The organism is Leucobacter sp. OLIS6 (assembly GCF_002752355.1).
In the GTDB taxonomy this organism is placed as follows: domain Bacteria; phylum Actinomycetota; class Actinomycetes; order Actinomycetales; family Microbacteriaceae; genus Leucobacter.
In genome coordinates this window covers 1-54895 of the sequence record NZ_MRAV01000009.1, presented here as the reverse complement: position 1 = coordinate 54895, position 54895 = coordinate 1, and the positions used below count along the sequence as shown (strand labels likewise).

Sequence of the window (54895 nt, the reverse complement as noted above, 5' to 3'; positions counted from 1 at the left end):
GGGTGCGCGACATCCTCGTCGACCTGCTGATCGCGCACGGGTACCTGATCTACTCCTGGATCATCTACCCGGTGGTCTATCGGGCGCTGTTCCGGCAGCTGTTCGGGATCCGGTCCTGGGTGAAGACCAAGCGCGAAGCGCTGACCGAGGCCGACGACTCCGCCCCTCCCGGGGAGATGGGCGAGATCGGCGGCCCGTCGGGCGTCCCCGCGCGGTAGCGCGCGAGGACCGTCCGACGTCGGCGGGGTCGCGCGGGTCGCCCGGGCGCCCGATCAGAACCCGATGAAGCGGAACACGGCGACGAAGAGCGAGGCTGCGAGCAGCACGATGTTCATGCCGATCGCCTTGGTGTCGTCGTGGCGCACGTGCCAGACGATCGCGAGCACCATCACCACGGCGAGGCCGGTCGCCGCGAGCGGCGTCAGCACGGGCAGGATCCCGGTGAGCTGCGGCAGGATCAGGCCGATGCCGCCCAGGGCCTCGGCGAGTCCGACGAGCTTCACGCCCGCGGGGGAGTAGTCGTTCACCCAGGCCATCTTCTCGGCCAGCTTCTCCTTCGGCGTCGACATCTTCGCGATGCCGGCCATGAGGAAGACGGCCGCGAGCAGGCCGGAGACGATCCAGAGGGCGATCTGCATGGGAGTCCTTTCGAGAACCGTGCGATGCGCGCGCATCGGCACCGCGGGTGCAACCCGGATCCGCCCCGCGCTATTCCGGGCCGCGGCGGCACTATGCTTTCGACATGCGCCTCGGAGTGATCGACGTCGGATCAAACACCGTCCACCTGCTGGTGGTGGACGCGCACCCGGGCGCGAGCCCCGTGCCGTACCACTCGCAGCGCTCGGTGCTGCGGCTCATGCGCTACCTCGACTCCGACGGTGCCATCGTCGAGGAGGGCGTCGTGCGCATCGTCGACGCGATCCGCGAGGCCCGGGACACGGTCGCCGAGATCGGCGTCGACGACCTGATCGCCACCGCCACGTCGGCGATCCGCGAGGCGGCCAACGGCGAGGAGGTGCTCGCCCGCATCGAGCGCGAGACCGGGATCACGCTGCGCGTGCTGACGGGCGAGGACGAGGCCCGGATCACGATGCTCGCCGTCCGGCGCTGGCTCGGCTGGTCGGCGGGCGAGATCCTGCTGTTCGACATCGGCGGCGGCTCGTTCGAGATCGCCCAGGGCGCCGACGAGTACCCCGATGTGCAGGTGTCGCTGCCGCTCGGGGCCGGGCGGTCCACGATCAACTTCCTGGCCGAGGATCCGCCGCCGCGCGAGGCCGTCTCCCTGCTGCGCGCCCACGCGCGGGCCGAGTTCACCCGGGTGCGCGAGGAACTCTTCTCGGAGCGTCCGCGCCCGAAGCGCGTCGTCGGGACGTCAAAGACGATTCGCTCGCTCGCGCGGCTCATCGGCGGGCCGTCGGATCCGATCACCGGGGATCTGGCGCCGCTGCACTACGTCGGTCTGCGCGAGTGGGAGCCCTCGCTGCGCGAGATGCCGGGCTCGGTGCGCGAGTACCTGCCCGGGATCACGCCCGAGCGCGGCTACCAGATCATGGCCGGCGCGGTCGTGCTGCGCACCGCGATGAAGGTGTTCGAGGTCGACACCCTCACGATCTCGCCGTGGGCGCTGCGCGAGGGGATCGTGCTGCGGTACATCGATTCGCTCGATAGTCCCGGAGCGGACCCGGTCGAGAGCTGATGCGGAGCTGAGCGGAGGGAGTATCGCCCTCCACAGACGCGATCCATCCACAGATTCCCGGATCGGGCCCCGTGCCCGCCTGCCGGACGGCAGAGTCGAAGACATGAGAACTTCAGACTCCCGGCTCGACCCGGAACGCGTCCTCGCCACCGACCACGACCTCCAGGAGGTCCTGCGACTCCTGCTCCGCGAGGCCAATCAGCGGCAGTTCTGGCTGATCTTCCTCGACGGCACGCGGCGCATCGTCGGCCCGCTCATGCCGATGGACGACTACCCGATCAGTCCCGACGGCCCATCCGAAGTCGAAGGGCGAGCTGACGACCCGGTCATCGACGTGCTGTGGGATCGCATCGGCGAGATCGCGAAGATGGTCGGCGCGGCATCGCTCGTGCTGGTGTGGGAACGCCGTGGACCGGCGAAGTTCTCGAACGCCGACCTCAGCTGGGCGCGTGCCTTCTCAGCGGCGACCGCGGGCGGCGGGCCGCCGGTCCGCGCGCAGTTCCTGCTGCACAGCGACGGTATCCGTCCGATCGCCGTCGACGACCTGATCTGAGTCGTCGCGGCGGCGCTCCGATGCGGAACGGGGCCGCGGCTCATGCTGAGCTGCGGCCCCGTGCTCGCCCGCACCGATACTTGTCGGTGACGCGTGTGAGTCGGCGATCTTGCGTTAGCCGGCGATTTCCCGCACGGCGAAGTAGTGGCCCTCGGGGTCCGCGAAGTTGAAGGTGGTCTGCCCGCCGTGCTCGGCGATCGGGCCGACGGTGACGCCCTGCGCTTCGAGCTCATCGCGCATGGCGCGCACGTCGCGGCTCGCGAACAGGATCGACGGGGTCGCGAGGTCGAGCTCGGGCGACATCTGGGCGACCACTGCGCGGTCGAACAGGGTGAGCGCCGCCTCCGAGTCGGGGGTGTGCGCGATCTCGACCGAGAGCGTCTTGCCGTCCAGCTCCTGCGACGAGAGTTCGGTGAAGCCGACGGTGCCGACCCAGAAGTCGGCGACGGCGCGCGGGTCGGTGACGTAGATCATGACGTTGCCGAAGCGATCGATCACGGGTGGCTCCTCTGGTCGTGCGAGCGGGGGAGCGGGTGCTCCGGGCTCGTCCCGCTCCAGTATCCCGCGTCGGGGCGCGCCCGGGCGGCCGCGTTTTGAACTTTACCGAGGTTCGATGTAGAGTTGTCTCTCGGTGCCGCAGTCCTCCGGGCTTCGGAATCTCACCATTGGGATATGGTGTAATTGGCAACACTACGGTTTCTGGTACCGTCATTCTAGGTTCGAGTCCTGGTATCCCAGCAAAGTAAAACCCCCGCTCCGGCGGGGGTTTTCTCGTTCTCGGCGAGGTGCGTAGCCCGCTCGGCGGGTGCCGCGAGTCACGGGCGCTCGGGGGATGCGGGGTGCTCCTCGAACAGTGCGGCCTGGGGATCGTCCGCCTCCGCGAGGCGTGCGAGGAATGCGATGACCGTCGCGCGCTCATTCGGAGTCATGGCAGCTGCGACCGCGAGGCGTCGCGTGTGCTGTCGCCCGATCGTGTCTCGGGCGATGCGGCGGGTGCGATCCGTCACCCGGATGCTCACCGTGCGACGGTCGTTCGGGTGTGCGGTACGGGTCAGATGTCCGCCGTCGACCAGGCGATCGACGAGTTTGGTCGTCGATGCGCTCGAGATGCCGGTCTCGCGGGCGATGTCCTTTGGGGTGACGATCTCGCCGCGCCGCTGCGCGCGCATGATCATCCGGATCGCTCGCATGTCGGTCTCATTGAGCCGCATGTATTTGGCGGAGGATTCGGCGAGTTCGCGCGAGGCGCGCTGCCAGCGCTCGAGCTGGGCCATGACCTCGAGCGCCTGCTCCGCCTCGACCTCCGGCAGGTCCCCGAAATCCAGCAGTTCGGGCGCCACCGAGGCGCGCCGGTCGTGCGGTGGATGCGGGGCTCGCGAGGTCATGCGTCCATTCTATATTTCTCATGCTAGGTTAATCTCTCGCCAAGCTAAAGAAATACTGCGTGTCCGAACTCGGAGTCGGACACGTGCCGAGAGCATCAGGAGTCGACGTGAACGAAACGATCCAGGATTCAGCGCGACGCGAGGTCAAACCGAGCCGGGCCACCGCGGCCGCACTGGCTCCCGGCGCGGTGGTAGCCTCGGCGACGCCCGCGGCGCAGGCAGGTCCCGAGCACGTGACCGAGCCCGTCGCCTACGATGCGATCCTGCTCTCCGGGTTCGGCGGGCCGGAGGGGCAGGACGACGTGATGCCGTTCCTGCGCAACGTCACCCGCGGACGCGGGATCCCCGACGAGCGCCTCGAAGAGGTCGCGCACCACTATCGTCACTTCGGCGGTGTGAGCCCGATCAACGAGCAGAACCGGGAGCTGCGCGCGGCGCTCAGCGCTGCGCTTCGGGACGCCGGGATCGACCTGCCGGTCTACTGGGGCAACCGCAACTGGGCGCCCTACCTCGACGACGTCCTCGCGCAGGCCGCCGGCGACGGGGTCCGGCGCATGCTCGCGATCCCGACGAGCGCCTACTCCTCCTACTCCTCGTGCCGGCAGTACCGCGAGGACTGGGCGGACGCCCTCGAGTCCGCCGGCCTGCAGGACGAACTGCAGATCGACAAGGTGCGGCAGTTCTTCTCGCACCCGGGTTTCGTGCAGCCGTTCATCGAGGGGGTGTGGAGCGCGCTCGCCGAGGCCGAGCGCGCGGGCCATGCCCGGGAGCGCATCGAGATCCTGTTCACCACCCACAGCATTCCGACGGCCGACGCTGAGCTCTCCGGAGCGGGGCTGTTCTCGGACATCGACGGCGGCGGGTACGCGGCTCAGCACCTCGCCGTCGCAGAGCAGGTGATCCGGGAAGCCGCGCCCGGCGTCTCCTGGCGGCTCGTCTACCAGTCCCGCTCGGGCGCACCCTCGACCCCGTGGCTCGAACCCGACATCAACGACGCGATCGCGGAGCTGCGCGACCGCAGCGCGGTGATCATCGTTCCCATCGGCTTCGTGAGCGACCATCTCGAGGTGCTCTGGGACCTGGACCGGGAAGCGCTCGAGAGCGCCGAGGAGGCCGGACTCTGGGCGCGACGCGTCGCGACCCCCGGGATCCATCCGGCGTTCGTCGACGCCCTCGTCGACCTCGTTCGCGAGCGCGTGATCGGCCGTCCCGTCGGGAAGCGCGCGAACACGACCTCGATCGGCCCGTGGTTCGACGTCTGCCGGCCCGGATGCTGTGCGAAGGCCGGTGTGGAGCCCGGCCCCGCGATCGCCGGAATCGCGCCCTGAGTATCCGCGCCGTGCGTCCGGGGCTGGGTGGACCGCCCCGGCCTATGCCGTCAGTCCGAGCTCGCGCACGACCTCGGCGACCCGAGTCCGCTGCGGCACGGTGAGGCAGCGGATCGGCAGCGGCAGCGAGCGCTCGCCGACGAGGCCGAGCAGTTCGGCGATCGCGGCCACGACGCGAATGCTGCCGCCGAACTCGGCGAACAGGTTCCAGAGCGGAGCGAGGCGTTCGGAGGCCGCGACCGCGCCGGCGGGGCGTCCCTCCTGCGCCGCGCGGGTGATCTCTAGCGCCGGCGCGGGCAGCACGCCTCCGATCACCGAGTTCCAGGCGTCGCAGCCGGCGTTCAAGCCGTTTGCCGCCGACGCGTCGCCGGAGACGCCCACTGCGACGTCCGCGGGCACTGCGGCGCGCACGGCATCGACGCGCTCGCGGGCGGCCGCCGGATCGGCGGGCACGCTCGGGATCTTGACGGCGCCGATCCCGGGGAGCGCGGCGACGCGACCGATGAGCTCGACGGAGAACGAGAAGTGCGTGGTGCCCGGGTTGTCGTAGACGATGACGGGCAGCTCGGTGTGCTCCGTCGCCGTGCGGAACAGTTCGAACACGTCGTCGTCGGTGAGCCGCTGGTAGCTCATCGCTGGCAGCAGCAGGCCTGAAGCCCCCGCCGCTTCCGCGTCGTCGATGTGGTGCAGGACCCGCGAGGTGCGCAGGTCGCCAACCCCGACGAAGACGGGAGCGCCTGCCGCGTGCTCGACGGCGAGCCCGGCGACGCGGGCGCGTTCGGCGCGATCGAGGTACGGGTACGAGCCGGTGGACCCGAGCGCCGTGATCGAGTCCACGTCGGCGGAGCGCAGTCGCTCGATCAGCCCGACGAAGGCTCCCTCATCGATCCGGTCGTCGCGCAGGGGCGTGAGGGGGAAGGCGCTGAGGCCGGTGAACATGCTCATCACTGCTCCAGTATCGGGGAACGGGGCTGGGCCCGGCTCCGCAGTCAGGCCGTCCCGGCGGTGGGCGGTCGGGCGCCACCGCGCTGCGCCGACGCGCCGGCGATGACGACGAGGGCGATGCCGAGGATCTGCATCGGGCTCGGTGTCTGGCTGAGCACCACGATGCCGGTCAGCACGCCGAACGCGGGCTCGATCGAGAGCAGTGTGCCGAACGCGTGGTGGGTCATGCGGCGCAGCGCCAGCATCTCGAGCCCGAACGAGATCACCGGCGTGATGAGCGCGATGCCGGCCGCTGCCGCGACGATCCACCACGTCAGCTCGCCGCCGATCGCCTGGGGGATCCCGAACGGTGCGATCGCGAGGGAGGCGATCGGAATCGTGAGCGCGAGGCCGCTGATGCCCGAGAAGCGATCGCCGACGTGCTGCGTCAGCACGTTGTAGAGCGCCCAGCAGAGCGCCGCGGTGAGCGCGAAGCCGACGCCGACGAGGTCGATCCGGCCTTCCCAGGGTTCGGTGAGCAGCACGACGCCGATGAGCGCGAGTGCGGGCCAGATCAGCGCCCTGCGGTGCTTTCCCGCCAGCGCGGCGACGGTCAGCGGGCCCAGGAACTCGATCGCGACCGCGGTCCCGAGCGGGATCCGTTCCACCGCTCCGAGGAAGGACGCCGTCATGAAGCCGGTCACGACACCGAGGGCGATGAGCTTCGGCACGTCGGCGCGACGAATGGAGCGGAGCGACGGGCGGGCGATGACGATGAGGAACACCGCGCCGAAGCACATGCGCAGCCAGGCGGTGCCCGCGGGCCCGATGGCGTCGATGAGGCCGACCGAGAGCGCGTTCGAGACCTGGATCATGAGCATCGCGGTGATCGCCATCGACCAGGCCGGCACGCGTGCGGAGGCGAGTTTCGGGGTCATTCGGCACCGCCGGGACGGGTCATGCCGACGCCGGGCTCGAAGACCGCGAGCGTGAATCGCGCGGGCTCCGGCTTCGGGTTCTCGTACCAGTGCGCGGCGTCGGCGAGGAAGGCGATGGCGTCCCCGGCGTCGAGACGGAGCGTCTGCCCGACGAGGCCGATATCGAGGGAGCCCTCGTGCACGTGCAGGAGCTCGCGAGTGCCCTCGGAGTGGGCCTCGCTGTCGTGGCGGTCGCCGGGAACGAGGAGCCATTCCCACAGTTCCACGACGTCGGGCGGTTCGGTGCCGACGATGAGCGTGCCGTGGCTTCCCGGAGCTCCGCGCCAGAGGATCGCACCCTCGCCGGCGCGGGTCACCTTCGCCGCACGCGGCTCGGGCGGCTCGACCAGCGCGGGCAGTCCGAGGCCGAGCGCGTCGCTCAGGTGGAGCAGCGTGCCGACACTCGGATTCACCGACCCCTGCTCGACACTGACGACCATGCGGCGGCTCACGCCGGCCGCCTCGGCGAGCTGGTCGAGGGTCCAGCCTCGAGCGAGCCGTTCCTGCCGTACCCGGGTTCCGATCACCCGGGCCAGCGACTCTGCACCTGCATCCATGTGTGCAGCATAATGCACCAATAGTGCATTATGTGAGCCTGCGGGTCTGGCGTGCCGAGCTCGGCCCCGATCACCCGGGGGAGAGCGGGTCAGCGCAGCAGCTTGCCCGCGTCGTCGCGCGGTCGTACCGGGTGCTCGCTCAGGATCGATATCCGGTTGAACGCGTTGATCGCCGAGGCGACCCATTCGGCCGCGACGAAGGCCTCGTCGCCGAGCACATTGCGGGCGCCGGCGAGGTCCGCCTGCGCGTCCTCGCTCATCGGGAGCCGAGTGGCGGCGTCGGCGATGGCGAGCACCGCGGCCTCCCGCTCGCCGAAGATCCGGGTCTCGCGCCACGCCGGTAGCAGGTCGAGCTTCTGCTGCGGCACACCCGCCTCGCGCGCACCGCGGGAATGCAGATCCAGGCAGAACGCGCAGCCGTTCAGCTGGGAGGCGCGCACCTTGATGAGTTCCGTCTCGGCGGGGGTGAGCCCGAGCCGCGTCGCGGCGTCCGCGATCGAGGCGGAGAAGGCCTGGGCGGCCTGCCACGCCTCGGGGGCGATCTTGTCGAGATAGGGACGCACGGGGACTCCTTCCCGGTCGGTGTCGATGCTGGGGGCAACCGGCCGATGGGCGCCAGTATTCCGGCGAAACCCTCGGAATGGCAGGGGGGCCGGCGACGTTGGGGTCGGGGAAGCGCAGTCTTCATCCGATCCGGGATGCCCGGATCGACCCGGGAACCACGAGGAGAGCCGCCATGCGAGCCGTCGTCTACGACCGATACAGCCAGGAACTCGACGGGCTCGAGGTCCGAGAGGTGGCGGAGCCGAAGCTCTTCGCCGGTTCGGTGCTGATCGAGGTGCGCGCGGCCTCCGTGAACCCCGTCGACTGGAAGATCATGGCGGGGTACCTGGACGGCATGATCGACGCGCGGTTCCCGGTGATCCCGGGGTGGGACGTCGCCGGGGTGGTCGTGGCCGTCGGCGCCGATACTCCGGAGTTCCGCGTTGGCGACGAGGTCCTCGCGTACGCGCGCAAGGAGACCGTGTCGGCGGGGACTTTCGCGGAGCGGGTAGCCGTTCCCGCCGAGGCCGTCGCCCTCAAGCCCGCCGAACTGTCGTGGGAGCAGGCCGCGGGCCTGCCGCTCGCCGGCGGGACAGCGCTGCGCGCCGTCGACGCCCTCGGCGAGCTGGACGGCCGCGTGCTGCTCGTGCACGCGGCGGCGGGCGGCGTCGGCAGTCTCGCCGTGCAGATCGCGGTGGCCCGCGGTGCTCGGGTGATCGGCACCGCGTCGGAACGCAACCACGAGTTCCTCCGGAGCCTCGGTGCCGAGCCCGTCGCGCACGGCGAGGGGCTCGCGGAGCGCGTGCGCGCTTTGGCGGGCGGCCCGGTCGACGCCGTCGCGGACTTCGTCGGCGGGCAGCTCGAGGCCACGCTCGCCGTGCTCCGCGCCGATGGACCGCACGTCTCGGTCGCCGACGACTCGGTCGTGGAGCACGGCGGACGCATCATCTGGGTGCGCGTCGACGGCGCCGAGACGGCCCGGCTCGCCGAACTCGCCCGCAGCGGTGCCCTCCGGGTCGAGGTCGCCGGGACCTTCGGGCTCGAGGAGGTCGGGGACGCCTTCCGCGCCAGCCGTACCGGACGTACGCGCGGCAAGCTCGTGATCCAGCCGCAGCGATGAGCGGTGATCGCCGCGCGACCGTCGTCGTGATCGGCGCCGGTCAGGCGGGCCTCTCTGCGGGCTACCACCTGCAGCGTCACGGCTTCGCGAGTGCGCTGCTGGACCCGGGGGCCGAGCGGAGCTTCGTGATCCTCGACGGTGAGGTGCTGCCGGGCGGCGCCTGGCAGCACCGGTGGGAGTCCCTCTCGATGGCGACCGTGAACCACATCTTCGACCTGCCCGGGTTCCGGCAGACCCCGGTCGACCGGGCCACCCCGAGCCGCGAGGCGGTCCCCGGATACTTCTCCGCGTTCGAAGCGAAGATGCGGTTGCCGATCCTGCGCCCGGTCTCGGTGACGGCGGTGCGCCGCGCCGACGCGGATCCCGACGGCGAGCTGCTGATCGAGAGCAGCGCCGGGCTCTGGCGGGCGCGGGCGGTGATCAACGCGACCGGCACCTGGGGGAATCCCGTGCTGCCGGAGGTGCCCGGCGCCGATCGGTTCCTCGGGCGGCAGCTGCACACCCGCGACTACGTTTCGCTCGACGAGTTCGCGGGTCGCAGCGTCGCCGTGGTCGGCGGCGGGATCTCGGCCGTGCAGCAGCTCGAGGAGATCTCGCGGGTGGCGCGCGTCGCCTGGTACACGCGGCGCGAGCCCGTGTTCCTCGACGGCGATTTCAGTCCGGAGGTCGAGGGGCGCGAGACGATCGAGCGGGTCACCGCCGACGTCGAGGCCGGCAACCCGTCGGGCAGCGTCGTCTCGTACACGGGGCTGGCCTGGACCCCGTACGCGCGGGCCGCGCGGGATCGCGGCGTGCTCGTGCGCCGCCCGATGTTCACGGCCATCGAGCCGCACGGCGTGCGCGAGGCCGACGGCTCGTTCACCTCGGTCGACACGATCCTGTGGGCGACGGGATTCCGGCCGTCGATCGCGCACCTGGATCCGCTCGGGCTCCGCAATGAGCGGGGCGGGATCGAGATGCGCGGGACCCGGGTGGCCGCGGAACCCCGCCTGCACCTCATCGGCTACGGTCCGTCGCAGTCCACGGTCGGCGCGAACCGTGCCGGGCGCGATGCGGTGGCGGAGATCGATGCGGCGCTGCGATCGGAGAACCGCATTCCTCAGATGTAAGTTAGGCTTGGCTAAGTTACGGGGTTCGACGTGGGCCCCGAGAAGGGTGCGCGATGGCCAAGCGCGGGTTCTCCGGAGTGATGATGCGCGGGTACGGAGCCCGCGACCACGAGGCGATAGTCACCGAGGTCCAACCGCTCGCGCCCCACTTCGTGCGGGTGCGCATGAGCGCTCCGACGCTGCTGCAGGACGTGGTGGTCTCGCCGACGGCCTGGCTGCGCTTCTGGTTCCCCGACCCCGAGCGGCCCGAGTTCGAGCAGCAGCGCGCCTACACGCTCTCCGAGGTCGACGAGGCCGCCGGAACCTTCGCGGTCGACATGGTCCTGCACGAGCCCGCCGGGCCGGCGAGCACCTGGGCCGCCGCAGCAGCCCCGGGAACCCGGGTGTCGGTCACGACCCTCGGATCCTCGCGCTTCGACCTGCCGGACGAACTGCCCGCCGGCTACCTGCTCATCGGCGACAGCGCGTCGATCCCCGCGATCAACGCGATCCTCGGGACCGTGCCCGACGAAGTGCCGATCGAGATCTACCTCGAGGAGCACACCCCCGACGACCGGAGGATCCCGCTGCACGTGCACCCGCGCGCTCGCGTGCACTGGGTCCCGCGTCAGGGCGAGACCTCTCTCGCCGCCGCGATCGAGTCGCGCGACTGGTCGGACTGGTACGCGTGGGCCGCGCCCGAGTCGGGATCGCTCAAGCACCTCCGCGGTCGCCTGCGCGACGAGTTCGGATTCCCGAAGAGCGAGACGCACGCGCAGGCCTACTGGTACTTCGGCCGCGCGTTCGGCGCGAACCGCTCCAAGGCCGCGCCCGAAACGGAGCCCGCGGCGGATGCATCGGCCGCCGATGCGGTCGGGACGACCGAAGCGGCGGCCGCGGCGATCGCGGCGGGTCCCGCACCGGATCCGGTACTGGATCCCGCACCGGCTGCGGTCGGCGAGGCGGCTGCTTCCGAGGCGGCCGAGGCACCCGCGGCCGCGCGCGGATCCTGGCGGGCGAACGCGGGATCGCGGCTGCTCGCCCCGCTGCGTCCGAAGCTCGTCGCGGCCGGTGCCGCGCAGGGGATCGTCACCCTCCTGCAGCTCGCACCCTTCGTGCTGATCGTCGAGCTCGCCCGCCTGCTGCTCGGCGGCGCCGAGGCGTCTCGGCTCTGGGCGCTCGGCTGGTGGGCCGTCGGACTGATGGCCGCGGGGGTCGTGCTCTCGACCGCGCTGCTCGTCTGGACCCACGCGGTCGATGCGCGCTTCGAACGGGAACTGCGGCAGCGCCTGCTGCGCAAGCTCGCCCGCGTGCCGCTCGGCTGGTACGACGCGCGCGGGTCCGGCCGGGTGAAGCAGCTCGTGCAGGACGACACGCTCGCGCTGCACTACCTCGTGACCCACGCCGTGCCCGACGCGGTCGCCGCCGTGGTCGCGCCCGTCGCGGTGCTCGTCTACCTGTTCGCGGTCGACTGGCGGATCGCGCTCCTGCTCCTCCTGCCGGTGCTCGTCTACGTGATCGCCATGGCTGTCATGGTCGTGCAATCGGCGCCGCGCACGGCCGAGGCGCTGCGCTGGTCGGAACGTATGAACAGCGAGGCGGGCTCCTACCTGGAGGGCCAGCCGGTGATCCGCGTGTTCGGGGGAGCGGCGGCCACCGGCTTCCGCGCCCGGCTGGGCGAGTACATCGGGTTCCTCGACCGCTGGCAGCGGCCCCTCAGCGGGCAGAAGGCGTTCATCGACCTCGTCACCCGTCCGGCCACGTTCCTGCTGCTCATCTGCGCGCTCGGTACCGTGCTGATCACGGGCGGGACCATGCAGCCGATCGCGCTGCTGCCGTTCCTGCTGCTCGGCACGACGTTCGGATCCCGGCTGCTCGGGATCGGCTACGGGCTCGGCGGCCTGCGGGCCGGTCTGCTCGCCGCGCGACGGATCCAGGTCGCCCTCGACGAGCCCGAGCTCGAGACCGAGGACGCAGGCGAGCCCGCCGAGGGCGCGCCTCGGGTCCCGCGCGGCCGCGTCGAGTTCGACCGCGTCGGCTTCGCCTACCGGCCGGGCGTTCCCGTGCTGGAGGACGTCTCCCTGTCGCTGGAACCCGGCACCGTGACCGCGCTCGTCGGCCCGTCCGGATCCGGCAAGTCGACCCTCGCCGCCCTGCTCGCACGCTTCCACGACCCGGAGTCCGGTCGCATCCGCGTCGGCGGCGACGACCTCCGCGCGCTCGACCCCGACGAGCTCTACGCCCGCGTCGGCTTCGTGTTCCAGCAGACCCAGCTCGTGCACGGCACCGTGCGCGACAACCTCGCCCTCGCGAAGCCCGACGCGAGCGATGCCGAGGTCGAGGCCGCGGCGCGGGCCGCGCAGATCCACGATCGGATCCTTCGCCTGCCCGAGGGGTACGGCACCGTTCTCGGCCCCGACGCCGCGCTGTCGGGTGGCGAGCGGCAGCGCCTCACGATCGCCCGCGCGATCCTGGCGGACACTCCCGTGCTGATCCTCGACGAGGCGACCGCGTTCGCCGACCCCGAATCCGAGTACCTCGTGCAGCGGGCGCTGAGCCGTCTGGCCGAGGGCCGCACCGTGCTCGTGATCGCCCACCGGCTGCACACCGTCGCCTCGGCCGACCGCATCGTCGTGCTCGACCACGGCCGCATCGCCGAGTCCGGCACGCACGACGAACTCCTCGGCCGGGGCGGCCGATACCGGAGTCTCTGGGACGCCGCGTCCGGGGCCTCGAACGGGGTCTCGTCCACCCCTGAATCCACCCCCGAACCCGTCGCCGCCGGAACGGAGCAGACCCGATGATCCGCACCCTGCTCAGCCTGCTCCCCGCGAACCGCCGCCGCGCGGTGGGCGCCCACCTCGGTCTCACCGTGCTCGGCATCCTGCTGCGCGCCGTCGGCGCCGTGCTGCTCGTGCCCCTGGTCTCGGCGCTCTTCGGGCCGAGACCCGCGGAGGCCTGGCCGTGGCTCGCAGCGCTCGCCACTGCGACCGTGCTCGGTTGGGCGGTCGACGCCGCCGCCGCGAAGCGGGGATTCGCGCTCGGCTTCGCGCTGCTCGACAGCGGGCAGCGCACCGTCGCCGACCGCATCGCCGAGGTGCGGCTCGCCTGGTTCGACGCCGAGCGCACCGCGACCGCGCGCCAGGCCGTCGCCGCGACCGGTCCCGACCTCGTCGGCGTCGTCATCTATCTCGTGACCCCGGTGCTCAGCGCGATCCTGCTGCCGATCGCCATCGCGGTCGCGCTGCTGCCCATCGCCTGGCCGCTCGCGCTCGCGGCGCTGGCCGGTGTGCCGATCCTGTTCGGCGCCTTCTGGCTCGCGGGCCGGCTCAGCCGGGACGCCGACCGTGCGGCGGCCGACGCGAACACCGCGCTGACCGAGCGGATCGTCGAGTTCGCGCGCACGCAGCAGGCTCTGCGGGCTGCGCGCCGCGTCGATCCGGCACGCAGCCTCGCGGGATCCGCCCTCGCCGCGCAGCACCGCGCCACGACCCGGCTGATCCTGCTGCAGGTGCCCGGCCAGCTGCTGTTCGGCCTCGCGGCCCAGCTCGCGCTCCTGCTGCTCGCGGGCACCACGGTCTGGCTCGCGGCGACCGACGCGCTCTCGGCACCCGCGGCGATCGCGCTCACGCTCGTGATCGTGCGCTACCTCGAGCCGTTCACCGCGCTGGCCGAGCTGGCACCCGGTATCGAAGCGGCGACCGGTGCGCTGCGCAACATGCGGACGGTGCTCGAGGCGCCCGTCGATCCCGCGGGGGAACGCGAACCGGCTCGGGGCTCCGCGCCGCGGGTCGCGCTCCGCGGGGTGAGCTTCGACTACGACGGGGCGACCGGATCCGCCGCGTCGGCCGGATCCCGCGTGCTCTCGGACTTCGACCTGGAGCTCGCTCCGGGCACGACGACCGCGATCGTCGGCCCCTCGGGCTCGGGCAAGACCACCGTGCTGCAGCTCCTCGCGGGCCTGCGCCGCCCGGGCGCGGGCAGCGTGCTCGTCGACGGCGTCCCGCTGGCCGAGCTGAGTGAGGCGTCGCGGCGCGAACTCGTCAGCGTCGTGTTCCAGCACCCGTACCTGTTCGACGGCACCGTGCGCGACAACATCCTCGTCGGCGATCCCACGGCTTCCGAGGATCGCTGGCGCGCAGCCGCCGCGCTTGCCCGCGTCGACACCCTCGCGGATCGCCTGCCGGACGGCTGGGAGAGCCGGGTCGGCGAGGCCGGCGGATCCCTCTCGGGCGGGGAACGGCAGCGGGTCTCGATCGCGCGGGCGCTCGTGTCGCGCGCTCCCGTGCTCCTGGTCGACGAGGCGACCAGCGCGCTCGACGCCGAGAACGAGGCGGCCGTGGCCGCGGCGCTCGCCGACGACCCGACGCCGCGCACCCGCGTGATCGTCGCGCACCGGCTGAGCAGCATCCGCGCCGCCGACCGCGTCGTGTTCCTCGACGGCGGGCGCATCGTCGAGGACGGTTCACCGGAGGAACTGCTCGCGGCCGGAGGGCGCTTCGCCGAGTTCTGGCGGCAGCAGCACGCCGCGAGCGCCTGGCGGCTCGGCGCGGAGCGCTCGGCGTGAGCGTGAACGTCCCGGTTGCTGGTGCGGTCGCGCGCGATCGGGTGCGGGACCGGATTCGCGGGTTCCTCCTCACCACCGAGCGGCACACGACGCAGAGCATGCGGTCCTGGACCTCGGAACGGCACGCGCGGGACGAGCTGATCTGGTCGACCGCGGGAGTGATCCGGGTGCGGACCGATGACGCCATCTGGACCGTGCCCGCGCACCGGTCGGTGTGGGTGCCCGAGGGGGTGTCGCACACCATCGAGGCGGCGGCGGACACGATCCTGCACGCAACCTTCGTCGCGCGCGGCGCTGCGGTGCACCTGCCGCGGGAGGCCGTCGTGGTCGAGATGCTCCCGACGATCCGCGAGCTGCTGCTGCTCAACGCGGAGTGCCCGCTCGACCCCGAGACCCGAATGCGCGTGCAGGGACTCGCGCTCGAGCTGCTGCGGCCCGCTCCCAGCGCGCAGGTGGATCTGCAGATGCCGGAGAGTCCGCGGCTGCGTCTCGTCGCCGAGCGGATCCTCGATGCGCCGCACGATTTCCGAGCCACCGAGCATTGGGCGGAGCGGGCGGGATTGCCCGCGCGCGAGTTCGTGCGGGGTTTCGTGGCGGAGACCGGTCTCTCGTTCACCCAGTGGAGGATCCGAGCCCGGGTGCGCGCCTCGCTCCTGCTGCTCGGTTCGGGGACGCCGGTGGTCGCCGTCGCCAAGCGGCTCGGATACGCCAACGCGAGCACCTTCATCGATCACTTCCGGGTCGCCGTCGGGACCACGCCCGCGGCGTACTTCTCGGGTCGGTGCGCAGTCGCAGCTCTGCCGACCGCGTCCGACGAAAACCGTCACGATCGGACGGAATAGCGGGATTCGGGCTCGATAGTCTGATGATGGTTAGGGTTGCCTAAGCAACCGAAGTTCTCAGTCCAGAAGGACCATCGTGCTCTCCTCTTCTCCCTCGATCCCGCGCGCCCGCAAGCGCCTCCTGCGCGTCGTCGCCACCGTCTCCTCCCTCGCGCTGCTCGGGTCCGCCCTCGCCGGCTGCGCCGCCTCGGCGGATGCCTCGGACAGCGGGTCGGCGACCCGCACGGTCGCCGACTCCGTCGGAGACGTGCGGATCCCGACCCACCCGAAGCGCATCGTCGCCACCGACTTCTTCTCGTCGAGCGTGCTCGTCGACGTGGGGGTCACCCCCGTCGGCGTGATGCAGGGGATCCAGGAGCCGGGAAGTCGCCCCCAGCGCTACATCGACGCGTTGAAGGGCGTCGAGCAGGTCAGTACCTACGCTGAGATCAACGTCGAGAAGGTGCTCGACCTCGACCCGGACCTCATCATCGTCGACGCGGCGTTCCCGGAACCCGAGACGCTCAAGCGGCTCGAGGCCATCGCGCCGCTCTTCCGGGTCGATCTGACCGGTTCCTGGTCGAAGCGCGCGCTGAGCATCGCCGACGCGGCGAACCACCTCGACACCGCGCAGAAGCAGCAGCGCTCGTACGACGAACGCGCCAAGCGGATCTCCAAGCACTACCGGAAGGTGCTCGACGAGAATCCCCTCGCCGTGGTGTCCCTGAACACCAACGACGCGACCTGGGCGAGCTACGCACCGGGAGGGTGGCCCACACCCGCGTGGGTCGACATCGATGCCGTGTTCCGCACCCCGACCGATGGCGAGGCCAAGACCAGCACGGACTGGGCCTGGATCTCCGACGAGCAGCTCGAGAAGCTCGGCAACGCCGGGTTCATCGTCGTGCTGGAGCCCGAGCAGCTCTCGCGCTACGAGAACAACCGCGTCTGGAAGTCGTTGCCGGCGGTTCGCAACGGGAAGGTGTTCTCGGGGTTCGAGGCACCGGCGACATCCTCGTTCGAGTGGGGGCAGGACAGCCTCGACACCGTCGAGAGCATCCTGCAGAAGGTCGCGCAGGGCTGATCCGTGGCGATTCCCTGTTCACCGGCCCGCGTCCTCTCGACCCGCAGGCTCTCCCCGAATCTCGTCCGCATCCGCTTCGAGGCCGTCGGCGGCTGGCTCTGGCACACCGACGGCGTCGGCGACGAGCGCATCGACATCGCACTGCCCGCTCCGGGGCAGACCGCGGCGGCGCTCCGCGTCTTCAACTCGCCCGAGTACGGTCGAGGCTGGATCGGCGAGGAGCCGCCCTGGCGTCACTACACGGTCCGGGCGGTGCACGACGGCGGCCTGCGATTCGACATCGACTTCGTGGTGCACCCGGGCGGGGTGGCATCCGCCTGGGCCGAGCGGGCCGAGCCGGGGCACCTCATCGGAGTGTTCGATGAGGACCGCAGCTCCTCCTACTACGCCCCTCCCGGAGACGCGCGCGCGATGCTGCTGGTGGCCGACGCGACGGGCCTCCCGGGGCTCGGCCGTATCGTCGAGGAGCTCCCCGCGGATATCACGGCGACCGCGATCATCGAGGTCGCCGATCCGGGGGACGTCCAGGAGTTCGCCTCGAACGCCCGCCTGCGCGTGGACTGGGTCGTGGGGAGCGGCAACGGCATCGGCCCGAGCGCGCTCCCGGACGAGGTCGCCCGCTTCGTGGACCCCGGGGAACCCTGGTACGCCTGGATCGCCTGCGAAGCGGCTGCCAGTCGGGCGATCCGGGGCGACCTGCGCGGCCGGCTCGGTCTCGCGCGGGACCGGCACCACGCGATCGGCTACTGGACGCAGGACCTGGCGGGGGATCGCCCTGCCGAGATCGGATGACCGTCGCGGCACCTCCCCGGCAGATCGCGCGCACGGTCCCGACCCGGCTCGTCTGGCTGCTGCTGGCGGTGATCCTACTCGTCTGCGTGATCGCCGCGAGCGTCGCGCTCGGGGCGAAACCCATCGGCATCGATGCGGTCGTGGACAGCCTCTGGGGCGGTCGCGACGACAACGATGCCTTCATCGTGCGCGAGACGCGGATTCCCCGTGCGCTGCTCGGCCTGGTCGTCGGGATCGCTCTCGGCGTCTCCGGCGCCCTGATCCAGGCCTTCACCCGCAATCCGCTCGCGGATCCCGGGATTCTGGGGGTGAACGCGGGCGCGGCATTCGCGGTCACCATCGGCATCGCCTGGTTCGGCGCCGCCTCGATCCAGGGGTACATCTGGTTCGCGTTCCTCGGCGCCGCCGCCGTGACCGGAGTCGTCATGTTCCTCGGCATGGCGGGGCGGGGCGTCTCGCCGGTCCGCCTCACGCTCGTCGGCGTCGCGGTGGGGGCGCTGCTCGGCGGGGTGACCTCCGCGATCACGCTGCTCGATCCGGGCGCCTTCGACCGGATGCGGGACTGGGGCGCCGGCTCCCTATCGGCGCGCGGCTGGGACGTGCTGGTCATCGCCGCACCCGTCATCCTGGCCGGTACTTTGCTCGCGCTCGCGCTCGCCCCGGCGCTCAACGTCGTCGCGCTCGGCGACGAGCTCGCCGGTGCGCTGGGGGCGCGGATCGCCCGGACCAGACTGCTCGTCATCGTGGCGGTGACGGTGCTCGCGGGAGCGGCGACCGCGGCGGCCGGCCCCATCGGATTCGTGGGTCTCATGGTCCCGCACATCTGCCGATGGTTCGTCGGGCCCGACCAGCGGTGGATCCTCGTCTTCACGATCGTGCTCGCGCCGGCGCTGCTCACGATCGCCGACGTCGTCGCCCGGCTCGTCGTCGCCCCGCAGGAACTGCAGGTCGGGATCGTCACCGCCCTGGTCGGTGCGCCCGTGCTGGTCGCGCTCGCCCGTCGGTCGAAGGCGAGCGGGCTGTGAGCGCCCGGGGTCCGGCTCAGGCTCCGGCGGCTCCGGTGGATCCGGCTCGGGGTGCCGTGCGGTTCCGCGACTCGGCGGTCGTGCTCCGCGGGCACCGGCACGCCTGGCGCATCGGGCGGCGGAGCACGGCGGTCACGCTCATCGCGCTCCTGCTCTGCATCGTCATCGCTGTGCTCTCGCTCGCCTGGGGCGAAGTCACGGTGCCGCTCTCCGACGTCGTCGCCGCGCTCTTCGGCGGCGGCGATCGTCGAGCACGCCTGGTCGTCCTCGACTGGCGGATGCCACGGGTGCTGCTCGCGCTGCTGCTCGGCGCCTGCTTGGGGGTCAGCGGGGCCATCTTCCAGTCGCTGACGCGGAACCCGCTGGGCTCACCCGACATCATCGGATTCTCCACCGGGGCGTACACCGGTGCGCTGCTCACGATCGTGCTGACCGGCGGGAGCTATCTGCTGAGCGCCGCGGGGTCGCTGCTCGGCGGGATCCTCACTGCGGCGGCGGTCTATCTCCTGGCGTACCGTCGCGGCGTCCAGGGCTTCCGGCTCATCATCGTCGGGATCGGGGTCTCGGCGACGCTCGCATCGGTGAACACGCTGCTGATCGTGCGAGCCGATCTCGACGTCGCCATGCGCGCCGCGGTGTGGGGCGCCGGCAGCCTGTCGGGAGCGCGAGTGGAGCAGCTGATCCCGGTCTCGTTGCTCTGCGCGATCCTGCTGCCGCTCGCACTCGCCGGCGGGCCCGCACTGCGCCAGCTCGAGCTCGGCGACGACGCCGCGCGGGCCACTGGCGTCGCGGCGGAACGCGTGAGACTGCTGCTGATGCTCATCGGTGTCGCGCTCACCGCGCTCGCGACGGCGGCAGTGGGCCCGATCGCGTTCGTCGCGCTGGTCGCCCCGCAGATCGCGCGCAGACTGACACGCAGTTCGGGCCCCGCGATGGCCGCGTCCGCGGCGATCGGCGCGCTCCTGCTGATCGCGTCGGACCTGGCCGCGCAGCGGCTGTTCGCTCCGACGCCGCTGCCCGTCGGCATCATGACCGTCTCGATCGGCGGCGGCTACTTCGTCTGGCTCCTCGTCCGCGAGGCCAGGAAAGGATGACACCCGTGTCGCATTCCAGTCCATCCGCTCCGGTCGACGGGGCCCGTCTGCGCGCCGAGGGCCTGACCGTCGGCTACGACGACCACGTCGTCGCCCGGGAACTCGGGGTGCGGATCCCCGACGGCGGATTCACCGTCATCGTCGGGCCGAACGCCTGTGGCAAATCCACGCTGCTGAAAGCGCTCGCGCGCCTCCTGCCGCCCCGCACCGGGCGGGTGCTGCTGAACGGGGAGGACATCGCCGCGTTCCGCAGCAAGGAGTTCGCCCGGCGGCTCGGGCTGCTGCCGCAGACCTCGATCGCTCCGGACGGCATCACCGTCGCCGATCTGGTCTCGCGTGGTCGGTTCCCGCACCAGACGCTGCTGCGGCAGTGGCGCGAGAGCGACGAAGCCGCGGTCGCCGATGCGCTCGAGGCGACCGGTACCGCGGAGCTGTCGGAGCGCCTCGTCGGCGAACTCTCGGGCGGTCAGCGGCAGCGGGTCTGGGTGGCCATGGTGCTCGCGCAGGAGACGGAGGTCGTGCTGCTCGACGAACCCACGAGCTTCCTCGACATCGCGCACCAGTTCGACCTGCTCGACCTCTGCGCGGACCTGCACCGGCATCGCGGGCGCACGCTCGTCGCCGTGCTGCACGATCTGAACCAGGCCGCGCGGTACGCGACGCATCTGATCGTGATGAGCGAGGGGGCCGTGGTGGCGGAGGGGCCGCCCGAGGCCGTCCTCACGAGCGAGCTCGTCGCCGAGGTCTTCGGACTCGACGGGATCGTCGTGCCGGATCCGCTCGCGGGCACCCCCATGTTCGTCCCGCGTCCGAGGCGCCCGGTCGCGCAGTTCCGCGCCCCGGCTCCGCTCTCTACGATGGAGGCATGACCGCACCGCTGCCGCCGCTGCTCACGCTCGCCGATGCCGCTGCCTGGCGGGCCTGGCTCGACGAGAACGAGGAGACCTCGGACGGTGTCTGGCTGGTGCTCGCGAAGAAGGGCACCACCGAGCCGACGACGCTGAGCTACGCGCAGGCGCTCGACGAGGCGCTGTGCAGCGGATGGATCGACGGGCAGAAGGGGAGCCTCGACTCGGCGACGTTCCGGCAGCGCTTCACGCCGCGGCGCAGGCAGTCGATGTGGTCGGAGCGCAACATCGGACTCGTCGCGGAGCTGATCGAGGCGGGGCGGATGCGCGAGCGCGGGAACGCCGAGATCGAGCGTGCGAAGGGCGATGGCCGCTGGGATCGCGCGTACGCGGGAGCGTCGAAGGCGGAGGTGCCCGACGACCTGGTGGCCGCCCTGGCGGCGTCGCCGAGCGCGGCGGCCGTGTTCGCGGGGTTGAACGGGGCGAACCGGTATTCGGTGCTGCACCGGCTCATGACCGCGTCGAACGCGACGACACGGGCGAACCGGCTCGCGAAGATCCTGGCGATGCTGGAGGGCGGCGAGACGCCGCATCCGCAGTGAGCTGGACCCCGATGGGCGCGGACGATGTCGCCGCCGCGTACCCCGCGCCGGCTCGGCGCCGGGGCCATGTCCGGTCCTGGCTGCTGCCGCTGCTCGGTCTGATGCCGTTCGGGGCCGGGCTCGCGCTGTGGTTGCGGACCCTGCCGACCACGATCGATTCGGCGGCGCAGCTCACGCGGGTCGAGTTCGGATGGCCGCTGCCCTGGACCGTGCAGAACCTGACCCGGTACGCGCCGCAGCGGTATCCGGCGAGCATGGACTACATCGGCGGGAAGTACGTGGTCGATCCGCCGCCGAGCGTCGAGAACTGGTGGCTGTTCGCCGCGGACGCCGGGATCCTGGGGGCGTGCGCGTTCCTCGTGCTCGCGCTCGTCGTCCGGCTGCTGCGTCCGGTGCTGCTGGGGCGCGGCCGCGGGGGCGGCCGCGGTGGCGGTGGCGCTGGTGCTGGTGCTGGTGCTGATTCGGGTGTCGGCGCCGGTGGGGTCAAGCCTGGGGTCGGTCCCGGGGTCGGTCCCGGCCGCGCGGATCAGACCTGAGTCCTACGCGGGTCAGTACCTCGGGTCGATGCGCGGTGGAGCGCGCGCGGCGATGCTGGAGGCATGACAGTCGCACACGCTCTCAAGCAGCCGGTTCCCTTCGTCGCGGTCGCGCTCGTAGCGGCCTGCGCGCTCGCGTTCGTCGCGGCGATCTCGCTCTTCCTCATGATCACGGGCACGACGCAGTCGATGCTCACCGGTCAGCCCGCGGCGGGCACCGGGGTGGGCGTCGCGGTGCACGCGCCGATCTCGACGCCGTAGCGGCCGCCCCTGCGCGCTGCCGGGGTTCTGTCGGTTCTGCCGGGATTCTGCCGGTTCCGCAGGTTCCGCCGGTTCTGCCGGTTCTGCAGGTTCTGCCGGAGCCCGGTCTCAGGGAGCCGGCGGGTACTGCTCACCGGTGCGTGTGCGCGAGAGGCGCCGCTGCTGCTGCCGGGTGTTGACGAGGATCGTGATCGCGGCGCCGGTGAATCCCGCGACCAGCGTCCCGGACATGCCGGCGGGGAGGAACCCGGCCCCACCGCCGATGAGTGCGACGACGCCGAGCAGGATCATGGTGATCTCGAAGAGGAACAGCTGATCGCCCAGCGCAGATCTGCGGTCCTCGATGGTGGTCTCGCGGCCGTTCACGAGGATGCGATCGGTCCAGGCATCGCCGTCCCACCAGCGCACGATGCCTCGGGTCCGGGTCGGCCACCAGCCGGCGGCGAAGGAGGGGCGCGATTCGTCGCTCACCGTTGGTACCTGATCTTCTCGACGGGTCCGTCTCGGCGCCCGCGAGGAGCGGGGCGCCGAGACGGACTACCGGATCAGTGTACTGGTGCGGGCGCGGGGTCAGCTCAGCCCGTTGGCCGCGAGCCAGGCCTTGGCGATGTCGGCGGGCTGCTTCTTATCGACGGTGCTCTGGACGTTGAGCTTGACGAGTTCCTCGGTGCTGAGCTTCGCGCTGACCGCGTTGATCGTCTTCGAGACCTTGTCGGCGATGTCGCTGCTGGCGATAGGGACCACGTTCGACGAGAGGATCATGTTCTTCGGATCCTTGAGCGCGACGAGGTCGCCCTTCTCGAAGGCGGGGTCGGCGGAATAGATGTCGGCGACCTGGACGGTGCCGGCGCGCAGCGCGTCGAGCGTGGTCGGGCCGGTCGCCGAGAATCCGAGGTCGACGCCGTACTGCTCCTTGGCGGCGGCGGGACCGTAGGGGCGCTTCTCGAACTCGGGGGCGCCGCCGATGGTCGGCTTGCCGGGCAGCTTCGAGAGGTCGCCGATGGATTCGAGGCCGTACTTGTCGGCCGTGCTCTTGAGCACCGTGTAGGTGTCCTGGTCGGCGGCCTTGGCGTAGTCGAGAGCGGTGAGGTTCTTCGGCAGCGCCTTCTTGAGCGCGGCGTAGACGTCGTCGGGGCTCGTGGCGGTGGCCTTGCCGTCGAGGAACTCGAGCAGGTTGCCTGTGTATTCGGGGAAGAGCGAGATCGCTCCCGACTTGAGATCGGGCATGTACGCGTCGCGCTGGCCGATGTTGAACTTGCGCTCGACCTTCGTGCCGTCCTTCTCGAGGGCCTGCGCGTAGATCTCGGCGATGATCTCGTTCGAGTAGTAGGCCTGCGATCCGACCACGACGGTATCGCTGGACCCCGAAGAGGTCGTCTTGCCGGAGTCGTCGAGGGGGTTCGCGGAGCTGCACGCGCCGAGCGCGAGCGCGACGGCCGCGGCAGCGCCGACGGCGGCGATACGGGTGATTCGAGCGGTGAACATGGTGTTCCCTTCTTCGGTGGTCGGGTTCAGCCGGCCGAGGCGGTCGGCTGAGAACGATGGCGCTCGCGGTGCGCGGCGCGGGAGGAACCGCCGGAACCTGCGGCCGCGCGTACACCGGCCGGGACGGCGGTGCGCTGGGCGAGCGCGAACAGGAGGTCGACGATGAGTGCGAGGAGCGCGACGAGGAGTGCTCCGGCGAGCACCTGGTCGAAGCGGCGCAGCGGGATGCCCTGGATGATGGGGAAGCCGAGGCCGCCGAGGTTGACGTACGCGGCGATGGTGACGGTCGCGATGACCTGCAGTGTAGCGGCGCGGAGCCCGCCGATGAGGAGGGGGAGCCCGAGGCGGAACTCGACCTTCCAGAAGATCTGCCACTGGGTCATGCCGGTGGCCTTCGCGGCGTCGATGACCCGGCGATCAATCGCTTCGAGCCCGGTGTACGCCCCGGCCAGCAGCGAGGGGATCGCGAGCAGGACGAAGGTGAGCAGGGCCGCGGCCGGCACCTGGAGCACCCCGAACAGCAGTACGAGCAGGATGAGGAGGCCGAAGGACGGGATCGCGCGCGCCGCCCCCGAGATGGCGACGGCGATCTCGCGGCCCTTGCCGGTGTGGCCGATGATCCAGCCGGCGGGGACCGCGATCACCGCGGCGATGAGGACGGAGAGGGCCGTGTAGAGCAAGTGCTGGCCGAGCAGCGTCGGGATACCGTAGGTGCCGCTCCACTGCTCGGGGGCGAACAGCCAGGCGAGTGCGTCGCCGAAGAGGTTCATGCGACCGCCTCCGAATGAGGCTGCGTGCTGTGTGCGTCGGCGCTCGCGCGCCGCGTGCGCTTCTGTGTGCTCGCGCGCTGCCAGGGCATGACCAGCCGGCCGAGCAGGACGAGCAGCACGTCGATGATGAGCGCGAGCAGCACGACCGCGATCACGCCCGCGAAGACCTCTTCGACCAGGCGACGGTCGAGACCGTTGGTGAAGAGGTAGCCGAGGTTGTTGACGCCGATCAGCGTGCCGACCGTGGCGAGCGCGATGGTACTCACGGCCGCGACGCGGACGCCCGCGAGGATCACCGGCCCGGCGAGCGGGAGCTCGACGGTCCAGAAGCGCCGCGCGGCACCGTAGCCGGTGGCGGTCGCCGAGCGCAGCACGTCGGCGTCGACCGAGTCGAGTCCGTCGGCGACGGCGCGCACCAGGATCGCGACGGCGTAGATGGCGAGTGCGACGACCAGGTTGGTCTCGCTGATCGCCGAGTAGCCGAGGAGCGCGGGCAGCAGGATGAGGAGCGCGAGCGAGGGGATCGTGTAGAGCAGGCCCGTGAGCAGGATGATGGGTCCGCGCACGAGGCGGTAGCGCCAAGCGAGGCGGCCCAGCGGCAGGGCGATGATGAAGCCGAGCACGAGCGCGATGAGGCTCTGCCGCAGGTGCACCGCGGTGAGGTCGAGGATGAGGCCGAGGTTGTCGCCGATCCAGGTCACGTCAGTCGCCCACTCCCGTACCGGTGCCGGGCTCGGCCACGACGGGCTCGGGTACGACGGGCTCGGCCACTGCGGTCTCGGTCACTGCGGGCACAGACGCGCGGGACCCGTGCTGAGCGGTGGCGGGCGGATCGGCGATGAGCCGGCCCTGCGTACGGCCGTCGGCGTCCACCACGATCGTGCCGTGGGGCGTCTGCCGCAGGCTCAGTGCGCGCTTGCCGCGGTCGGCGCCGATGAACGCCGAGACGAAGCCGTCGGCGGGATTCGCGAGGATCTCGTCGGGGGAGCCCTGCTGCACGATGCGCGCCCCGGCATCGAGGATGACGATCTGATCGCCCAGGAGCAGCGCCTCGTCGATGTCGTGCGTGACGAACACGACGGTCTTGCCGAGCTCGCGCTGCAGGCGCAGTAGCTCCTGCTGCAGCTCGGCGCGCACGATGGGATCGACCGCGCCGAAGGGTTCGTCCATCAGCAGGATGTTGGGGTCCGCGGCGAGGCCTCGGGCGACGCCCACCCGCTGCTGCTGCCCGCCCGACAACTGGCTCGGATAGCGGTCGGCCAGCGCTCGGTCGAGACCGACCGTGTCGAGCAGTTCGCGCGCCCGCTCGTGCGCCTCGCGCCGTGACGCGCCGTTCAAGCGCAGCACCGTCGAGACGTTGTCGATGACGGTGAAGTGGGGCATGAGCCCCGAGTTCTGCATGACGTAGCCGATGCTGCGACGCAGTGCCACGGGGTCGCGATCCTGCACGCTCTCGCCGTCGATCTCGACCGTGCCCGAGTTGGGGTCGACCATGCGGTTGATCATGCGTAGCAGGGTGGTCTTGCCCGACCCCGAGGAACCGACCAGCACGGTAGTCTGCCGGGCCGGAATGACCAGATTGAACTCCCCGACGGCGAGGGTGCCGTCGGGGAATCTCTTCGATACGGAGCGGAACTCGATCATCGCTCAGACACTACGGCACCCCACCGACATTCACGAGGGGGTTGCGCGATCACGCCGAATCCCGCCCGTACGCCTCGAGCAGCCGCAACCAGATCTCGCTCACCGTCGGATACGACGGGACCGCGTGCCAGAGCCGCTGGATCGGCACCTCGCCGACCACTGCGACCGTCGCCGCGTGCACGAGTTCGGCGACCTCCGGTCCGACGAACGTCGCCCCGAGCAGCACCCGACGATCCTCGTCGACCACGATCCGGGCCCGCCCGCTCGCTCCGTCGCCGTGCAGCGAGGCACCCGCGACCGAGGAGAAATCGACGTCGACCGCGCGCACCCGGCGTCCGGCCTGCTGCGCCGCCGCCTCGGTGAGGCCGATCGACGCCACCTCCGGATCCGAGAACACCACCTGCGGCACCGACGCGCGATCCGCCGTCGCCGCGTGGCGACCCCAGGCGCGATCCTCGACCGGGCCGCCCTGCGCACGTGCGGCGATCGCGTCGCCCGCGGCGCGCGCCTGATACTTGCCCTGGTGCGTCAGCGGGGCGCGACCGTTCACATCGCCCACCGCGTACAGCCAGTCGGTGCCCGGGACCCGCAACGTATCGTCGGTGCCGATCCACGATCCAGGTTCGAGCCCGATCGTCTCGAGCCCGATGTCGTCGCTGCGGGGGCGGCGGCCCGTTGCGACGAGGATCTCGTCGGCGAGCAGCTCGTCGTCGTCAGCATCGTCGCGAGACACCCGCACGGTCACCCCGGCGGCGTCCCGATCCACGCGCGCGGGCGAGACGCCCGTCCGCACATCGACGCCCAGCTCACGCAGCCCTTCGGTGACGAGCTCACCCGCGAACGGCTCGAACGCGCCGAGCACGCCGCTGCGCGCCAGCATGGTCACCCGGGAGCCCAGCGACGCGAACGCCGTCGCCATCTCGACCGCGACCACGCCGCCGCCCACCACGATCAGCGACTCCGGCACCTCCTGCGCGCTCGTCGCCTCGCGGCTCGTCCACGGGGCGGCCTCCTGCAGCCCGGGGATCCCCGGAACGACCGCATCGGATCCCGTGCTGACCGCCACCGCATGCCGCGCCGTCAGGGTGCGCTCGCCGCCGTCCGCGTCCGTCACCGTGACGCGGCGCTCGCCGCTGATCCGGCCGTGTCCGCGCACCAGATCGATATGCGCGCTGCTGAGCCAGTCGACCTGGCCGGAATCGTCCCAGTCGCTCGTGAACGCGTCGCGGCGCTTGAGCACCGCCGGCACGTCGAGCTCGCCCGTGACCGCCTCGGCCGCGCCGGGCACCCGGCGGGCCGCCCGCAGCGCCTGCCCCGAGCGCAGCAGCGCCTTCGACGGCATGCACGCCCAGTAGGAGCACTCGCCGCCCACGAGCTCGCTCTCGACGATCACCGCCGTGAGGCCGCCCTGCACGGCGCGATCCGCGACGTTCTCGCCCACCGGCCCACCGCCCAGCACGATCAGATCGTATTCATCGGTCATCTGCATCACAGCCTCTCCGAATCGGATGCTCCCACCCTTTCAGCTTCAGTCGGCGCGGGGAAGGGGGATCCGGAGTTCGGACCTGGCGGTCAGGTTCGGTGTTCGCGCCGGGCTCCGACGGGGCCTCTGCGCGCCGGTAGGGTGAGGATCATGTCGCACGTGGATCCGCCGTTCGGGATGGTGTTCTTTGGTGCTGGGGATGGTGCTGGTGCTGGTGCTGGTGCCGCTGCCGACGGCGCGCGGGAGGTGCGTCGGATCGAGGCGGGCGACGGTGCGAGCGGCAGGGTCATCGGCACGCTGTTCGACGGGGAACTGCTGATCGTCGAACTCGACGGGAGTCGCAGCCTCGCCGTGCTCGATCCTCGGACCGGCGCACTCATGCCGCTGAACCGGGACCGCGCGAGCGCCGAAGGGTTCCTCGAAGCGTTCGCGCACTACCTGGCCGCGGGCCCCGCACCGTCCGGGCCCACGATCCTCACCGCCGAGCAGGCCGCGGCGAAGCTCGCGGCGCTGCGGGCCGGAATCCTGAAACCCGAGGCGGCTCGGCGCGAGCCGGTCCCGCACGTCGATCGATTGCGGATCCTGCGCGAGACGCTCGCCCGCATCGACCCGGGCGCGCTCGGGGCGTCCGGCTGGTGGGCAGGGCCGCTCGAAGAGGCCGGCGACGACCTGCTCTGAGGGCAGTGACGGGCGATCCGGGCGGGTGCTCTGGTGCGTGTTGGCGCCGGTGGGCGTCGGCCCGTGTGGACGGCGGTAGCCTGATCCCATGCGATTCGGGCGGAAACGGAAGCGGCGCGATCGCGGCGAACTGCCGCTCGAGGACGTCGCGAGCCGCATCACCGCGTATGTGTACGGCAACATCATCGTGCTCGCGACGCTCATCCCGCTGTCGCGTGAGGACGCGCAGAGCGGCTGGTCGTTCTGGATCGTGCTCGGCGCCTCGGCGACGACGTTCCTGGCGCACACCTTCGCAGAGTCCGTCGGGCTGCGCGTGCGCTCGGACCACCGGCTGAGTCGCGAGGAGGCGCGCGACGAGCTGCGGAACTCGATGCCGGTGCTCACCTCGGGCGTCTTCCCCGCCGCAGTGCTCGGCCTGGCGGCGCTGTTCGGCGCGCCGGGGGAGTGGGCGCAGCTCGCGGCGGAGATCTACGTGATTGTGCGCCTCGGCCTCACCGGCGTGATCGTGGCCCGCATTCGCAAGCAGCCGAGCTCGCTCCGCATGATCCTCAGCGGAGTCGGCGTCGCCGTGGTGGCGGCGGGGATCGCGGTCGGGAAGATCTTGGTGGGGCACTGAGCCGGGCTCGTTTTCCGGCCGTGAGGTCTCTTCACCTGTGAAGTGAGATGGGTGGGCAAGGTTTCCAGCACTACGATGACTGGTGTCCAACGTCGGACGCAGCCTCAGGAAGGACCGGCCGCAGCATGACTGATCGGGGCGTCTACGTCTCAGCGCTCGAACTCTTCTCGCTCGGCATCGGGCCATCGAGTTCGCACACCGTCGGGCCGATGCGTGCGGGAGCGATGTTCCGCGAGCGCCTCGCCGCTGCCGGCGACCTCGAGCGAGTCACGCGCTTCGTCGTGCGCCTCCAAGGTTCACTCGCCGCGACCGGCATCGGTCACGGATCGCCCGACGCCGTGATCGCCGGGCTCCGCGGGCTGCAGCCCGAGACCGTCGACCCCGACCTCGTGCACGGCGAATGGGATCGCCTCGACACCGGCGACACCATCGACGTTGACGGCGTCGCCATGACCAAGCACGACATCGTGTTCGCCCCGTTCTCCCGCCACGACGGCCACCCGAACTCCCTCGTGCTCACCGCCGAAGCGGACGGCGAGACGCTGCTCAGCGAGACCTACCTCTCGATCGGCGGCGGATTCATCGAACGCGTCGGGGATCCCGAGACCGACGCCGCAAACGGCGACGCAGCGAACGCGACCACAGCGAGCGACGAAGACCCGGCCACCCCGCAGCTCCGCCACCGCTACGCGAGCATCGCCGAGCTGATGGACGTGGTCGGCGAACGCCGCATCGCCGACATCGCCTGGGAGGACGAGGTCGCGCTGCACGGGGCGGAGAAAGCCCGGGCGGGTCTCGACCTGATCTGGTCCGAGATGCGATCCTGCATCGAGCGCGGGCTCGAGGGGCAGGGCGTGCTGCCCGGCCGCCTCGGCGTGAAGCGCCGCGCCGCCGAGGGCCTGCGCAAGCTGCGCGAGCGCGACGGCTGCGACACCGCTGAGGAAGCGTTGGCGCTCTACGCGCTCGCCGTGAACGAGGAAAACGCGGCCGGGCGCCGCGTCGTCACGGCTCCCACGAACGGGGCGGCAGGCGTGCTGCCGGCCGTGCTCTACTTCGCGACCGTGCCGGGCGGCTTCGATCCTGAAGCGATCCGCACCTTCCTGCTGACGGCGACCGCCATCGGCTCCGTGTTCAAGGCGAACGCCTCCATCTCGGGCGCCGAGGCCGGCTGCCAGGCCGAGGTCGGCAGCGCCTGCGCGATGGCCGCCGCGGGCCTCACCGCGATCCGCGGGGGATCGGTCGCCCAGATCGAGAATGCCGCCGAGATCGCCCTCGAACACCACCTCGGCCTCACCTGCGATCCCGTGGGCGGGCTCGTGCAGATCCCGTGCATCGAACGCAACGCGGTCGCGGCGTCGACGGCGCTGACCGCCTGCCGGCTCGCGCTGCTCGGCGACGGCACGCACGTCGTGCCGCTCGACACGACCATCGAGACGATGCGGCAGACCGGCGCCGACATGTCGGAGCGCTACAAGGAGACGAGCACGGGCGGCCTCGCCGTCAACGTCGTCGAGTGCTGATCCAAACAGCCCAGCCGCCAGCGCATCAGCCCGAGCGGATCCGGATCCCGCTCGGGCAGCGAACGCCGTAGACTCGCACACGTGCTGTCATCGCGAGCGGATCGAACGGGTCGAGGACTCGTCGCCGCCGCGATCGCGGTGTTCGTCGCCGTGCTGTCGCACTCCATCGCGGACGGCCGCCCGGCGCCGCTGCTCGGCATCCTGCTGACGCTCGTGTTCGCGGTGCCACTCTGCGTCGCGCTCGCGGGCCGCGAGCTGTCGTGGATCCGCCTCTCGCTCGCCGTCGGCCTCAGCCAATTCGTGTTCCACGGGCTGCTGCTGATCGGGATCACGGATCCCACGATGCTGCCCGGAGCTGCAGACGCGGCGGCCGCAGCCGCGCAGGGCGCCCAGAGCGCCCACGCGGCGCACACCGCGCAGGCGCTCCTGCCCGGGATCGCGTCGGTCGGGCCGGCCGCGCACGCCGCGCACGCTGGAGCGGGCATGTGGATCGCCCACCTCATCGGCGCAGCGGTGACCGTCGCGGCGCTCGGCGCGGGGGAGCAGGCGCTGCGCGCGCTGCTCGACCTCTTCGGCTGGGATCGCCTGCTGCGCGTGCTGAACTGGGTCCCGTCGCCGCAGCGCGCGGCGGTGCGGATCGCGGCCGCCTGGCGCTTCACCGCGCCGAAACTCGTCGTGCTGACGGAGATGCGTCTGCGCGGACCGCCCCGTTCGGCGTAGCCCGCACCCCGCACTCATTTCTCACTGCGCACGCGCGGTCCTCCGAAGCACGGTCGACCGCTGCGGCTCGCGTCGGCGACGCCTCGCCGCGTCTCGCCGAACACGTCTCGCCGACCGCTCGCACCGGCCTCGCGCCGGGCGTGCGCGCACACCGAAAGTCAGCAAGCTCATGAACACTCACATCACGCCCACCACCCCCGCCGCCCGCACGAAGAAGCGCCTGCTCGGATCCATCGCGGCCCTCGGCCTCGGTGCGACGCTCGCGATCGCCGCCCCCATGGCGGCGTCCGCGCACGTCACGGTCGATCCCGGCCAGGTCGAGGCCGGCGGCTGGAGCTACGTCACGTTCCGCGTCCCCACCGAGTCCGACACCGCGAGCACCACCAAGCTCGAGGTGCACCTGCCGAAGGACACCCCCTTCACCCACGTCTCGTACCAGCCGACCCCGGGCTGGAAGACGGCGGTCGCCCAGCAGAAGCTGCCGAAGCCGGTCAAGGTCATGGGGAACACCGTCGAGGAAGCGCCGACCGAGGTCACCATGACCGCCGATGGATCGGGGATCCTGCCCGGCCAGGTGCAGACCTTCACGCTCTCGATCGGACCCGTGCCCGACACCGGACACGTCGTGATCCCCGTCACCCAGACCTACAGCGACGGCAAGGTCGTCGAGTGGAAGGCGACGCCCGAGGAGGTCGCGAAGAACGACACCCTCGAACCTGCGCCCGTGCTCTGGATCAACGACGCGCCGCCCGCGGGCGACCACCACGCCGGGGTGACGGCGAAGGCTGACGCGCACCACGGGGAGGCCGCTGAGAGTTCGTCGGACGGCGGGAACGATTCCGGCGCGGTGTCGCTCGGTCTGAGCATCGGCGCGATCGTGCTCGCAGCCGGCGGGGCGCTGCTCGCCGCGCTGGCGTTCGCCCGCTCGCGGAAGCCGCAGGCGTGATCCGGCGTCGGGAGAATGGGCCGGGAATCGACCGCGGGAGAGCGCACGGGATCCGCGCCGCGTTCGCCGGAGCCGCTCTGGCGCTCGTCGCGGTCCCGTTCGCGGCGCCGGCGGCGTTCGCGCACGACTCGCTCATGAACGCGACCCCCGCCCCCGACACGACGACGGGTGCGGTGGACTCCGTCGTACTGCAGTTCAACAACTCGCCGCTGGGGCTCGAAGAGGGCAATCTCGTGCAGGTGATCGGCCCCGACGGGAAGTACTACGAGACCTCGTGCCCGACGCTGTCGGCCACGCAGGTCACCACCCCGGTGAAGCTCGGCCCGACCGGCAAGTACGAGGTCGAGTGGCGGGTCGTGTCGTCCGACGGGCACCCCGTCGCCGACCGGTTCACCTTCACCTACACGAGTGAGGCCGCGCCTGGCGCGGGTTCGAAGACGCCGCACTGCGGCAAGGCCGCGCCCGCCGGGGCTGGGTCTGCGGCTTCGGAACCCGCGGGCGGTGAGCGGCTCGCCGAGACGAAGGGCGCCGGCAACGGGCTCTGGATCGGAGCCGGGGTCGGCGGCGCGGCGGTGCTCGTCGTCGGGCTGGGCGCCTGGGTGATCCTGCGGAAGCCGCGCGCCGGGCGCTGACCCGGCGCGCGGGGACGGAAGCGGGCGCGCGCATCTGCGCCGCTGCCTACCCGTCGAGTGAGCAGTTGTACACGTTATGAAGCCGCATAACGTGTACAACTGCTCACTCGGCGGAGCGGGCGGGGCGGATCAGGATGCTGACCGCGTGGGCCACCCGCGACCGGCGGAACCCGCCAGCGGCGACGGGCGCTGCGCCCGGATTCTTCGTGCACCTGCGACAGAAAAGCCGCAGAACACGACCCCGGCCGAGCCCACCGCGCCAGGATGTCAGCCATGACGGACAACGCAGACCGCAGCCCCGTGGCGACCGACGCTCGCCCCCGCCTCTCCACCCGGTTCACCGAGGCACTCGGGATCGAGTACCCGGTCGTGCAGGGCGGGATGATGTGGGTGGGCCGCGCCGAGCTCGCCGCCGCTGTCTCCGAGGCGGGCGGCCTCGGCATCATCACCGCGCTGACGCAGCCGACGCCGGCCGACCTCGTCAAGGAGGTCGAGCGGGCGCGCGCCCTCACCGACAAGCCGATCGGCGTGAACCTCACGATCCTCCCCTCGATCGCTCCGCCGCCCTACGACGAGTACCGGCAGGCGATCATCGACGCGGGCGTGAAGATCGTCGAGACCGCGGGTTCGAGCCCCGAGCCGCACATGCAGCAGTTCACGGACGCGGGCATCAAGGTGATCCACAAGTGCACAAGCGTGCGGCACGCGCTGAAGGCGCAGAGCCTCGGCGTCGCGGCCGTGTCGATCGACGGCTTCGAGTGCGCGGGGCACCCCGGCGAGGACGACGTTCCCGGGCTCGTGCTGATCCCCGCCGCTGCCGACGCGCTCGAGATCCCGTTCATCGCCTCGGGCGGCTTCGCCGACGGACGCGGACTCGCTGCGGCACTCGCGCTCGGCGCCGACGGCGTCAACATGGGATCGCGCTTCATGTGTACGGTCGAGTCGCCGATCGCGCAGGCCGTCAAGGAACGGATCGTCGCGGCGAGCGAGCTCGACACCAACCTCATCTTCCGCACCCTGCGCAACACGGCGCGCGTCGCGAAGAACTCCGTGAGCGATGAGGTCGTGCGGATCCTCAACGACGGCGGACAGTTCCCCGACGTGCAGCCGCTCGTCGCGGGAGCGAGGGGTCGGAAGGTGTTCGAGCAGGGAGACATCGAGGCCGGGATCTGGACCGTGGGCCAGGTGCAGGGCCTGATCCACGACATCCCCAGCGCGGGCGAGGTCGTACGGCGCACCGTGAGCGAGGCGAAGCAGCGCCTGCAGGAGCGGCTCGCGCAGTTCGCCTGAGGCGACCGGGGTCCGCCGGGTGAGTCGTCACCCCTCCGGTCATCCTGCGCGACGCAGGAGTCGCAGGATCCGGACGAGATCCTGCGACTCGTCCGTCGCGCAGGCCGACGAAACGGATCAGCCCGCCGGCAGCGACCCGCAGTTGTTCGGCGCCTGCTTCCCGTTCCAGCGGTCGAGCGTCCACTGCACGAGCTGCGGGGTGAGCGGCGACTTCGGGCCGACGAGCTCCATGTGGCCGAGCCCGGGATAGGTACGGAAGTCGAGCGGGACGCCCGCCGCGCACTGGTCACCCACCCAACTGCGCTGCAGCTGGGGGAGCACGAGCGGGTCGGCGAGTCCCTGCGCGACGAGCAGGGGCGAGTCGAACGGGCCCTTCGGCGAGTTCTCGCGCAGCAGCGTTCCGAGCTCGCCCGCGAGGAGCTTGTCGGGGAACACCTGGTTGGGAATCTGCGTGCCCCGCAGGATCGCGGCGATCGCGTCCTGGTCGTTGAAGCAGAGCTGCGAGATGCGGTCGACGCCGGGCGCCGAGCCCGGGGTGAGGTGGGCGCGCAGGTTCAGCTCGGGGTAGTGCGTGTCCCAGGAGGCTGCGATGTAGGCGGAGATGACCTTGCCTCCCGCATTGCTCTTGTCGACTTCGGCGAGCCCGTAGAGGTCGCTCGCCGGAGCCATGGCCGCGGTGCCGACGACGGTCAGGTCGGGCGCGTACTTCGCGGCGATCTTCGCCGTCCAGAGCGCGCCGTGCCCGCCCTGCGAGTGCCCCCACACGACGGTGCGGTGGCTGAGGTGCAGCTCCGAGAGCTGACGAGCCGCGCGGGAGGCGTCGAGCACGTTGCGCGCCTCGTCCTCGCCGATGAGGTAGGCCTCCTGGCCCTCGGTGCCGAGCCCGGTGTAGTCGGACGTGACACCCACCCAGCCGTGCTCGACGATCATCTCGGTGAGCGAGGTCGCCGCGCCGTCGGCGAAGGGCGTCGCGCTGAGCGAGGGCGCGCAGGGGCGCGAGACGCCGGTGGTGCCGTGCGAGATGCTCAGCAGGGGAGCCTCGCCCGATGCGGGGTGCAGCGGTGCGAGCACGGTGCCGCTGGACACGGTCGGCGAACCGTCGCCGCTCGTGCTCGTGTAGAGGATCCTCCAGGCCCGCGCGCCTTTCGGCACGCCGGCCGTGAGCGGCTCCGATCGCAGCAGTTCGCCGGGCTCGCCCGGGAGGTTCGCGGGCGAGGCGTAGAAGTTGCCGGGGGCCGGCCGGTTGTCGCTGCGGAGCAGCCAGCCGCTGCCGATGGCGAGCAGCACCGCGAGCGCGAGCGCACCGCCGGCGGCCAGGGTGTGCCGGACCCGGAGCTTCGGGCTCCACGTGATGCCCGCGCGGCGCGCCCATCGTCGGATCAGGGACTCGAACAGGAGGCGCAAGCCGACGAAGGCGAGCCAGACGGCCGTACCGATGCGGATGAAGTCGAGGGTGAGCACCGGCCAGGTGAGGCTCACGAAGCCGATGATGATGCTGGCGCCCGCCGACAGGAGCCCGGCGAGGCGCCGGGACTCGTGCGTGCGGAACGACTGCATCGAGGAGAGCACGCCGTAGACCATGAGGCCGATACCGATCAGCGCGGCGAGGACGGGGGCTCCGAAGTCGCTCCGGATCGCGATGACGGCGCCGGTGAGGATGAGCGCGACCGGCGCGAGCCAGCGCCAGGGGCCGCGGCGTTCGCGCGGCGTGGCGGACGCGCTGGCGCCGGCTTCGAGCGCGATGAGGCCGAGGCCGAGGGCGACCAGGGCGATCCCGGCGATGCGCGTGAACGCGAAGATGTCGAGATCGGTGAACGCGAGCGTCACACCCGCGGCGAGCGCCAGGGCGCCGAGCGCGACCCGTACGGGCGGAGCCGCCCGCTCGAAGGTGCGCGTGATGCTCCGCTGGCGGGGACCGCCGGGTCGTCGGGTCATCGGTGCCGGCTCCTCTGATCGGGTGTCGCTCCAGCTTAGGCGGCGCCGGGTGCGCAGCGGAGCGCGCGGGACCCGCGCGGGGTCCACTGGCCGACCAGGATCCCGGTGAGCACGAGAGCGATCCCGAGCATCTGCGCGGGCGCCAGGGTCTCCCCGGCGACCATCGTGCCGAGCAGTACGCCGGTCACGGGGTTCAGGAGCCCGACGAGGCCGACGACCCCGGGCGAGAGGTGCGCGAGGCCGGTGAACAGGCAGAGGTAGGCGGCCGCCGTGGAGATGAGCGAGACGAACAGGATCGCGGCGATCCCGCTCGGATCGAGCTGGGGCGGGGTGCCCTCCACGCAGGCGGCGATGACCACCAGCACGATGCCGCCGAACAGCAGCTGCCAGGCGGTGAGGTCGAGCACCGGTGTGTCGTCGCGCCACCGCTGGGTGAGGATCGAGCCGAGGGAGAAGACGAGCAGCGCGGCGATGGACGCGGCGACGCCCCACCCGTCGATGCGCGCCGTCGAGAGCCCGACGATGAGGATCACGCCGACGATGCCGCAGACCGCACCGATCATCGTCGGAAGGTTCATGCGTTTGCCGAGCATCGCCCAGCCGAGGAGGCCGAGCACGAACGGCGAGCCCGCCATGATCGACGCGGCGACGGAGGAGGGGAGCAGCTGCGCTGCGACGTAGACGAGGACGAAGAACACGCTGAAGTTGATGAGCCCGAGCACGGGAGCGCGCCACCACCAGGAGCCGGTGGGGAGGCGGCGGACGAACAGGAAGAGGAGGATCCCGGCCGGCAGTGCGCGGAGGGCCGCGCCCCAGAGCGGTGCGTCGGCCGGGAGGAAGTGGTGCATGACGGGGTAGTTCGCGCCCCAGGCGATCGGGGCGAGTGCCGTCAGTGCGATCCACTTCGCGTTCGATCCGCGTTTGATTGCTTCCATGGAAGCGATTGTAGCTTCCTGGGAAGCTACAATCGAGCATATGACCGCACCGGAGCCCGATCGCGTCGATGAGATCCTCGCCCAGTGGTCCGTCGAGCGCCCCGACCTCGACGTATCGCCCGTGGGCGTAATCGGTCGTCTGCACCGGATCGCCGAACGCCTGCGCGACGAACTCGTCGCGCTCTACCGCGAGTACGGGCTCGGCGAGGGGGAGTTCGACGTGCTCGCGACGCTGCGGCGCACCGGCGCGCCCTACGAGCTCGCGCCCGGCGAACTCGCCGCGCACACGATGGTCACCACGGGGGCCGTGAGCAAGCGGCTCGACCGGCTCGAAGCGCTGGGCTACGTGCAGCGGCGTTCCAGCGACCGGGACGGCCGCGGGCGCGTCGTCGGACTGACCGCGGCGGGCGTCGCCGCGATCGACGAGGCGTTCGCCGCGCACGTGCGCAACGAGGCCCGCCTGCTCGAGGGGCTCGATCCCGAGCAGCGGGCGCAGATGATCGCGCTGCTGCGGGTCTGGATGCGCGCGCTCGACGGGTGAGGCGGTCCGTCGTCATCCTGCGCGACGGAGGAGTCGCAGGATCCTGCGACTCGCAAGCTCGCGCAGGATGACGCGGGAAACGCCTCGGCTCAGCCCAGCTTGCGCAGCGTGTTGAGGTTGCGGGTCGTCGTGGAGGTCTTGAAACGGGCCCGGGCGAGGTGCTTCGAGAACGGTGTATCGGTGCTCGAGCCTCGCGGGCATCGCCAGTAGACGACCCCGTCGCCCGGTGCGAACTGCTCCGCGGCGTCGGGAGCGACCTCTGGCGCATCCGCGAGCACCGCGCGGATCGCGTCCTCGTCCGCGCCGAACACGACGTACGCGTGGTGCTCGGCGTCCTGCGCGAAGGGATACGCGTCGATGATGCCGGCGAGACGGTCCAGCGGTACCAGCACGATCCAGGCGTCGTAGCCGAAGCGTTCACCCAGCGCGCGCTCGATCCGCGACTTCAGTTCGGTAGCCTGAGCGCCGCCGGCCGCGGCATCGGCCGGATCCTCGGTATCGAAGCAGACGTTGCCCGACGCGAGCACGGTGCGCACCTCGGCGAAGCCGAGCTCGCGGAACAGCTCCGCCAGCTCGGCGCTGCGCACGGTGATGCCGTTGACGTTCACTCCGCGCAGCAGCGCGACCCATCGAGCCATGCGCTCATCATAGGCGCGGCCGCCCAGGCGGCGCCGCGTAGACTTGCCTGGTTATGGCGCATCTTCTGGGGGCCGAGGCCCTGCACCTCGAGGTTCCGGCCCGAATCATCTTCGACTCCGTCACGATCGGCGTCGCCGAAGGCGACCGCATCGGCATCGTCGGTCGCAACGGCGACGGCAAGTCGAGCCTGCTGATGATGCTCGCGGGTCGCCGCGAGCCCGATTCGGGGCAGGTGACCTCGCGCGGCGGCACCCGCATCGGCGTGCTGGAGCAGTCGGACTCGTTCCCCGAGGGCGAGACCGTCGGCCACGCGATCGTCGGCGAGGCGCCCGAGCATGAGTGGGCCGGTGTCGCCCGGGTGCGCGACGTCATCGCGGGTCTCGTCGGCGATCTGCCGTGGGACGGCCTCGTCGCCGACCTGTCGGGCGGGCAGCAGCGTCGTGTCGCGCTCGCGCGCCTGCTCGCGAGCGACTGGGACATCCTCGCGCTCGACGAGCCCACCAACCACCTCGACGTCGAGGCCATCGCGTGGCTCGCCGGGCACCTGAAGCGCCGCTGGCCGGCGAACCAGGGAGCGCTCATGGTCGTCACGCACGACCGCTGGTTCCTCGACGAGGTCTGCAACACCACGTGGGAGGTGCACGACCGCATCGTCGAACCCTTCGAAGGCGGTTACGCCGCGTACATCCTGCAGCGCGTGGAGCGCGATCGGCAGGCGGCCGTGGTCGAACAGAAGCGGCAGAACCTCGCCCGCAAGGAGCTCGCGTGGTTGCGCCGCGGCGCGCCGGCCCGCACCTCGAAGCCGAAGTTCCGCATCGACGCGGCGAACGAGCTCATCGCCGATGTGCCCGAGATCCGCGACCGCGTCTCGCTGCAGTCGATGGCGGTCGCGCGTCTCGGCAAGGAGGTCGTGAACCTGCTCGACGCCTCGGTCAGCTTCGGCGACGCCGAGACGGGGACCGAGCGCGAGGTGCTGCACGAGGTCGAGTGGCGGCTCGCCCCCGGCGAGCGCACCGGGATCCTGGGCCGTAACGGCGCCGGCAAGTCGACGCTGCTGGGGCTCATCGACGGCACACTCCAGCCGACCTCGGGCACGGTGAAGCGCGGCAAGACCGTGCAGGTCGCCATGCTGACCCAGCGGATCGACGAGCTCGAGGAGCACTGGAACGACCCGGTGCGCGTCGTGATCGACGGCCTGCGCACGAGCTTCACGGTGGGCAGCGGTTCGAAGGCACAGGACCTCACGCCCGGCCAGATGCTCGAGCGCATGGGCTTCACGAACGCGCAGCTCTCAACGCAGGTGAAGGACCTGTCGGGCGGGCAGCAGCGCCGTCTGCAGCTGCTCCTGATCCTGCTCGGCCAGCCGAACGTGCTGATCCTCGACGAGCCGACCAACGACCTCGACACCGACATGCTCGCCGCGCTCGAGGATCTGCTCGACTCGTGGCCGGGCACGCTCATCGTGGTGTCGCACGACCGCTACTTCCTGGAGCGCGTCACCGACCAGCAGTACGCGGTGCTGCACGGACGCCTGCGGCACCTGCCCGGCGGCGTCGACGAATACCTCAAGCTGCGCGCCGCGGAGGCCGCGGGGGCGGGGCCGGGATCCGCGCCCGCTGCGACGACCGGATCCGGCACGGCGTCGACCGCGGGATCCGCGACGCCCATGGCCCCCGCGACGCCCGCGCTCGCGGGCGCGGAGCGTCGCACCGCCGAGAAGGAGCTGCAGTCGATCGAGCGCCGACTCGCGAAGATCGAAAGCGAGGTCGCCGCGGTGCACGCGCGCATGGCCGCGCACGACCAGAGCGATTACGCGGGGCTCGGCGCGATCGGCGACGAGCTGAGCGCCCTCGAGTCCGAGGCCGCCGAGCGCGAGGAGCGCTGGCTGGAGCTCTCCGAGCTGCTGGAGTAGCCCCGCTCAGTCGAACAGTCGGCGGAACAGGTTCGTGTCGGCCAGGTCCATGAGTTCCTCGCCGCGTCCCGACAGGATCGTGCGCAGCGCGTAGAGCGTGAAGCCCTTCGCCTGGGCCGCGCTGATGGTCGGCGGGATCGAGAGCTCCTGGCGTGCGGTGACGACATCGACGAGCGCGGGGCCGTCGTGCGCGAACGCCTCGGCGAGGGCGTCCCCGAGCTCGTCGGGTCGTTCGACGCGGCGACCATGGAACCCCACCGCCCGGGCGACCTCCGCGAAGTCGGGGTTGTCGAGCCCCGTGCCGTAGGTGACGAAACCTGCGGCCTTCATCTCGAGCTCCACGAAGTTCAGCGAGGAGTTGTTGAACACGACGATCTTCACCGGCAGGTGCAGCTGCCGCACGGTGAGCAGCTCACCGAGCAGCATCGCGAGTCCGCCGTCGCCCGCGAGGGCGACGACCTGGCGATCGGGGAACGCCGACTGCGCGCCGATCGAGTGCGGCAGCGCGTTCGCCATCGTGCCGTGGTTGAACGAGCCGATCAGTCGGCGCCGCCCGTTCATCTCGAGATAGCGCGCCGCCCACACGGTCGGTGATCCGACATCGGGGATGAACACGGCATCGTCGCTCGCGAGCTCGCTGACGAGCTTCGCGACGTACTGCGGATGGATCGGGGTGCGGTTGCGGTCGTTCGTGGCGAGCTCGTCGAGTCCCTTGCGCGACTTGGCGTAGTGGGCGGTCGCCGCATCGAGGTGCTTCGAGTCCTTCCGCTCGCGCAGCAGCGGAAGCAGCGCCCGCACGGTGTCGCGCACGCTGCCCACGAGCCCGAGATCGATGGGGGTGCGGCGTCCGAGGTGCTCGCCGCGGATGTCGACCTGGATGATCTTCGCCTTCGACGGGTAGAACTGCCGGTAGGGGAAATCGGTGCCGAGCATGAGGAGGACGTCGGAGTTCTCGATGGCGCGGTAGCCCGAGGCGAAACCGATGAGGCCCGTCATGCCGACGTCGTACGGGTTGTCGTACTCGATGAACTCCTTGCCGCGCAGGGCGTGAACGATCGGAGCCTGCAGTCGTTCCGCGAGCGCGATGAGCTCGGTGTGCGCGCCCTCGACGCCCGCTCCGCCGAGGATCGTCACCCGCTTGGCGTCGTCGAGCAGCTCGGCGGCGCGCTGCAGCTCGTCGTCGGCGGGGCGGACGATGCGCCGCGCCTGGGCGATGGGTGCGGAGCGCCGGGCATCCCTCGCGTCCTTCAGGAAGATCTCTCCGGGGATCACCACGACGGCCACGCCGCGCCGCTCGACGGCGGCGCGCATCGCGATCTCGAGCACGTGGGGGAGCTGCTCGGGGATGCTCACGAGCTCGGTGTAGACGGAGGCCTCGCGGAACAGGTCCTGCGGGTGGGTCTCCTGGAAGTACTCGCTGCCGATCTCGGGCCCCGGGATCTGCGCCGCGATCGCGAGGACCGGCACGCGGCTGCGATTGGCGTCGTAGAGGCCGTTGATCAGGTGGGTGTTGCCCGGCCCGCAGCTTCCGGCGCACACCGTGAGCTCGCCCGTGAGCGCGGCCTCTGCGGCCGCTGCGAATGCGGCGGCTTCTTCGTGCCGCACGTGCTGCCAGGCGACCGTGCCGTCGCGGCGCAGCGCGTCTGTGAAGCCGTTGAGCGAGTCGCCGGGAAGGCCGTAGACGCGCTGCACGCCCGCGTCCTTCAGCGTGGCGACGATGGTGTCTGCGATGGTCGGCATGCGGGTTCCTCCGGTCCGTCGGGTGTCGGGGTGGCGGTATCGCCAGCCTATGGCGAGGGCTCCGGAACGGGAACCGCGATACCGCTGCGGGCCGCGAGGTCCCAGGCGGCGCACATCTGCAGGGGCGGCTGCCCGACGGCGCGCGAGCCGGCGCGGTGCGCCGCGGGGCCGTTGTCAAGCCCGGGTGCCGGTGTCAAGCCCTGGTGCCGCAGGCTGGGCGCCTGCGATCCTGGCGCGATGACGCGCACGAACGATGCGGAGGCTCCGTCCGCCACCCCCGAGGAACCGACCCGGCTGAGACGGGCGATCACGGGTCCGCTGCTGTTCGCCTTCATCCTCGGCGACGTGCTCGGCGCGGGCGTGTACGCGTTGATGGGAGTGCTCGCCGGCAAGGTGGGCGGGCTGCTGTGGGCGCCGCTGCTGCTGGCGCTGCTGCTTGCCCTGCTGACAGCGGGGTCGTACGCCGAGCTCGTCACGAAGTACCCCCGAGCGGGCGGAGCCGCGGTGTTCGCGGAGCGCGCCTTCCGCAGCCCGGTCGTCTCGTTCCTCGTCGGCTTCAGCATGCTGGCCGCCGGGGTGACGAGCGCGGCCGGGCTCGCGATCGCCTTCGCCGGCGACTATCTCGGCACCTTCGTAGACCTGCCGGTGGGGGTCGTCGCCGTCGTCTTCCTGGCGATCCTCGCGGCGCTGAACGCGCGCGGCATCAAGGAATCGCTCACCGCGAACCTCGTGATGACCGCGGTCGAGCTGAGCGGGCTGGTGATCGTGATCGGCGTGGTCGCGATCCTGCTCGCCGGTGGCGGCGGGGACCCGTCGCGGGTGCTCCAGGCGCCGCCCGGCGCTGGGGTCGCGGGCGCGGTGCTCGCCGGTTCGATCATCGCGTTCTACTCGTTCGTCGGCTTCGAGACGTCGGCGAACGTCATCGAGGAGGTCCAGCGTCCGACGCGTACCTACCCGCGCGCGCTGTTCGGCGCGCTGCTCACCGCGGGCGCCGTCTACGTGCTCATCGGTCTCGCGAGCGCGACCGCGGTCCCGCCCGAACGCCTCGCGGACTCGAGCGGGCCCCTGCTCGACGTCGTGCGGGCATCGGGGGTGGGGATCCCGCCCGTCGTCTTCAGCCTGATCGCCCTCGTCGCGGTGGCGAACGGCGCGCTGCTCACGATGATCATGGCGAGCCGCCTGGCCTACGGCATGGCGGAGCAGGGCCTCCTGCCCCCTGCGCTCTCGCGGGTGCTGCCGAAGCGCCGCACGCCCTGGGTCGCGATCCTCGTGACCACGATCGCCGCTGCGCTGCTCACGCTGGTGGGCGACCTCGCGACGCTCGCCGAGACCGTCGTGCTGCTCCTGCTGATCGTGTTCCTGAGCGCGAACGTGTCGGTGCTGGTGCTCCGCCGGGATCGCGTCGAGCACCCGCACTTCCGGGTGTGGACGGTCGTGCCAATCCTCGGCATCGCCTCCTGCGTCCTGCTCATGACGCAGCAGCGCGGCATCGTCTGGCTGTTCGCGGCGGGACTGCTCGCGATCGGGGCGCTGCTGTTCGTCGCGAGCCGATCGCGGATCCGCCATCTGAATCGGCGCTGACGCGGGGACGCCGCTCTCGGCAGCGCTGCCGTGAGCAGGATCCGCCCCGCCGGCGGCCCGTCCGGAGCAGGCTGGCGGCATGAGCGAATCACCGAAACCACCCGTGTTCACCGAGCCGTTCCGGCGCGAACTGTTCGAGCGCCGGATCCTGGTGCTCGACGGCGCCCTCGACGATGACAACGGCATGCTCCTCGCGACGCAGATCGCGGCGCTGTCGGCCGCCGACCCCGTCGCCGACATGGCCCTCTGGATCCATTCGCCGGGCGGGTCCGTTCCGGCCATGCTCGCGATCCGCGACATCATGCGGCTCGTACCGAACGACGTCTCGACCCTCGCGCTCGGCATCGCCTACAGCGCGGGCCAGTTCCTGCTCACCTCGGGCACGAAGGGCAAGCGGTGGGCGCTGCCGCACGCGCGGATCCTCATGCACCAGGGATCGGCGGGGATCGGCGGATCCACCGTCGAGGTCGAGCTGCAGGCCGGCGACCTGCGCCACACGCGCGACACCCTGCTGCGGCTCACGAGCGAGGACACCGGGCAGCCGGTCGAGCGGATCTTCGAAGACTCGCTGCACGACCACTGGTACTCCGCCGAGGAGGCCCGCGACTACGGATTCATCGACGGCATCGTCGAGAGCTTCGGCGAGATCATGCCCCGCGGCGCGGGGGCCGCGGGCCTGGGCTTCGGCGCACCGATCGGGGCGGAGGTCGCGCGATGAGCGGCAGCTACACGATCCCGAGCGTGGTCTCCGAGAGCCCGCGCGGCGACCGGATCATGGACGTCTACTCGCACCTGCTGACCGAGCGGATCATCTATCTGGGAACCCCGATCGACTCGGGCGTCGCGAACGCGATCATCGCGCAGCTGCTGTATCTCGACTCGTCGAGCCCCGGCACCGATATTCAGCTCACGATCAATTGCGAGGGCGGTGATCCCAGCGCCATGCTCGCGATCGCCGACACCGTGCAGTACCTGCGATCCGACGTCACCACGATCTGCGTCGGGCAGGCGATCGGCGTCGGCGCGGTGCTGCTCGCATCCGGCGCCCCGGGGAAGCGGCTGGCGCTGCCGCACGCACGCGTGGTGCTGCACCAGCCCGCGAATCAGGGGCGTCGCGGCACGATCCCGGACCTGATCCTGCAGGCCGACGAGGCGGTGCGGATCCGCGCGGAGCTCGAGGCGGTGCTCGCCGAGCACACCGGACAGCCGGTCGAGCGGCTGCGCACCGACACGGATCACGACCGCGTGTTCACGGCGGCCGAGGCGCGCGACTACGGACTCGTCGACGAGGTGATCGCGCGGCGGTGAAGGAGACGGTGGGGTTTCGACTCGCTCCGCTCGCTCAACCGGCAGCTGGGGCGCTGGGCCGTCGGAAGGGGCCTCAGGCCGCGAGCGCGAATGCGGCTCGGACGGAGGGTCCGGCCGGTGCCGCCTCGGCCGCGCGCAGGTTCGCGTCGCCGCTCAGGTTCTCGGCGACCGATCGCGCGAGGTCGATGAGCGTCGCGTCGAGGGCGCCGGCCACCGCCGCGATCATCTCGCTCGACGGATCCTTGACGCCGCGCTCCATCTCGGAGAGGTACTGGGGCGAGACGCCGGCGTGCTTCGCGGTCTCGCCCAGGGTCTCGCCGCGCTCGTGCCGGAGCCGCCTCAACTCCTCGCCGAGCATGTGGCGCCAGAGCGGCAGCGGTGCGGGGCGGTCGCGGGTCTCAGGTGCGTCGTTGCTCATGCCTGGAGGCTAACCGCGGCGGGCGCGCGGAGTGCGGGGTTCTGCTCTGAGCAGAATTCTGGCCGCTCGACCCGCGTATCACGCTCGGCATCGGGTTGACACCCCCTGGAAGCCCGCGTGACGGGCTGGGAATCTGGACCGGTAGGTGATCGGAAACGGAGCGGAAGGAACGAACAGATGACGGATATCCAGGGGACGAACGTGGCATTCCTGGCGACGGACGGCTTCGAGGACAGCGAGCTGACCGCACCGTGGGACGCGGTCGTTGAGGCGGGCGCGGACGCGCGTCTCGTGTCGCCGAAGAGCGGGTCGATCACCGGAGCGAAGGGGCATGAGCAGCGGGTGGATCTCGGTGTCAACGGTGCCTCGGTCGACGGCTTCGACGCGCTGGTCCTGCCCGGTGGAGTGCAGAACGCGGACCAGCTCCGCATGGACGCCGCCGCGCGCGACTTCGCGCGCGCCTTCTTCGAGCAGCACAAGCCGGTCGGCGTCATCTGCCACGGGGCCTGGATCCTGATCGAGGCGGGCGTGGTCGACGGGCGCACGCTCACGAGCTATCCGAGTCTGCGCACCGACCTCCAGAACGCCGGAGCCAACTGGGTGGACGAGGAGGTCGTGGTCGATCAGGGTCTGGTGTCGAGCCGCACCCCCGACGACCTGCCCGCGTTCTGCGCGAAGCTCGTCGAGGAGATCGGCGAGGGTCCGCATCCGGGGCAGACCGTTTGAGGGGGAGACGATGAACGGACCGGGCGGCGCGGGTGATCCCGCGCAAGATCGGGGAGCGGAGCCGTCCGTCGGTCCGGAACCGGATCCAACGCGGATGGCGAACCAGCCGGCCCTGCGAACGTCGAGCGGGCGCATCTGGCTCGTCATGGGCGGGCTGTTCCTGCTGCTCGCGCTGGTGCCCTTCGGCCTGCTGATCTTCGGCGGAAGCGGAAGATCCCGGGGGCTCGCGACGGTGATCGCGATCACCATCGCTCTGGTCTACGCGATCATGATCGTGATCCGCCTCGCCTCGCCGCCGGGCCCCCGGAGGCTTCGCGGCCTCGCCGGCGGCATGCTCGCTCTCGCAGGGATCGCGCTGATCGGCATCTGGTCCTGCGCGGTCGTCGAAGCCGGGCACTAAAGCCGGGTGCTGAAGCCGGGATCCGACCGGTCAGTCGAGGGTGCCCAGCACCTCGTCGACCCGCAGCGGTTTGCGCGGCTTCTGCTTCCGGTCCTTCTCGGGGATCCCGCCGATGTAGAGCCAGCCGAGCAGGTACTCGTCGGGTGCGAGCTGGTGGGCGCGGTGCACGGGCTCGGTGCGGGTGAGTGTGCCGGTGCGCCAGATCACGCCCCAGCCGGCCTCGTGCAGCAGCAGCGACAGCAGGTGCGCGACGCCCGAGGCGACGGCCTCCTGCTCCCACACGGGCACCTTCCCGCTCGGTCGCGGCTTCACGACGATCGCGAGCACCAGCGGGGCTCGCCTCGCCTTCTTCGCGTACTTCTCGCGAGCCTTCTCGTCACCGCCATCGGCCGCGGCGAGACCCGTCGCGATGACGTCCCGGTCGTCGCCCCGGAGCTCGATCAGGCGCCAGGGGCGCAGCCCCGAGTGATCGGCGACGCTCGACAGCGCGGCCACCAGTTCGGCGAGCTCCGCGGAGCTGGGAGCTTCCTCGGTGACGCTCGAGTGCGAGCGACGATTGCGCACGGCTTCGAGCGCCTCAGCACGTGGTTCTGACACGGTTCCTCCGTCGTTCGGGCGCCTGTCCGGTCCTGATCAGGCAAGCCTTTCCTTGCTTGTGGCGGCGCGAAATCTGAGTAGCGTGGTGGGCAACGGACGGATCCGAACCCCTGGAATCCCGGCCCGTGCACTCGGAGAAGGAAAGGACCCCGATTTCATGACCTCCACCCAGAACCCCACCGTCACCGTCGCCAAGGGCGACCTCGATCGCGCGGCGGGCGTCGAGCGATACCTCGGCCCGGTCGTGCGCGATCTCGTGGCGCTCGCCGTCAACGGCAAGCAGGCCCACTGGCACGTGCGCGGGGCGAACTTCATCGGCGTGCACGAGTTCCTCGACCAGGTCGTCGCCCATGCGCAGGACGGTGCCGACACCGTCGCCGAGCGGATCGTCGCCCTCGGCCTGCCGGTCGACGCCCGCATCGGTTCGGTCGCCGCGCAGACGACGACTCCCGAGCTGAGCGCAGGCTTCCAGCAGTCGGCCGACACGGTCCGCGCGGTCGTGGCGCAGCTCGACGCCGTCATCGCCACGGTCTACGCGGCGGTCAAGGGCCTCGACGACATCGATCCCGTGAGCCAGGACATCGCGATCGCGGTGGCCCAGGAGCTCGACAAGGATCGTTGGTTCCTCTTCTCGCACTACGCGGACTGATCCTGATCGGTGCCCCAGCGGCACCGCGCGGCCTCGGGCCGCGCGAACCATCGGAACGGCGACCGGCGCTTCACAGCGTCGGTCGCCGTTCTGCTGCCGAGGCCCAGACCTCGGCCAGTTCGGCCTCGATCCGGTTCCAGTACTCGCGAACGTTCGGCAGGTCGCGTGCGCCGGTCCACATGAGGAAGTGGCGGCCGCTCATCGGGTCGCCGCGCAGCCACTCGTCGAGCCAGGCGTCGACGGCGCCGGTGAGCGCCGTGCCGCGTGCAGCGGCGGGGGAGATCCGGGTGATGCCGACGCCGCGCGGTGCCGTGACGGGCTCCGCGAGCTCGGCCGGCTCGGCTTCGATGAAGATGTGCCCGTAGCTGTTCTCGGGCAGCGCCGCGCACCATGCGCGGAGGCCGTCGAGATCGTCGCTGCCGCTCGCCCCGAGTACGCAGTCGAGGTAGTTGGGGTCGATGAAGATGAACTCATCGGAGGGCAGCGGATCGAGATTCACGCATTCATCTTAGGTCACCCTGCACATCATCAGATGTTCTTCGGGCGAATGCCCAGTGAGCGCGACCCGACCTGTCGGCGCGCAGGCTCCCGGGGTACGCTCCGAACAGGCCGAGAATCCGGGGGAGGAAGCGTCATGCGGATCGAGAACGGGGTGGCGATCGTCACCGGAGGGGCATCGGGGCTCGGCCTCGCGACGACGCAGCGGCTGCTCGCACAGGGCGCCCGGGTCCTGGTGGTCGACCTGCCCGGTCCCGCGGGGGAGCGGCTCGCCGCGGAGCACGAGGGGCGCGTGCGCTTCGTCCCCGCAGACGTGCGCGACGAGGATCAGGTGCGCGCGGCGGTCGACGCCGCGGCCGGGCTCGGCGCACTCCGGTTCGTCGTCAACTGCGCGGGCGTCGCTGACGCCGCCAAGGTCGTCGGCCGCTCGGGCCCGTTCCCGCTCGACCTCTTCCGAAGGGTCGTCGACATCAACCTGGTCGGCACGTTCAACGTGCTGCGGCTCGCTGCCGAGCGGATGCGCGAGCAGGATCTCGCGGACGGCGAGGAGCGCGGGGTCATCGTCAACACGGCCTCCGTCGCCGCCTTCGAAGGGCAGATCGGGCAGGCGGCGTACGCGGCGTCGAAGGCCGCGATCGTCGGCATGACCCTGCCGATCGCGCGCGAGCTCGCCGAACATCGGATCCGGGTCGTGTCGATCGCACCGGGCGTCTTCGAGACGCCGCTGCTGGCCGGCCTGCCCGAGGAGGTGCGCGCCTCGCTCGGCGCCCAGGTGCCGCACCCCGCCCGGCTCGGACGGCCCGAGGAGTTCGCGCTGCTCGTCACCCAGATCGTCGAGAACCCCATGATCAACGGCGAGACGATCCGGCTCGACGGCGCGATCCGCATGGCCGCGCGCTGAACGCGTTCCGGATCGCCTACTCCTCGATGATCCGGCGCGAGGTCACGTCGGCGATCGGCAGGATCTCGACCTCGCGCTGCTCGGTGAGCACCTTGAGGAACCCCGGCTGCACCTCGAGCACCCACCCCTCGAGCGGGCCGCCGCCGGTCTCGAGCCGCTCCTTCGACACCCACGGGGTGTCGACCAGGACGGCGAGCAGCAGCACGCCGATCACTGCGATTCCGCCGACGCTCCGCATGATGCCGGCGATGATCCGGTGCCCGACGCCGCGAGTCCAGATGAGCCGAGCGGCGACCAGGATCCCGCCGAGGGCGAGTGCGCCGATCCCCACCCACCAGGAGTGGAAGGTGCGGATCCACACATAGGCGATCGTGACGAGCGCTACCGCCGCGAGCACCCGGGCGAGGCTCGGGGGCCCGACGCGGCCGCCGATGGGCCACAGCACGTGCAGCAGCGCGAGCGGGAGCAGGAGCGCGATGAGTGCGCCAGTCAGCTCCGGACGCGCGAACAGCGTGCCGAACGCGATGGGCAGCGCGTCGCCGAAATCGAAGGAATCGGCGACGGCGCCGGCCGTGCCCCAGTTCCACTCCGAGACCGCGAGCAGGCGCAGCAGCAGGAAGAGGGTCGCGATGCCGGCCGTCGTGCCGACCACCGCGCCCGTTTTTGCGGCCGCGCTCGCTGCGGGCGAGCCCGCCTCGGTCCGTGCCTCCGCCGCGCTCGGGTCGGCGGATTCCGTGTCTGATGCGGCCATGGGGGAAGCCTATCCCCGGCGGTCCGTCGCCGAAGTGCGCAACTGCACCCAGAGCGCGAGCATGCGGTCGGCGTCGTCGAGGTCGAGCCCGTACCGGGCGACGGCCTGCCGCACCCGATAGCGCACCGTCTGCTCGTGCAGGTTCAGTCGCGCGGCGACCCGCGGCGCGCTGCCCTGCTCCTCGAGCCAGGCCAGCAGCGTCGTGCGCGCGTCGGCCGCATCGGGTTCGAGCAGCGCGTCGGCGTCCTCCGTCGAGAGCCGGGCACCGCGCAGCGCCGTGCCGCACTCGTGCAGCACGAGCTGCGCCTGCACCTCGCGCGTGGTCGCGACCTCGAGCCCCCGCTCCCGGGCGCACTCCGCCACCAACCGTGCGCGCTCGTGACGCCCGGCGAGGGAACGCCGGAACCGGCGCGGCTCGTCGAGGCCGACCCGGCACTCGGCTCCCGTCAACCGTCGGAGCTCGGGCAGCAACCGCGCGAACGAACGCCCCACCTCCTCGGGCGATCCGCTCGGTACGAGCGCCACCACGACGCCGTCGAGCGCGACGCACACGCTGCCGGGGAAATACACCGAGAGGTGCCGTGCGGCCCCGGTCCGGATCTCGCCGAGCTCGGCATCGCTGGAACGATCGCCGCCGGGCAGCAGCGCCGCGAGGATCACCTGCTGGGTCGGCCTGAAGCCGAGCACCGTCGGATCGTTCTCCTGCGGAGCGCCGTGCAGCGCTCGCCGCAGCGCGGCCTCGCGTGAGCGGGAGTCGCCGTGGTCGAAGCGCCAGGCGTCGACGAGGTAGTCGGCTGCGAGCAGGGCGCCCTGCTCGAGCACCTCCTGCTTCGCCGGCGAAAGCGGGAGGGAGGGGTCCTCGCCATCGGGGTCGATCGCCCAGATGGATCCGAGCGGGATGCTGCCCGCCCGGATCGCGATCGCCGCTCGCGGTGCCTCGGTATCGCTGCGGGGGAATCGCGCGACGCCCTGCGCGGCGAACATCTGGCGGTAGCGCACCTCGTTGATCGACTTGTCGGGCACCCGGCGGTAGAGGATCCCGTTGGCCCGCAGATCGTCGATCGCCTGGTCGGGCATCGCCGAGTAGGCGAGGATGTTGCGCCGGTGATCCTCGATCGCCACCGAGCCGCGGAACACTCCGGCGATGGAGTTGGCGAGCGAGAAGAGCTTGTCGCCCGAGGTCGGGCCGAGCTGCAGGCCCGATCCGTGCTCGCCGAGCAGGCGGCTCACGAGCGCATCGAACTGGCGCCAGTCGACCTGCGGGTGGAGTTCGAAGAGCGGGATCGCGTGGCGTGCGCACGAGGCGGCGAGCGGCGCATCGGCGGGGATCGTGCGCGCCACGATCCCGCTCGCGCGCGAAGCGGAGGCGGCGGTGCAGAGCTCCTCGATGCGTTCGTCGGGCAGCATCGCGTGCGAGGTGAGCAGGAGCAGCTGCCCGGCGGACTGCTGTGCGACGGCGTCGGCATCGAGGAACGCAACGCCTTGCACGGGCGGTGCTGCTTCGCGTTCGGTGGAATCGGCCTGGGCGACCGGTCGCAGCGTCGTGGGACCGAGCTGCGCGAGCAGCTCGGAGAGCGGCAGCCCGCTCGAGAACGGCGATGTCGCGATGATGCTCGAAATCGATGATTCCATGTTCGTACTTTAGCGAATCCGATGATCGAGCCGCGGTTTCGTGCTCCTACATTCATACCGTCACCGAAAACGAAGGAGTGTGGGGCGTGAGTGGTTTCTACGACCGGCGGATGGCGAGGATCTTCCCGAAGTACTCGGAGGTCCGCGTCGACGGAACGCTGGAGATCGGCGGATGCTCCGTCCCCGAGCTGGCCGACGAGCACGGCACCCCGCTCTACGTGATCGACGAGCAGGGGCTGCGCGAGCGCATGCGGGAGTATCGCGATGGCCTCGCCGCACGCTGGCCGAACAGCCAGGTCACCTTCGCCTCCAAATCGCTGCCGGTGCTCGCGGCCTACGGGATCGCCGAGGCCGAGGGGCTCGGCATCGACGTCGCCGGTGCGGGAGAACTGCTGCTCGCGCTCGAGGCGGGCGTCGACCCGAAACTCATCCACCTGCACGGCAACGCCAAGAGCGACGAGGAGCTGCGGCTCGCGCTCGAGGCGGGTATCGGTCTGATCGTCGTCGACGGCGAGGCCGACATCGAACGCCTCGACGGGCTGCTGGACCGACCGCAGGACGTGCTCGTGCGCGTGATCCCCGGGGTGGATCCTCGCACGCACCGCTCAGTCTCGACGGGCGGCACGAAGTCCAAGTTCGGCCTGCCGATCCCGCAGGCGCAGGCGCTCATCGAGCGGCTGCGCGATCACCCCACGATCCGCGTCCGGGGCGTGCACCTGCACATCGGTTCGCAGATCCTCGACCTGGAACCGTTCGCGCGGGCCGTCGAAGCCATCGCAGGGATCGGCGAGTTCGAGATCTACAACCTCGGCGGGGGACTCGGCGCGGAGTATCACGACGGGCAGGAAGCCCCCTCGATCGATGCCTACCTCGATACGCTCATCGAAGTCGCGCGCCGCCTGCTGCCGGCGGAGAGCCGGATCCTGATCGAGCCCGGACGCTCGCTCGTCGCCCGCGCCGGCGTCACCGTGTACCGGGTCAACAATGTGAAGCGCACGGCCGCGACCTTCGTCGCGGTCGACGGCGGGCTCGCCGACCAGATGAACGCCGCGCTGACCGCGACGAAGTTCACGCCCGTCATCGCCGAACGCGCCGACCGGGAGCCCGACACGACCGCGCAGCTCGTCGGCCGGCAGTGCGAGTCGGGCGACCTGCTGGTGGATGCCGCCCGCCTCGCCGGGCCCGAGGCCGGAGACACCGTGGTGCTCGCCGCGACCGGCGCCTACGGCTACACCCTCTCGAACAACTACAACGGCGCCCTCAAGCCCGCGGTCGTGCTCTGCCGGGACGGCGACGCGCGCCTGGCCGTGCGCCGGCAGAGCTACGCCGAGTTCCTGGCCCCGCACCTCTCGGGCGGGCCCGGAGCCTGGGCCTGACCCCCTCCGATATTCATCACGCAACGATTCCCCGAGGAAGAGGAACCACCATGAAGAAGACCATGACCGTCATCGCCGCCGCAGCGGCCGCAGCAGCGATGCTCGGCCTCAGCGCCTGCTCGGCGAGCGAGGCGCCCGCCGATGCGGCGAAGACCGAGAAGCTCACCTCCGGCGTCGACCAGGCCGCCGCGAAGGCGCTGCCCGAATCGATCCGGAAGTCGGGAGTCATCCGCGCAGCCGCCGGGATCCCGTACCCGCCGTTCATCATGATCGAGAACGACCAGCAGGTCGGGCTGGATCCCGACCTCGCGCAGGCGCTCGGCGAGAAGCTCGGTGTGAAGATCCAGATCTCGCACCAGGCGTTCGAGACCGTGATCCCGTCCCTGCAGGCCAAGAAGTTCGACATCATCATGTCCGGCATGAACGACACCGTCGAGCGCGAGAAGACCCTCAATTTCGTCGAGGAACTGCACGCCGGCTTCACGATCGTCGTGAAGAAGGGCAACCCCGCGAAGATCGGCACGCTGCTCGACCTGTGCGGGCACAAGGTCGCCGTGCAGAAGTCGGCGACGCAGGGGCAGATCCTGCGCGACCTCGTCACCGAGTGCACCGCGAAGGGCAAGTCCGGCATCGAGGTGCAGGAACTCCCCACCGCGCAGGATCCCCAGACCGCGCTCAAGGCCGGCCGGGTCGATGCCTACGTGACCGACGCGCCCGTCGCCGCCTACACGGTCGCGACCGCCGGCGACGGCAAGGACTTCGAGGGCGTCGCCGACCCCGAGAACCCGGCGGGCTTCAGCCCCGTCTACACCGGCATCGGCACCCTCAAGAGCAACACCGAGCTGACCGAGGCGCTGCGCCTCGCCATGCAGGCGATCATCGACGAGGGCGTCTACCAGAAGATCCTCGAAAAGCAGCACCTGGGCCACCTCGCCGTCGACCAGGCCATCGTCAACGGCGCCGGCGCGGAAGGCTGAGCCGAGCAATGAGCACCACCGCAACGACGGCCCCGGAGCGCGACAGGAGCTTCGACATCGAAGCCCTGCCGCTCCGGCGGCCCGGCCGCTGGATCTGGGCGATCGTCCTGGTCCTCTTCGCCGCTTGGTTCACCCAGGCGCTCGCGACCAACAAGAACATCGACTACTCGGTCGTCGGCACGTACCTCTTCAAACAGGACATCGTGCTCGGCGTCGGCCTCACGCTGGTCATCACCGCCGTCTCGATGCTGATCTCGACCGTGCTCGCCGTCGTGCTCGCTGCGATGCGGCTCTCGGGAAACCCGGTCATGGTCGTGTTCTCGTCCTTCTACGTCTGGCTGTTCCGCGGCACGCCGCTGCTCGTGCAGATCGTGATCTGGGGCTACTTCGGCCTCATCTTCGAGAAGATCTCGATCGGGATCCCGTTCACCGACGTGGTCTTCTGGCAGCAGGACACCAACACGCTGCTCACCCCGCTCGTCGCGGGCATCATCGCGCTCACGCTCAACGAGGCGGCCTACTCGGCCGAGATCGTCCGCTCCGGCATGCTGTCCGTCGACTCCGGCCAGAGCGAAGCCGCCGCATCGCTCGGCATGAGCCCGCTCGCGACCTTCGTGCGGATCCTGCTCCCGCAGGCGATGCGCGTGATCATCCCGCCGCTCGGCAACGAGCTCATCTCGATGGTCAAGAACACCTCGCTGCTGTCGCTCATCGCGGTCATGGAGGTCTACACCCGGGCGACGCAGATATCGGCGCAGAACCTCAAACAGGTGGAGCTGCTCATCGTCGTGAGTCTCTGGTACCTGCTCATCGTCTCGCTGCTGTCGGTCCCGCAGTACTACCTGGAGCGCCACTTCGGCAGGGGAGTCGAGCGCAACGCGCCGGCCACCCCGCTGCAGAAGGCGAAGGAGTTCACCGGGGCGATCGCCGTGCAGCTGCAGGGCGGCAGGAAGAAGGGAGCGCGGAGCAATGGCTGAGCTCAGCGATCAGGCACTCGTGCAACTGCGCGGAGTGCGCAAGCACTTCGGCCCGCTCGAGGTGCTGAAGGGCATCTCCATGGACGTGCACGCGGGGCAGGTGACCGTGCTGCTCGGGCCGTCCGGCTCGGGCAAATCCACGCTGCTGCGCTGCATCAACCACCTCGAATCGATCGACGGCGGACGCATCACCGTCGACGGCGAGATCGTCGGCTATCGCGAAGCGGGGGACCACCTGCGCGAGATGCACCCCCGCGAGGTCGCGCGCCAGCGCCGATCCATCGGGATGGTGTTCCAGCGCTTCAACCTGTTCCCGCACAAGACCGCGCTCGAGAACATCATCGAGGCGCCAATGGTCGTCTCGCGGCGCGGCAAGGAAGAGGCGATCGCGAACGCGCGGGAGCTGCTGCGCCGCGTCGGCCTCGACGCGTGGGCCGACCACTATCCGTCGCAGCTCTCCGGCGGGCAGCAGCAGCGCGTCGCCATCGCCCGGGCGCTCGCCATGAAACCGAAGCTCATGCTGTTCGACGAGCCGACCTCGGCGCTCGATCCCGAGCTCGTCGGCGACGTGCTCGACGTGATGAAGGAGCTCGCGGCCGAGGGCATGACCATGGTGGTCGTGACCCACGAGATCGGCTTCGCCCGTGAGGTCGCCGACGAGGTCGTGTTCATGGACGGCGGCGTCGTGGTCGAGAGCGGGCCGCCCGCGCGGGTGATCGACGAGCCCGAACACGAGCGCACCCGCGGCTTCATCCGCAGCGTGCTGTAGTCGCGGGTCGGGCGGTGCCGGGGGCCGGGGATGGCGGCGGTGCAACTG

General features: G+C 71.1%; 59 protein-coding genes and 1 tRNA gene (1 of these 60 cut by a window edge). 38 read left to right on the top strand and 22 right to left on the bottom strand.

Translation table 11 applies throughout. The features are described 5' to 3' along the window. Window positions 1-218, top strand: partial view of a glycosyltransferase family 2 protein gene (locus BMH31_RS05230; protein ID WP_099723753.1) — the end only. The gene continues 1261 nt to the left of window position 1, outside the view; the window shows 218 of its 1479 coding nt (coding positions 1262-1479); its start codon lies off the left edge, out of view; it ends in the stop codon at window positions 216-218. A gap of 54 nt (window positions 219-272) precedes the next feature. Here BMH31_RS05230 and BMH31_RS05225 read toward each other — a convergent pair whose 3' ends face one another. Beyond that, window positions 273-638 carry a DoxX family protein gene (locus BMH31_RS05225; RefSeq protein WP_099723754.1) on the bottom strand — a complete coding sequence of 122 codons (366 nt, stop codon included), beginning with the start codon at window positions 636-638 and terminating at the stop codon, window positions 273-275. Window positions 639-742: 104 nt separating this feature from the next. Here BMH31_RS05225 and BMH31_RS05220 point away from each other — a divergent pair, with 104 nt between their 5' ends. Together BMH31_RS05220 and BMH31_RS05215 are read left to right on the top strand one after the other, a co-directional pair. Further along, window positions 743-1696, top strand: coding sequence for a Ppx/GppA phosphatase family protein (locus BMH31_RS05220; RefSeq protein WP_099723755.1), 954 nt, complete (start codon window positions 743-745; stop codon window positions 1694-1696). Between the two features lie 103 nt (window positions 1697-1799). After that, window positions 1800-2249: a hypothetical protein gene (locus BMH31_RS05215; protein WP_099723756.1), complete on the top strand. Its 450-nt coding sequence runs from the start codon at window positions 1800-1802 to the stop codon at window positions 2247-2249. Between the two features lie 114 nt (window positions 2250-2363). On the opposite strand, the gene BMH31_RS05210 is transcribed toward BMH31_RS05215, so the two are convergent. Beyond that, entirely contained in the window at window positions 2364-2747 is a 384-nt protein-coding gene (locus tag BMH31_RS05210; protein WP_099723757.1) for a VOC family protein, read from the bottom strand. A gap of 168 nt (window positions 2748-2915) precedes the next feature. Here BMH31_RS05210 and BMH31_RS05205 point away from each other — a divergent pair. After that, a tRNA-Gln gene (locus BMH31_RS05205) sits at window positions 2916-2987 on the top strand. A 77-nt stretch (window positions 2988-3064) separates the two neighbouring features. Here BMH31_RS05205 and BMH31_RS05200 read toward each other — a convergent pair. Next, window positions 3065-3634 carry a MarR family transcriptional regulator gene (locus BMH31_RS05200; RefSeq protein WP_099723758.1) on the bottom strand — a complete coding sequence of 190 codons (570 nt, stop codon included), beginning with the start codon at window positions 3632-3634 and terminating at the stop codon, window positions 3065-3067. 173 nt (window positions 3635-3807) lie between these two features. Here BMH31_RS05200 and BMH31_RS05195 point away from each other — a divergent pair, with 173 nt between their 5' ends. Next, complete coding sequence (locus tag BMH31_RS05195; protein ID WP_241898164.1) at window positions 3808-4962, top strand: ferrochelatase; 1155 nt, start codon at window positions 3808-3810, stop codon at window positions 4960-4962. A 42-nt stretch (window positions 4963-5004) separates the two neighbouring features. Here the strand turns inward: BMH31_RS05195 and BMH31_RS05190 are convergent, their stop codons facing one another. The 4 genes from BMH31_RS05190 to BMH31_RS05175 form a co-directional block, all read right to left on the bottom strand. Continuing rightward, window positions 5005-5901 carry a dihydrodipicolinate synthase family protein gene (locus BMH31_RS05190; protein ID WP_099723828.1) on the bottom strand — a complete coding sequence of 299 codons (897 nt, stop codon included), beginning with the start codon at window positions 5899-5901 and terminating at the stop codon, window positions 5005-5007. Window positions 5902-5951: 50 nt separating this feature from the next. Then, entirely contained in the window at window positions 5952-6824 is an 873-nt protein-coding gene (locus BMH31_RS05185) for an EamA family transporter (protein ID WP_241898146.1), read from the bottom strand. Next, window positions 6821-7420: an XRE family transcriptional regulator gene (locus BMH31_RS05180; protein WP_099723759.1), complete on the bottom strand. Its 600-nt coding sequence runs from the start codon at window positions 7418-7420 to the stop codon at window positions 6821-6823. Before BMH31_RS05180 ends, BMH31_RS05185 begins: the two co-directional genes overlap by 4 nt. An 89-nt stretch (window positions 7421-7509) precedes the next feature. Beyond that, entirely contained in the window at window positions 7510-7983 is a 474-nt protein-coding gene (locus BMH31_RS05175; protein WP_099723760.1) for a carboxymuconolactone decarboxylase family protein, read from the bottom strand. Window positions 7984-8156: 173 nt separating this feature from the next. On the opposite strand from BMH31_RS05175, the gene BMH31_RS05170 reads away from it, so the two are divergent. The 13 genes from BMH31_RS05170 (at window position 8157) to BMH31_RS05110 (ending at window position 21801) form a co-directional block, all read left to right on the top strand. Beyond that, window positions 8157-9083, top strand: a complete 927-nt coding sequence (locus BMH31_RS05170; protein WP_099723761.1) for an NADP-dependent oxidoreductase — start codon at window positions 8157-8159, stop codon at window positions 9081-9083. Continuing rightward, window positions 9080-10192 carry an NAD(P)-binding domain-containing protein gene (locus BMH31_RS05165; protein ID WP_099723762.1) on the top strand — a complete coding sequence of 371 codons (1113 nt, stop codon included), beginning with the start codon at window positions 9080-9082 and terminating at the stop codon, window positions 10190-10192. The genes BMH31_RS05170 and BMH31_RS05165 overlap by 4 nt, the downstream gene beginning before the upstream one ends. Before the next feature lie 53 nt (window positions 10193-10245). Next, a complete protein-coding gene (locus tag BMH31_RS05160) occupies window positions 10246-12975 on the top strand; it encodes an ABC transporter ATP-binding protein/permease (protein WP_241898145.1) in 2730 nt (909 codons plus the stop codon). Then, window positions 12972-14738: an ABC transporter ATP-binding protein gene (locus tag BMH31_RS05155; protein ID WP_099723763.1), complete on the top strand. Its 1767-nt coding sequence runs from the start codon at window positions 12972-12974 to the stop codon at window positions 14736-14738. The genes BMH31_RS05160 and BMH31_RS05155 overlap by 4 nt, the downstream gene beginning before the upstream one ends. Then, window positions 14735-15580: an AraC family transcriptional regulator gene (locus tag BMH31_RS05150; protein WP_199068418.1), complete on the top strand. Its 846-nt coding sequence runs from the start codon at window positions 14735-14737 to the stop codon at window positions 15578-15580. The genes BMH31_RS05155 and BMH31_RS05150 overlap by 4 nt, the downstream gene beginning before the upstream one ends. A gap of 76 nt (window positions 15581-15656) precedes the next feature. Continuing rightward, complete coding sequence (locus BMH31_RS05145; protein WP_199068416.1) at window positions 15657-16643, top strand: ABC transporter substrate-binding protein; 987 nt, start codon at window positions 15657-15659, stop codon at window positions 16641-16643. 3 nt (window positions 16644-16646) lie between these two features. Further along, window positions 16647-17435: a siderophore-interacting protein gene (locus BMH31_RS05140; protein WP_199068414.1), complete on the top strand. Its 789-nt coding sequence runs from the start codon at window positions 16647-16649 to the stop codon at window positions 17433-17435. Continuing rightward, the gene (locus BMH31_RS05135) at window positions 17432-18460 is read left to right on the top strand and encodes an iron chelate uptake ABC transporter family permease subunit (protein WP_099723765.1); all 1029 of its coding nucleotides are present in this window, start codon (window positions 17432-17434) and stop codon (window positions 18458-18460) included. The genes BMH31_RS05140 and BMH31_RS05135 overlap by 4 nt, the downstream gene beginning before the upstream one ends. After that, window positions 18457-19554 (top strand): iron chelate uptake ABC transporter family permease subunit, encoded by a 1098-nt coding sequence (locus BMH31_RS05130; RefSeq protein ID WP_241898144.1) that lies wholly within the window; start codon window positions 18457-18459, stop codon window positions 19552-19554. The genes BMH31_RS05135 and BMH31_RS05130 overlap by 4 nt, the downstream gene beginning before the upstream one ends. Before the next feature lie 5 nt (window positions 19555-19559). After that, window positions 19560-20423, top strand: coding sequence for an ABC transporter ATP-binding protein (locus BMH31_RS05125; protein WP_241898143.1), 864 nt, complete (start codon window positions 19560-19562; stop codon window positions 20421-20423). After that, window positions 20420-21004 carry a YdeI/OmpD-associated family protein gene (locus BMH31_RS05120; RefSeq protein ID WP_099723768.1) on the top strand — a complete coding sequence of 195 codons (585 nt, stop codon included), beginning with the start codon at window positions 20420-20422 and terminating at the stop codon, window positions 21002-21004. Before BMH31_RS05125 ends, BMH31_RS05120 begins: the two co-directional genes overlap by 4 nt. Next, window positions 21001-21540, top strand: coding sequence for a hypothetical protein (locus BMH31_RS15475; protein ID WP_158234956.1), 540 nt, complete (start codon window positions 21001-21003; stop codon window positions 21538-21540). The genes BMH31_RS05120 and BMH31_RS15475 overlap by 4 nt, the downstream gene beginning before the upstream one ends. A gap of 63 nt (window positions 21541-21603) precedes the next feature. Next, entirely contained in the window at window positions 21604-21801 is a 198-nt protein-coding gene (locus BMH31_RS05110; RefSeq protein ID WP_099723770.1) for a hypothetical protein, read from the top strand. A 108-nt stretch (window positions 21802-21909) separates the two neighbouring features. On the opposite strand, the gene BMH31_RS05105 is transcribed toward BMH31_RS05110, so the two are convergent. The 6 genes from BMH31_RS05105 to BMH31_RS05080 all read right to left on the bottom strand — a co-directional run bounded on the left by BMH31_RS05105 (window position 21910) and on the right by BMH31_RS05080 (window position 27183). Beyond that, the gene (locus BMH31_RS05105) at window positions 21910-22272 is read right to left on the bottom strand and encodes a DUF2510 domain-containing protein (protein WP_099723771.1); all 363 of its coding nucleotides are present in this window, start codon (window positions 22270-22272) and stop codon (window positions 21910-21912) included. Window positions 22273-22371: 99 nt separating this feature from the next. Further along, the gene (locus BMH31_RS05100) at window positions 22372-23286 is read right to left on the bottom strand and encodes an ABC transporter substrate-binding protein (protein ID WP_099723772.1); all 915 of its coding nucleotides are present in this window, start codon (window positions 23284-23286) and stop codon (window positions 22372-22374) included. A gap of 26 nt (window positions 23287-23312) precedes the next feature. After that, window positions 23313-24056 carry an ABC transporter permease subunit gene (locus tag BMH31_RS05095; protein WP_099723773.1) on the bottom strand — a complete coding sequence of 248 codons (744 nt, stop codon included), beginning with the start codon at window positions 24054-24056 and terminating at the stop codon, window positions 23313-23315. Further along, a complete protein-coding gene (locus BMH31_RS05090; RefSeq protein ID WP_099723774.1) occupies window positions 24053-24757 on the bottom strand; it encodes an ABC transporter permease subunit in 705 nt (234 codons plus the stop codon). The genes BMH31_RS05095 and BMH31_RS05090 overlap by 4 nt, the downstream gene beginning before the upstream one ends. A 1-nt stretch (window position 24758) precedes the next feature. Further along, window positions 24759-25700, bottom strand: a complete 942-nt coding sequence (locus BMH31_RS05085; protein WP_099723775.1) for an ATP-binding cassette domain-containing protein — start codon at window positions 25698-25700, stop codon at window positions 24759-24761. A 49-nt stretch (window positions 25701-25749) separates the two neighbouring features. Next, a complete protein-coding gene (locus BMH31_RS05080; RefSeq protein WP_099723833.1) occupies window positions 25750-27183 on the bottom strand; it encodes an NAD(P)/FAD-dependent oxidoreductase in 1434 nt (477 codons plus the stop codon). A gap of 150 nt (window positions 27184-27333) precedes the next feature. On the opposite strand from BMH31_RS05080, the gene BMH31_RS05075 reads away from it, so the two are divergent. The 7 genes from BMH31_RS05075 to BMH31_RS05045 all read left to right on the top strand — a co-directional run bounded on the left by BMH31_RS05075 (window position 27334) and on the right by BMH31_RS05045 (window position 33585). After that, complete coding sequence (locus BMH31_RS05075) at window positions 27334-27861, top strand: hypothetical protein (RefSeq protein WP_143469791.1); 528 nt, start codon at window positions 27334-27336, stop codon at window positions 27859-27861. A gap of 88 nt (window positions 27862-27949) precedes the next feature. After that, window positions 27950-28477, top strand: coding sequence for a hypothetical protein (locus BMH31_RS05070; RefSeq protein ID WP_099723777.1), 528 nt, complete (start codon window positions 27950-27952; stop codon window positions 28475-28477). 125 nt (window positions 28478-28602) lie between these two features. Next, window positions 28603-29997 carry an L-serine ammonia-lyase gene (locus tag BMH31_RS05065; protein ID WP_099723778.1) on the top strand — a complete coding sequence of 465 codons (1395 nt, stop codon included), beginning with the start codon at window positions 28603-28605 and terminating at the stop codon, window positions 29995-29997. 81 nt (window positions 29998-30078) lie between these two features. Continuing rightward, window positions 30079-30717, top strand: coding sequence for a hypothetical protein (locus tag BMH31_RS05060; protein ID WP_099723779.1), 639 nt, complete (start codon window positions 30079-30081; stop codon window positions 30715-30717). Window positions 30718-30886: 169 nt separating this feature from the next. Further along, window positions 30887-31663, top strand: a complete 777-nt coding sequence (locus BMH31_RS05055) for a YcnI family protein (protein WP_099723780.1) — start codon at window positions 30887-30889, stop codon at window positions 31661-31663. Continuing rightward, entirely contained in the window at window positions 31660-32295 is a 636-nt protein-coding gene (locus BMH31_RS05050; RefSeq protein WP_099723781.1) for a copper resistance CopC family protein, read from the top strand. The genes BMH31_RS05055 and BMH31_RS05050 overlap by 4 nt, the downstream gene beginning before the upstream one ends. 273 nt (window positions 32296-32568) lie before the next feature. After that, window positions 32569-33585 carry a nitronate monooxygenase family protein gene (locus tag BMH31_RS05045; RefSeq protein WP_099723782.1) on the top strand — a complete coding sequence of 339 codons (1017 nt, stop codon included), beginning with the start codon at window positions 32569-32571 and terminating at the stop codon, window positions 33583-33585. 117 nt (window positions 33586-33702) lie between these two features. On the opposite strand, the gene BMH31_RS05040 is transcribed toward BMH31_RS05045, so the two are convergent. Both BMH31_RS05040 and BMH31_RS05035 read right to left on the bottom strand, forming a co-directional pair. Next, window positions 33703-35520: a lipase family protein gene (locus BMH31_RS05040; protein WP_099723783.1), complete on the bottom strand. Its 1818-nt coding sequence runs from the start codon at window positions 35518-35520 to the stop codon at window positions 33703-33705. Window positions 35521-35555: 35 nt separating this feature from the next. After that, complete coding sequence (locus BMH31_RS05035; protein WP_241898142.1) at window positions 35556-36455, bottom strand: DMT family transporter; 900 nt, start codon at window positions 36453-36455, stop codon at window positions 35556-35558. 40 nt (window positions 36456-36495) lie between these two features. Between BMH31_RS05035 and BMH31_RS05030 the strand changes: the two genes are divergently transcribed. Further along, window positions 36496-36996 (top strand): MarR family transcriptional regulator, encoded by a 501-nt coding sequence (locus BMH31_RS05030; RefSeq protein ID WP_099723784.1) that lies wholly within the window; start codon window positions 36496-36498, stop codon window positions 36994-36996. An 89-nt stretch (window positions 36997-37085) separates the two neighbouring features. On the opposite strand, the gene BMH31_RS05025 is transcribed toward BMH31_RS05030, so the two are convergent. Further along, window positions 37086-37634, bottom strand: coding sequence for a DUF1697 domain-containing protein (locus tag BMH31_RS05025; protein WP_099723785.1), 549 nt, complete (start codon window positions 37632-37634; stop codon window positions 37086-37088). Window positions 37635-37687: 53 nt separating this feature from the next. Between BMH31_RS05025 and BMH31_RS05020 the strand changes: the two genes are divergently transcribed. Further along, window positions 37688-39547 (top strand): ABC-F family ATP-binding cassette domain-containing protein, encoded by a 1860-nt coding sequence (locus BMH31_RS05020; RefSeq protein ID WP_099723786.1) that lies wholly within the window; start codon window positions 37688-37690, stop codon window positions 39545-39547. Window positions 39548-39553: 6 nt separating this feature from the next. Here BMH31_RS05020 and poxB read toward each other — a convergent pair whose 3' ends face one another. Continuing rightward, a complete protein-coding gene (poxB, locus tag BMH31_RS05015; RefSeq protein WP_099723787.1) occupies window positions 39554-41287 on the bottom strand; it encodes a ubiquinone-dependent pyruvate dehydrogenase in 1734 nt (577 codons plus the stop codon). Window positions 41288-41524: 237 nt separating this feature from the next. On the opposite strand from poxB, the gene BMH31_RS05010 reads away from it, so the two are divergent. From BMH31_RS05010 to BMH31_RS05000, 3 genes are all read left to right on the top strand, one after another. Beyond that, entirely contained in the window at window positions 41525-42868 is a 1344-nt protein-coding gene (locus BMH31_RS05010; protein WP_099723788.1) for an APC family permease, read from the top strand. Between the two features lie 79 nt (window positions 42869-42947). After that, window positions 42948-43586, top strand: coding sequence for an ATP-dependent Clp protease proteolytic subunit (locus BMH31_RS05005; protein WP_099723789.1), 639 nt, complete (start codon window positions 42948-42950; stop codon window positions 43584-43586). Next, window positions 43583-44176 carry an ATP-dependent Clp protease proteolytic subunit gene (locus BMH31_RS05000; RefSeq protein WP_099723790.1) on the top strand — a complete coding sequence of 198 codons (594 nt, stop codon included), beginning with the start codon at window positions 43583-43585 and terminating at the stop codon, window positions 44174-44176. The genes BMH31_RS05005 and BMH31_RS05000 overlap by 4 nt, the downstream gene beginning before the upstream one ends. Before the next feature lie 73 nt (window positions 44177-44249). Here the strand turns inward: BMH31_RS05000 and BMH31_RS04995 are convergent, their stop codons facing one another. Beyond that, on the bottom strand, window positions 44250-44594 hold the full coding sequence (locus BMH31_RS04995; protein WP_099723791.1) for a helix-turn-helix transcriptional regulator: 345 nt from the start codon (window positions 44592-44594) through the stop codon (window positions 44250-44252). A 177-nt stretch (window positions 44595-44771) separates the two neighbouring features. Here BMH31_RS04995 and BMH31_RS04990 point away from each other — a divergent pair, with 177 nt between their 5' ends. Continuing rightward, window positions 44772-45320, top strand: coding sequence for a type 1 glutamine amidotransferase domain-containing protein (locus tag BMH31_RS04990; RefSeq protein ID WP_099723792.1), 549 nt, complete (start codon window positions 44772-44774; stop codon window positions 45318-45320). Between the two features lie 94 nt (window positions 45321-45414). Further along, on the top strand, window positions 45415-45720 hold the full coding sequence (locus BMH31_RS04985) for a hypothetical protein (protein ID WP_099723793.1): 306 nt from the start codon (window positions 45415-45417) through the stop codon (window positions 45718-45720). 30 nt (window positions 45721-45750) lie between these two features. On the opposite strand, the gene BMH31_RS04980 is transcribed toward BMH31_RS04985, so the two are convergent. Continuing rightward, the gene (locus BMH31_RS04980) at window positions 45751-46317 is read right to left on the bottom strand and encodes a nitroreductase family protein (protein WP_099723794.1); all 567 of its coding nucleotides are present in this window, start codon (window positions 46315-46317) and stop codon (window positions 45751-45753) included. 157 nt (window positions 46318-46474) lie between these two features. Between BMH31_RS04980 and BMH31_RS04975 the strand changes: the two genes are divergently transcribed. Further along, window positions 46475-46966 (top strand): DNA starvation/stationary phase protection protein, encoded by a 492-nt coding sequence (locus BMH31_RS04975; RefSeq protein ID WP_099723795.1) that lies wholly within the window; start codon window positions 46475-46477, stop codon window positions 46964-46966. Between the two features lie 70 nt (window positions 46967-47036). Here BMH31_RS04975 and BMH31_RS04970 read toward each other — a convergent pair whose 3' ends face one another. Continuing rightward, window positions 47037-47465 (bottom strand): hypothetical protein, encoded by a 429-nt coding sequence (locus BMH31_RS04970; protein WP_099723796.1) that lies wholly within the window; start codon window positions 47463-47465, stop codon window positions 47037-47039. A 135-nt stretch (window positions 47466-47600) separates the two neighbouring features. Here BMH31_RS04970 and BMH31_RS04965 point away from each other — a divergent pair, with 135 nt between their 5' ends. After that, window positions 47601-48365 carry an SDR family NAD(P)-dependent oxidoreductase gene (locus BMH31_RS04965; RefSeq protein ID WP_099723797.1) on the top strand — a complete coding sequence of 255 codons (765 nt, stop codon included), beginning with the start codon at window positions 47601-47603 and terminating at the stop codon, window positions 48363-48365. 16 nt (window positions 48366-48381) lie between these two features. Here BMH31_RS04965 and BMH31_RS04960 read toward each other — a convergent pair whose 3' ends face one another. After that, entirely contained in the window at window positions 48382-49116 is a 735-nt protein-coding gene (locus BMH31_RS04960) for a hypothetical protein (RefSeq protein WP_099723798.1), read from the bottom strand. 9 nt (window positions 49117-49125) lie between these two features. Then, complete coding sequence (locus BMH31_RS04955) at window positions 49126-50748, bottom strand: helix-turn-helix domain-containing protein (RefSeq protein WP_099723799.1); 1623 nt, start codon at window positions 50746-50748, stop codon at window positions 49126-49128. Window positions 50749-50834: 86 nt separating this feature from the next. Here BMH31_RS04955 and lysA point away from each other — a divergent pair, with 86 nt between their 5' ends. From lysA to BMH31_RS04935, 4 genes are read left to right on the top strand one after another with little or no spacing between them, the layout of a single operon-like run. Further along, window positions 50835-52124 (top strand): diaminopimelate decarboxylase, encoded by a 1290-nt coding sequence (gene lysA, locus BMH31_RS04950; protein WP_241898141.1) that lies wholly within the window; start codon window positions 50835-50837, stop codon window positions 52122-52124. Window positions 52125-52174: 50 nt separating this feature from the next. Beyond that, window positions 52175-53101 carry an ABC transporter substrate-binding protein gene (locus tag BMH31_RS04945; RefSeq protein ID WP_099723801.1) on the top strand — a complete coding sequence of 309 codons (927 nt, stop codon included), beginning with the start codon at window positions 52175-52177 and terminating at the stop codon, window positions 53099-53101. A gap of 8 nt (window positions 53102-53109) precedes the next feature. Further along, a complete protein-coding gene (locus BMH31_RS04940) occupies window positions 53110-54078 on the top strand; it encodes an amino acid ABC transporter permease (protein WP_099723802.1) in 969 nt (322 codons plus the stop codon). Further along, window positions 54071-54847 (top strand): amino acid ABC transporter ATP-binding protein, encoded by a 777-nt coding sequence (locus tag BMH31_RS04935; protein WP_099747368.1) that lies wholly within the window; start codon window positions 54071-54073, stop codon window positions 54845-54847. Before BMH31_RS04940 ends, BMH31_RS04935 begins: the two co-directional genes overlap by 8 nt. Window positions 54848-54895 lie beyond the last annotated feature (48 nt).

Bases quoted from the DNA above. Each gene is read 5' to 3' on its own strand.
- BMH31_RS05225 (WP_099723754.1), bottom strand. From the start codon at position 638: ATGCAGATCGCCCTCTGGATCGTCTCCGGCCTGCTCGCGGCCGTCTTC.
- BMH31_RS05220 (WP_099723755.1), top strand. From the start codon at position 743: ATGCGCCTCGGAGTGATCGACGTCGGATCAAACACCGTCCACCTGCTG.
- BMH31_RS05215 (WP_099723756.1), top strand. From the start codon at position 1,800: ATGAGAACTTCAGACTCCCGGCTCGACCCGGAACGCGTCCTCGCCACC.
- BMH31_RS05200 (WP_099723758.1), bottom strand. From the start codon at position 3,634: ATGACCTCGCGAGCCCCGCATCCACCGCACGACCGGCGCGCCTCGGTG.
- BMH31_RS05190 (WP_099723828.1), bottom strand. From the start codon at position 5,901: ATGTTCACCGGCCTCAGCGCCTTCCCCCTCACGCCCCTGCGCGACGAC.
- BMH31_RS05185 (WP_241898146.1), bottom strand. From the start codon at position 6,824: ATGACCCCGAAACTCGCCTCCGCACGCGTGCCGGCCTGGTCGATGGCG.
- BMH31_RS05180 (WP_099723759.1), bottom strand. From the start codon at position 7,420: ATGGATGCAGGTGCAGAGTCGCTGGCCCGGGTGATCGGAACCCGGGTA.
- BMH31_RS05170 (WP_099723761.1), top strand. From the start codon at position 8,157: ATGCGAGCCGTCGTCTACGACCGATACAGCCAGGAACTCGACGGGCTC.
- BMH31_RS05165 (WP_099723762.1), top strand. From the start codon at position 9,080: ATGAGCGGTGATCGCCGCGCGACCGTCGTCGTGATCGGCGCCGGTCAG.
- BMH31_RS05160 (WP_241898145.1), top strand. From the start codon at position 10,246: ATGGCCAAGCGCGGGTTCTCCGGAGTGATGATGCGCGGGTACGGAGCC.
- BMH31_RS05155 (WP_099723763.1), top strand. From the start codon at position 12,972: ATGATCCGCACCCTGCTCAGCCTGCTCCCCGCGAACCGCCGCCGCGCG.
- BMH31_RS05135 (WP_099723765.1), top strand. From the start codon at position 17,432: ATGACCGTCGCGGCACCTCCCCGGCAGATCGCGCGCACGGTCCCGACC.
- BMH31_RS05120 (WP_099723768.1), top strand. From the start codon at position 20,420: ATGACCGCACCGCTGCCGCCGCTGCTCACGCTCGCCGATGCCGCTGCC.
- BMH31_RS05110 (WP_099723770.1), top strand. From the start codon at position 21,604: ATGACAGTCGCACACGCTCTCAAGCAGCCGGTTCCCTTCGTCGCGGTC.
- BMH31_RS05100 (WP_099723772.1), bottom strand. From the start codon at position 23,286: ATGTTCACCGCTCGAATCACCCGTATCGCCGCCGTCGGCGCTGCCGCG.
- BMH31_RS05095 (WP_099723773.1), bottom strand. From the start codon at position 24,056: ATGAACCTCTTCGGCGACGCACTCGCCTGGCTGTTCGCCCCCGAGCAG.
- BMH31_RS05085 (WP_099723775.1), bottom strand. From the start codon at position 25,700: ATGATCGAGTTCCGCTCCGTATCGAAGAGATTCCCCGACGGCACCCTC.
- BMH31_RS05080 (WP_099723833.1), bottom strand. From the start codon at position 27,183: ATGACCGATGAATACGATCTGATCGTGCTGGGCGGTGGGCCGGTGGGC.
- BMH31_RS05075 (WP_143469791.1), top strand. From the start codon at position 27,334: ATGTCGCACGTGGATCCGCCGTTCGGGATGGTGTTCTTTGGTGCTGGG.
- BMH31_RS05070 (WP_099723777.1), top strand. From the start codon at position 27,950: ATGCGATTCGGGCGGAAACGGAAGCGGCGCGATCGCGGCGAACTGCCG.
- BMH31_RS05065 (WP_099723778.1), top strand. From the start codon at position 28,603: ATGACTGATCGGGGCGTCTACGTCTCAGCGCTCGAACTCTTCTCGCTC.
- BMH31_RS05055 (WP_099723780.1), top strand. From the start codon at position 30,887: ATGAACACTCACATCACGCCCACCACCCCCGCCGCCCGCACGAAGAAG.
- BMH31_RS05045 (WP_099723782.1), top strand. From the start codon at position 32,569: ATGACGGACAACGCAGACCGCAGCCCCGTGGCGACCGACGCTCGCCCC.
- BMH31_RS05040 (WP_099723783.1), bottom strand. From the start codon at position 35,520: ATGACCCGACGACCCGGCGGTCCCCGCCAGCGGAGCATCACGCGCACC.
- BMH31_RS05035 (WP_241898142.1), bottom strand. From the start codon at position 36,455: ATGGAAGCAATCAAACGCGGATCGAACGCGAAGTGGATCGCACTGACG.
- BMH31_RS05030 (WP_099723784.1), top strand. From the start codon at position 36,496: ATGACCGCACCGGAGCCCGATCGCGTCGATGAGATCCTCGCCCAGTGG.
- BMH31_RS05025 (WP_099723785.1), bottom strand. From the start codon at position 37,634: ATGGCTCGATGGGTCGCGCTGCTGCGCGGAGTGAACGTCAACGGCATC.
- BMH31_RS05020 (WP_099723786.1), top strand. From the start codon at position 37,688: ATGGCGCATCTTCTGGGGGCCGAGGCCCTGCACCTCGAGGTTCCGGCC.
- poxB (WP_099723787.1), bottom strand. From the start codon at position 41,287: ATGCCGACCATCGCAGACACCATCGTCGCCACGCTGAAGGACGCGGGC.
- BMH31_RS05010 (WP_099723788.1), top strand. From the start codon at position 41,525: ATGACGCGCACGAACGATGCGGAGGCTCCGTCCGCCACCCCCGAGGAA.
- BMH31_RS05005 (WP_099723789.1), top strand. From the start codon at position 42,948: ATGAGCGAATCACCGAAACCACCCGTGTTCACCGAGCCGTTCCGGCGC.
- BMH31_RS05000 (WP_099723790.1), top strand. From the start codon at position 43,583: ATGAGCGGCAGCTACACGATCCCGAGCGTGGTCTCCGAGAGCCCGCGC.
- BMH31_RS04995 (WP_099723791.1), bottom strand. From the start codon at position 44,594: ATGAGCAACGACGCACCTGAGACCCGCGACCGCCCCGCACCGCTGCCG.
- BMH31_RS04990 (WP_099723792.1), top strand. From the start codon at position 44,772: ATGACGGATATCCAGGGGACGAACGTGGCATTCCTGGCGACGGACGGC.
- BMH31_RS04985 (WP_099723793.1), top strand. From the start codon at position 45,415: ATGGCGAACCAGCCGGCCCTGCGAACGTCGAGCGGGCGCATCTGGCTC.
- BMH31_RS04975 (WP_099723795.1), top strand. From the start codon at position 46,475: ATGACCTCCACCCAGAACCCCACCGTCACCGTCGCCAAGGGCGACCTC.
- BMH31_RS04965 (WP_099723797.1), top strand. From the start codon at position 47,601: ATGCGGATCGAGAACGGGGTGGCGATCGTCACCGGAGGGGCATCGGGG.
- BMH31_RS04960 (WP_099723798.1), bottom strand. From the start codon at position 49,116: ATGGCCGCATCAGACACGGAATCCGCCGACCCGAGCGCGGCGGAGGCA.
- BMH31_RS04955 (WP_099723799.1), bottom strand. From the start codon at position 50,748: ATGGAATCATCGATTTCGAGCATCATCGCGACATCGCCGTTCTCGAGC.
- BMH31_RS04945 (WP_099723801.1), top strand. From the start codon at position 52,175: ATGAAGAAGACCATGACCGTCATCGCCGCCGCAGCGGCCGCAGCAGCG.
- BMH31_RS04940 (WP_099723802.1), top strand. From the start codon at position 53,110: ATGAGCACCACCGCAACGACGGCCCCGGAGCGCGACAGGAGCTTCGAC.
- BMH31_RS04935 (WP_099747368.1), top strand. From the start codon at position 54,071: ATGGCTGAGCTCAGCGATCAGGCACTCGTGCAACTGCGCGGAGTGCGC.